A 57,671-nucleotide genomic window follows, 5' to 3' on the forward strand; every position below is an offset into this window, starting at 1 on the left:
CCGTGTAGCGGTACAACGAAAACCTTGCACCACTACGCAACACGCTCGCTATCCAGCCCGGCGTCTCCCAATCAGGTACATTGTAAATCCCCTGCCCTGTCTTCTGAAATAAAAACGAAAGCGCAGCTACTTCAAATTCAACTACAACGTGGGAATCCTCTACTATGGGGAATGCCCAAGTTTGGCTTGTGCCCGGCGGATCGCCGGCGAGGTTAGTGAAGTCGTTATCAGAATTAAAATACCACGCATAAACTTGGTGTTCATCATCACCATAAGGTGTTGCCTCGAATCTCACTGTCGTGTTCTCCAGCACATACACATCATTTGGCAAGCGTGTTTTGCCAATATACGCGTCAATGTCGCCGCCATCATTGATAAGCGTGACGCTTGGACGCACATTGTATTTTACCCGAAAAATCCCCGGTCCCTCCGCATTTATGTCATGGTTTGTAAAAGCATGCTTTCGCTCAACGCCGTTTCCGCTGACATCCATCTCCCACCACGGCTCTATTGTTGTTGTGCCCGGTTCAACTTGCGGATTTGCAACAGCGATCGGCGTATCGATTCGCAGCCCATTGCGCGCCATGTTTCCGGTAAAGGTAAAATCCTGTCCGATAGTGATCAGATTGAGATTGGTATGGGGCACAAAAACACCACCTCCGTCACCTGCTGTGTTATCTGCTATGGACCCCACCGTCCCGCTGAATGAACTGTTCTGCATAACATAAATGCCGCCGCCCTGGGCATTCCCCTCTGTTGTGCTGCCCACAGCTTCATTCCCCACAACCCGGCCACTCGTCGGATTCGTGGTTGTACCGCCGGCCTCCATCACAAATCTTGCACCATTCACGACCACAACGCCGCCGCCTCGTAATGCACGATTGCCGTAGTCGGGGTTTTCGTCTCCAATAATGCCGCCCGTCATTGTGAAGACGCTGCTTGCGCCATTGACACGCACACCGCTCCCCTCTGTGATGGTGCCAGTTCCCGCGCCTGTCACAGGGTCGGTTCTGGCATGACGGTTATTGCGGATCCTACCGCCGGACATATTGAATATAGTTGCATTAGCCATATTAACGCCTCCGCCCATTGGGGCGCAGTTTTGTTCTATCGTACCACCACTCATGATGAATCTTCCGTCATCAAGAGCCATGCCGCCACCATTCCAAGCTGTGTTCATGCAAATCTCGCCGCCGCTCATGGTAGCACTTGCGTCATCTCCAATATACACGCCACCACCGTTAGCTTCTATATCTGTGCTTGTATTGCCCTCGATGACACCGCCTGACATATCAAATCTGCTGCCCGCTCCTGATACCCACACACCGCCACCATCGCTCCGAGCCGTGTTGTCGCGTACAATTCCACCATCAGCTATGTTGAGAATGCTGGCTTGCGTTGACGCATCAGCAAACGCAGGACACTCTACGGCAATGCCGCCGCCATTGGTCTCGCTGTGATTTCCCGACACGATAACGCCGTCACTGACGTTAGCTGTTCCTCTGCTGATAAACATACCGCCACCATTGCGTGACACGACATGGTTCACGATATGGCCACCACGCAGGTTAACGATGCCGCCGCGCACAAACACGCCGCCGCCGTTGCCTCGTTGGAACGACGCTTCGGTTGATGTTGCCCGGTTTTCGGCAATCATCCCGTCTTCTACAGTAAATGTACCGCCGTCAGCTGCATAGACCGCGCCGCCGTTCCCTGCCACCGTACTGCCTGTAGCAATGTTTTCATTTTCGGTGTGGTTACTTTCGATTCTGCCGTTACGCATGGTGAAGTGGCTGTTTTCGCCTGAAACGAACACACCGCCGCCATTGGCCATGTTAGCGCTGCCGTTTTCCAAATTAAAATTGAAAGGACTGCCTGCGGCCGCAGCCTGATTTTCAATAATCAATCCATTAGTCATGTTGCCACGCCCGCCATTAGCAATATAGACGCCACCGCCGTTGCCGGCAAACACATCCACACCGGTAGCCGAAGAGTTCAGCACTCTGATGGCTGCATTGCCCTCAACCCTACCACCATTCATATTAAAGGTACTGTTCGCGCCCGAAACAAACACACCCCCACCGTTTGACGTGTTTCTTGCGTTATTGGCAGTTACAGCACTGTGGCCTGTCACCGCCGCCGTAGCAATATTATCACGAATCACCCCGGTGCTCTGCATTGACTGGCTGCCCATGTTAAAGGTAGCGCCGTTGGCCACAAATACACCACCGCCATTGCCCGCGACCACATTTGACAAGTTGGAAACTCGCACCCGCTCAGCGCGGTTGCCGCTAATTTCGCCGCCATACATATTGAAGATAGCGTTTGTCCCTTGTGCAAATACACCTCCACCGTTAGATACGACAGTTGCCGTAAGGTTTCCTGTTGCCCCTGGGTCAGCCGCTACAGTTAACCCGGCATAATTTCCGGAAATTACACCGTCATGCATCGTGAATGTGCCACCTGTTCGTATGCTTACAGCACCGCCGTTACTCCTTGTCGTTGTCCGATCAACAGAAGCGTCGATAACTGTCCCGATAGCACGATTATTTCGAATGACGCCGTTATACATGATAAATTGACCGTGTTCGCTTCCATCCGTTCCTATATTGATAGCACCGCCGGCATTTCTGGCTGTATTACCTTCCAAAACTCCGTCAAACATAACAAATCGAGCCATAGTAGCATCCTGTCCAAGATTTACAGCACCGCCGTTTCCTCTTACACCGGTTTGTGCAAAATTATTTCCACCTGCTCCTCTAGCAATATTATCTCGAAGAGTTCCTCCATACATAATCAGTGCTCCGGCACCGCGCACATGTACAGCACCACCGGCAGCTTGCGCATGATTGGAATGGATGAGAGAGCCCGGCATCAAAGTTAATCTGCCACCCCTTTGTACATCTGTCGCGCCGCTGTTATTCGTTGCGGCGTTTCTGATGACTGCACCCCGGCACATGATAAAGTGACCGCCAGTGTTGCCGGCAGCTCTTGGCTCTATTGCTACACCGCCACCTGAAAAGCCAGCTATTGCAGTTACATCCCAGTCGATAGGGGCAGGCGGCACCGCCGGAGCGCCTTGTCCGACAGCGGTGGCGCGATATTGCATAACAAAGTTTCGAATCACTAATCCGAATTGATTAGGGTTTCCCGGCTCGCCGATGTCATCATGTGCGGCGTCATTGTTCGCGTTGTTTGCACTCCGTACCATAAACGGCCGCGTGTGGCCGGTCGCATTGGTAGAAGTGTCGGTGAGCACGATTTGACCCGGTTCATAACTGCGATGCTGCAATAACGTTGCATCGTATTCGCTTTGTGTGATTTCTCCCGCCGCAAGACGTGCGTCAAGATCAAAGGTTTCACTGTGACGACCAACCAAAACAACTGTTGCCCCGCTGCGAACCTCTACTCTGCTGGCAGCGCCGACATTTCCTGTATTGATATGGCTCGGGATGATGACATATGTAACTGTGTTTGCAGTCGCTGCCGCTGTAATTGCGTTCAGCACCCTTGTATAAATAGTGTTTGCCGGGGTAGGAGCAATCTCAACAATGCGATAGTTTGTTTCTCTGGCATACCAGATGCGCGGATCATCTATCTCTTCCTGTGTAAATAAGTCATGCACAGTCAGCGATGCTCGCAGAAGACCGGGTAGAGCCTCGTCCCGCGACTCTACAGAGAGGGCGTCTTCTATGGAACCATCGTGTCCTGCATCATTTTCATTACTTTCTTCGGTTTGCTTTCCATCTAGGTCATTTTTTTCAAGTTCCGTTTTACTTTCGACCTCTTCTTCACTAATTTCACTTTCTATGAACTCGCTTTCAACTTCGTCGCTCTCATATAACTCATAGTCGTCATGTATAGCATTATCGCTATCGTCGCTACTATTAATAATATTATCTCCATAGGTCGTACCTATAAAACTCACAAAAATGAGATTTATAGCCAAAAAAAGAGCCAGAACACTGAGCAAATAAAATCTTTTTTTTCTTTTTTCATTTGGGAAATACATTGAAACTTCTCCTTTCATTACATAACGGATACATTTCAATTATACTTTTTTCATAGAGTAATACTACACCCAAAAGGATAAAAAATATCAAAAAAATCGCATCATCGACATTTCACTTGCAGCATCTTCCGACAGCCAAACCTTGAAAAGCGGCACAGAATGCACACCATGCGACTTTTTTATTATAGTCTAGAGTCAAGTTTTCTACTGTCGACTCGTCTGCCAATTCTTCTTGACAACCCAATAAATCAATGCTATACTGCTTTATCAGACAAGCATTACCGTTGAGGGGTAGAAGTCAGACGCCCTCATATTCTAAGCTAAAAATCGAGGTGTGGCTCAGCTTGGTAGAGCGCTGCGTTCGGGACGCAGAGGCCGCAGGTTCAAATCCTGTCACCTCGACCATGATTCCCTCAACACGTTGCGACACAACGATTACGGCGATTACAGAACGCTCCGTAACACATTCGTAACACATAAAAATCGATTGCTTGTACAACGAACGACACCTCAAATCGGGTGTCGTTTTTGTTTGTGTACATATGTTCGCATTGTGTGATGTCGATTGATTTCCCAATTGTCATTCGTGCATAAAATCACCCATTATATTATACCATTTTCGATTTTAATTGCGTTCGCCATTGCACCCAATTCACACATCATCTACAACCGTCAAAATCAACCGCTAACTGATGAAAACAATGTTTGCAATGTCAACTATGCGTTCGATTGAAATGCTGTAAAACTGCGAATTTCTGTGTTATGCCGTGAATGCAAAAAATGAACCCATTACGGATTCATTTCATTGCATTATCAAATATGGTATTCGGTGTTGTCATGGTCAACATTTGAAATTAAATCATCAATTTTGACACCCAACACAATCGAAATTTTATATAACGTGCGAACTGACATTGTGAATTTATCATTGTTGCTTTCAAGTCGTCTGATATAATCATGTGACAAATCAACGAGTTCAGATAATTCTGCCGCAGTCATTTTTATTTGTTTACGATAACGTTTGATGTTTTTGCGAATGGTCAAATATATGTCATCATCGAAATCAAATGTACGCATTGATTATCACCCCACGTTAATTGTACATAAATCAACAAAGGGTGTATGTGACTGTGCAGGTCACAAAAATTTGACACACGCCCAAAATCATGTTACCATGTCATTGTCGAAATCGACAAAATATGTAAAAATGACAAGGAGAAACACGATTTATGAAAAAGCGGATTTTATCACTGGCACTTGCAATGTTGATGATGTTTTCATTGACAGGTGCGATGTTGACAACGGGGGCGAATGGTGCGATTTCAAGCATTACATATATTCCAAATCAAATTGCAAATTTCACGATTGAAAATATTGAATTATTTGGCGGACAAATTGATGAAGTCGCACAAGGACAATCGCATACAATTCGTGGAATTGCACCATTTATTCACAATGAAGGACACGAATTTTACGCATGGGGAATTCGTATGATGAACATGGAAACATTTCAATTTGAATGGATTGAATTTTTTTATGAGGGTCAAGTCATCACGTTAGGGCAAGACGAATTTGCTGAACGTCATATGATAACAATAATGCCTGTATGGGTACCCGAAAATCAAAATCCGCCCGAATTAGCAAATGTTTGCACGATTACAGGTCAACTTCCATGTAATTGCGATGTTTTCGTTTGTGACGTTTGTGGTAGAGGTGATTGTGCTTGCTGTGATGATTGCAATGAATTTCCTTGCGTTTGCGAACCTGTTTTTTGTCCAGATTGCTATTGGAATCCATGTATTTGTGATGTCGAACGCACAGTATGGGATTATGACGCAAGAGCAAACGCAAATTCATGGGCGAGAGATTACATAGAAACGGCATGGGATTTTAATATGCTGTCAAGTCGTGTATTGCAAAATAACACATGGCAAGCAGGAATTTCACGTTTACACATTGCAGACATTGCTGCACGGTTTATCGAGCATTATACAAATATGACAATCAATGAATTCATTGATTCGCTTGACGATGATGATTTATACGAAATTCCCGATTTATATGACATTGCAAATTTGTATGAGTTTGATAGTGATGCGTATGCGATGGTTCGATTGGGCATTTTTCGGGGTTCGCAGTCATATCGTTGGACGGGTTTGCAATTTAGGGCAAATGATTTAATCACACGACAAGAAGCGTCAACATTATTGGGGCGTTTAGTTTCGTTATTTTGTGGTGCAATTCCGTCGAACATTACAAACGAACAATTGCCGTTTGAGGAAAATTTGCCGTCGTGGGCAAGAAATTATATTCATTTTTTGTACAATCAGCAACCGACTCGAATAATGGGAAATACATGCTCACAGGGCGGATATTTATTTCGACCGTTGATGACATTTCCGACACAACAAATGACGATTGCCGTTGTACGGACATTGAATACATTGTGTGATTTCGGAAATTGTGAATGTGTAATTGACGTTGAACCGCAGACAAAAACAATTTATGTAATTCGTGAAACTTTTGGCACAACAAATACACAGGCATTTGAAAATTATCAAGCAATGCGGAATGTATTTGACAATGGAAATTTTGCGACATATACGGCGGTTGAGGTTACATGGCATAGTAGATTTACAGATAACAGCGGAAATTTTGTATTAGAGAATGTTTGGGTTGGTCAAGAAGTTTGGGGTTGGTTAGCAGGAAGTCATGTTTCGGCAGTTTGGAATGGCAACGAGGGTGCGAGTTTTGATAGGGGTTCAAAAATGGTAGGAGGAATTAGCAATGGGTGGGCAAGAAATAAAGCATTTGGAACAGAGCAAGCGTTATGGGATTTTATCGAAGGCGATGAAAATTGGGCACATGAAAATCGTTCAACAGGTTGGGGATTTAGAAAATTTTATTTAGTCAACGGTATATGGACAACAGGCGATTCAACATGGAGTGGTTTTGATGGGGATTTGATTGTGAGTGCATAATCACAACACGCACAATCCACAGTAGAACCGTTTAGTTCATATGTGAACATGATAACGTGTTGACGATGTGGATAATCGGTTAAACCGCAGAATTAGCGGTCACAATGATAAATAAAAACGCAATGTCGATTTTGTCAACATTGCGTTTTTTGTGTTCAAAGGAAAATAAAATTTAATAATTATGCAGATTTTTTGATTTCATACGTTTTGTTACAATGATTCATAAATTGATACATTGCATGAGTAACAATGTTCGTACAATGCACGATTGCAAAAAATATGTCATCATGCAAATCACCAACGTGTTTATTATGTTTTTGTTGATAGATTTCATCAGCGTGTTTCAATGCGTTTGCAATAATCGAATATGACAATTGATTGTGTTTTTCATTGTATGCAATTAAATCACACGTGCAACGAATGTCATTGCATTTTTCGTCATCACGGTTTTTTGATTCGTGATACAATTTCATCATTTCGTTGATGTCGTTTTGCATTTGAGTTTGTGCAGATTTCGAGAGATTTTTGTTTGTATTATTCATTTGATAATACTCCTTTTTAATGTAAATTTCGTTGATTTCTCAACGATTTATTATGTATATATTATAACATAAAATCAAGCAAAAGTATATGATTTTTGAAAAGAAAAATAAAGTCGCAAACGCAGACAGCACAAGGTGTTCAGAGGGTCGAGAGGATTATTTTTCAGAAAGTTTTGATATTGTTTTTTGGTTCGCAAAATGCGGGCAAATTTTATTACAAAGAGGTATTAAATATGCAGGTGCAATTACAAGGAATTAGAGCATTAGATTTCAAATCAGACAATGGCGAAAATGTCAAAGGCACACAGTTATTTGTTACATACAATGATGAGAGTGTAAACGGTTTAATGACGGATAAAATTTTCGTCAAACAAGAAGTTCAAATTCCGCAAGGAATCAAACAAAACGACATTTTGAATTTGATGTTCAATAACAAGGGAAAAGTCATCGCAATCAGTCAAGCGAAACAATAACGAAAAAATGGGCGATTTATTTCGCCCATTAAATTTATGAGGAGCATTTTATGAGCAACAAACAAATTAAACAAGTCAAGTTCGGCGCTGTCATTGGTTACATGATTATCATGTTCGCAGTATTTCGCAGATTTAGCGGTTTTCATATATTCGATGATGTTCGTATCGGAACATTGCCAATTATCGCATTACACGTCATTCTAACGGCGCTCGCTATCGTTGTATTGTTCGTTATGATTTATGTGTTCGCAACAAATCATTTCGCACGAAAAGCAATACAGGATAAAATCACAAATACGGCGTGTTTGAAAGAGATAACAACGGCAAAATTGATTTCGTATAAATTATCAAATACGGATTACGTCACGTTGGCATTTCGTGCGGAGGGTGTTTCCAAAGATGTATGGGAATCGAAACGCAATGCGATTCAATCGGCAATCAATTATACAATCATTGGAGATATAGAATATTCAAAAAATTGTTGGTCGGTCGTTTATTTCAACGCACGAAAAGGACGGACAAAATCAAATCAAGCGAGGTTAGTTGAGAATGATGTTTAATGTTGGATATGATTTGCAAGCATGGAATGATTACAGCGAGAAAAAATACATTACGGCAGATATTTCATCAAGCACAAATTCACAAACAGTCATTTGTGGCATGAGCGGAAGTGGTAAGTCATATTTTTTGAATCAGTTATTTGCAAAATTAGTCAAGGCAGAACCCAACGGCGAATTTTATTTTGCAGATTTCAAAGGCGATGATTCATTTGCCCATTTAAGGGATTGCAAAAATTATTATTCGTACAAGAACACAATCAAAGCGTTAGACATTGTGCATGAGAAGTTACAGCAACGAATGAGCGGTATAGATAAATCAAGAAATCAAATAACGTTAATTTTTGATGAGTATGTAGCGAATATTTTATCGTTGTTGAATGAATACAAGAAACACGCCCAAGCAGTAATGAATAAAGTATCAGAATTATTGATGATGGGTCGTTCAATGTGTGTTCGATTGATTGTTTCATGCCAGCGTCCCGATGCCGCCGTTTTCAATTTTGGTTCAAGATTGAATTATGAAATTTGCATTATTTTAGGTAAGTTTAACAAATCAATTTATGATATGTTAATGCCGGAACACATCGACGCCGTCAAAATGAAAATTGACAATCATAATTTCGGTTGTGGCGAGGGTTCGTGCGTAATTGGTTCAGATTTGCATTTTATCAAAGTTGGCGAAGTTGAAAACATGGAAAATATAAAGAGAATTTGCAAGCAAGCGTTATCATAATTTTAGAAAACGATATTATAACACGTTCAGATTTTGAGCGTGTTTTTTTGTTGCGGTAGAACACAGAATTTTGCGGTTTAACAGATTGGTTCATGTGTTGTCATGGTTGTGTATTGATTGCGAAAATTAGCAAGTGTGCCGCAGATTTTCAGATGTCACAATGTCACAGAGGTAATAAGAAATTATAGCGTTTTGGGGTTCGTCATGTTGTATAAAATGAGGGTCAAAAGTGGTTGAAGTTTGTGCAATTTGACGGACGATTTCGGGCGGTTTTTCGAGTTGAAATAGTATAATAGGAGTATATAAATAATCAAATTAAAGGAGAAAAATTTTTATGGGATTTACATAACGATAAAAGATTTTGCGTGAGGGTACGCAAATCGTGCGAAGCGATTGAATTGGATTACTACATTCAATACATAGGTGTTTTGTGACACATTTAGAAAGTCACAGATATAAAGTTCACAAGTTCACATTGAAAACAATATGCACAATTTTATGTGCAAATAAAATAACGTAAAGGATACTATAAAAAATGAGTAACAATAATTTTCCCAATGATTGCATGAACGAAATGCAAAACGAACGTGTACGCAGATTTTTTATCACAATAAATCATTCAGACGTGCGAGAATGGACACATGATAAAATTCGTGATGTATGCGAGAAGTTTCCGACAATTAGATATTTTTGTTTTGCAGATGAAATCGGTAACGAAAGTAAGCGTTTACATTCGCATATATACATAGAATTAGACAACGCAATGCGGTTTAGTACAATGATTAACAATTTCAATGGGGGTCATGTGCAAAAAATACATGAATTTGGTACGGGATTTGATTGTCGTAATTACATACGTAAAGATGGTAGGCATTTTGATAAACATGACACAGTTGTTGAAAATACGTTTTATGAATGGGGGCAAGTTCCGCAAGACAAATCACAAGGCAAACGCAACGATTGGAGCGATGCACGAACAATGTTAAATGATGGTTTTGATGTTGATAGTATTATTGATACGTTTCCTCATTTAATGCGTTATCGTAATATATTAGAAAATGAAATGTTGCATATGAAATCAAGGGGCAGGCAAATGAAAGGTCGTGCGTATGTAACATATATTCAAGGTCGCACGAATTTGGGTAAAACAACATGGGTATTTGATGAATATGGCGATGATGAAGTATGCAACATTATTGATTACGAAAACAAAAATCAAATATTCGATAGTTATATGGGCGAAAGGGTTTTGTTATTAGACGAGTTCGATTCAAGCATTACATATTCGATTTTGAATGGGTACATTGACAGGCGAAAAGTAAAATTGAGTGCGAGGTATCACAAAAGAACGGTGTGTTATGAAAAAATATACATCGTATCGAATTTGCCGTTAGAAAAACAATATGAAAAATTGAAAAAAGACAATCGTGCATTTTACGACACGTTCATTCGCAGAATTGATAAAGTTATGGTTTACACAGATTTTTGCAAATTCAACGAATACACGACAAGTGAATATTTTGAGTTGTTAGAACACGACAAATCAATCAATGGTTTTGCGACGAGTGAAAGTAAGAAACAAACGGGATTTTGTAGTATATGTGGCGAATTTGATTGTATGGGCGATAATTGCGACGATTTATGGGGCGAGGATTTAGCGAGTTAGGTTTGGTTAGTCACAGTCACAGAAGTAATAAGAAATTATACAAGAAACGGATTCGACTTCGGTCGGGTTCGTTTTTTATTTGGGCGGTTTTTCAAGTCAGAATAGTATAATAAATGTATAAAATAAACAAAAAAGGAAGTACATTTAATATGATGGAAAAACGCATGAATATTCCGCAAACAACGAGTATTGAAAACGCATTACATATTTATTATCGTCATGCAGAATTAGGCAACAAAGAGATAACAATTTTATTCGGGCAGCGTTCCCCGAACACGTTGTCGAAATTGAAAAAGATTGCAAAGGACGAAATGCGAGAACGTGAAATGATGTCGTTTGGTTCAAACACGGTCAACACGGTTGTTGCGTTTGAAGTTTGGGGTATTGACGTTAAGGATTTAGAGCATCGCATGAAAAAGATTAAACAGTTGAAATTAGCGTAAATAAAAATATGATGATGTTGATTGCTTGTAAATGGGTGTTGACACTACTTTTCAATGTGTTATAATTCGTTCACAAGCAATCGACAGGAAAGGATAAAAAAATATGTCGATTAAAAAGATTACAGGCAAATCAAAAGACGGTTTGCAAAAGTATCATGTTCGTGTAAATTTCATGTGCAACAGAACAGGCAAATATAAGCAGTTCACAAAAATTGCGTATGGGTTAGAAAATGCAAAAGAATTAGAAATTCAGTTGCAAAAACAAAAAAATGAACATGATATAGATTCAAAAATGACGATTCAGCAGTTATTTGATGAATACATGGCAAAGAAACGGTTTGAAATTCGTGAATCAACATGGGATACCCATAAGCGACAATATGAAAATCATGTTCAGTCGATTTTAGGCAATATACGAATTAGCAAGTTGACAACGCAGATTTTGCAGGATTGGAAAACACAAATTGAATCAAAAGGAATGGCGTTGAAAACAAAACAGCATATGTACGGTAATTTACGAGCGTTGTTAAATTATGCGGTCAAAATGCAGTACATCAATCAGAATTTATTGTTGATTGTCGGCAATTTCAAAGATGCAATGTACACGAAACAGGAAGTTGATTTTTACACGTCGGACGAATTTTTGCAGTTTATTGAAGTTGCGAAAGCACAAGCAATAAAACACGAGCGAGAAAATCACGATTGGTCGGAGTATGAGTATTATGTATTTTTCAATATTGCGTTTTATTGTGGTTTGCGAAAAAGTGAAATTCATGGGTTGCAATGGAGTGATATTTGTGGTAATATGTTAAGTGTTCGGCGTTCGATTCAACAGAAAATCAAAAATGTTGATATTGTGCAACCCCCTAAAACAAAATCGTCATATCGTACAATGCAAATGCCACAAGCATTGATTGACATTTTGAACGAACACAAGAAACGCAAACAGCAATTACACAATTTCAGCGATGACAATTTCATTTTAGGCGTTGAGCGTTCATTGCGTAATAGTTCAGTTGCAAATCGAAATAGTTTATATGCGGAATTGGCACAGTTAAAGCACATACGCATACATGATTTCAGACATTCTCATGCTTCTGTTTTATGCAATGCAAATGTGAATATTCAGCAAGTTTCAAAACGAATGGGTCATGCACGAGTTGAGGAAACACGGAACACATATTCGCACTTATATCCTCGTGATGTTGAAATTGCCGTTGATGTATTTAACAAAATCGACAATGCGAACAAGCGTCCTCGATTGTACGAAATCGCATGACGAAACGTAACACATTTTTAACACAATATTGTGAAATTGTTGCGAATATCAAAATATTGCGAAATAGGCAAAATGCGTGAACACATTGATATGAATAGGTTATAATAGGTTTGGGTGATTGGCGAATATATTAAAATTGTTTGCAAATTCGACCTGTCACCTCGACCATTAGTCTTAATGAGTCTGTATCCCTAGTTACCTCTGTTGCCAACAAAAGCGTTCTTATCAGCATATTAAACGCTGATAAGAACGCTTTTGTTTTACTATTATTGCAGACAAATTTTAACAGTAGATACCCAAAAACTTGATAACCTAATTATGTTTTGTTGCCTGCCTTTAGTGCGCGCGCTAAAATTTCATTGCACACAAATACAAGAACAACAAAAGCCAAGCCCAAAGGGAAAAGCGCCTCATAAGAGATAAAATGCATGATTTGGCTGGTCATAAAGAATAACACTGCTATCCCGGCACCAAAAGCCGCAAGTTCATACCCTACAATTTTAGACACAGTGTGGGGTGCAAATCGATTGGATGTATCACTGACCAAGGTTGGAAGCATCGGGCCTAGTCCAAGCCCTGCCAAAGCCATGCCCCAAACGTTGCCGACGAAATATAATACTATAACTCCCACTACGGCTACACCCGCGCCAATACGCACAATCGGAACTTCCTTTAACCACTTTGCGACCCAGCCAAAAAACACTCGACTGACCGTCATTGATATGTAGTAAACGGCTGAAAATATTGCCACTGTATAAGTCGTTTCTTGCCCGCGCGCAATCAGTGCTGCGCCGGTAAAAAACACGAGGGTATAGTCTGTGCCGCCCAAGAAGAAGAATGTCAATATCTCCACAACCTGATGCCACCGTTTTGTTAAATATCGTTTCTTTTCTGTGTTTTCTTCTAACTCGCCCTGAGCTGACTCATTATCATCAATCCAAATCTTTTTATACATGCTAAGCAAAAGCATAATTGCCACTGCCCCCAAAATACCGGTAATCACAAAATATCCCGCGCGCCAACTTAGCACTGCCATCATCTGACCCATAATAATAGGACTTAACGTAGCGCCAACACCCCAAAAGCAGTGCATCCAGTTGTTGTGCCTAGCGGTAAAGTGTTTTGCCATATACGAGTTCATGCTGGATGCCATTAATCCAGTGCCAAACCCATAAATCGTTATGGTTGCAAGCACTAATGTAAAATTCGGCGACAAGGCAAGGCCAATAAAGCCTAAACTCATGATGATAAGACCATATAAATAAACCGTTTGCAACTTCATAAAACGATTCAGTTTAGATAAGATGATCCCGGCTAATGTGTAGGTAACAGAATATCCCACCAAGATATATCCTGTGTGGGCTGTCGTCATTCCCCGGATTTCATCTGCAATGCCAAGCCATGACACAGTAAATGCACCATCGGGAAATCCAACAACAAAATAACTCACCAAGATAACGCCGAGTAACCATATATTGCTTTTTTTTGCTTCAATCATGACAATTCCTCACTTTTTATTGGATATAATCCTTCTGCAAACTTCTTAGATTTTGCTATAAATGCATCACTCGCAACATCTACACCCAAGAGTCTCATCATATGCTGGACAAACCGTAAGCGTTTATGTAAGTCTTCTGCACTGCACTCAAGAGTAACAGGGTCACACCATATGCAAAATAAGAGATTGAATAGCTGAGCGCATTCTTCAGGAAATTCTGTTTTTACCGAACCATCTTGATTTCCTTCTTTTATGATGTCAGTGATAATTGGCGATATCTTTTTCTCCCATGCTCTCAAATCCTCAATAATAAGTCGGGGGCTTCGAGACGTAAGTGCCATTTTTGATAACGGCGTTCTCTCAGCATCGTCGTAGAACCTGTTGAACAGACCCACGATTTTTTCTTTAGCTGTCAACATTTTCATGTCAGAGAGCCATTTGTGCATATCCTGTGCCGTGGAGTCGTTATGTTTGTCTAGTACTGCAGCTAAAATATCCTCTTTCGACTTAAAGTGGTGAAAAATTGTTCCCTTAGACAGCCCTGTCTCGTTTACAATTTCTTGCGTCGTTGTTTTTTCATAGCCTTTTTCCAAAAAAAGTTTTTCAGAAACAGATAGAATGGTATTGATCGTTTTTTGTGGGTCAATAACTCGTGCCATGTGTACAACCTCCTTCTTATATAGTATGATAACACAGCGTAGACCGTCGGTCGGTCTATTTTCATGCTATCATTTTCCGCACTCTTTGTCAAGTATTTTACATACTAACTCGCTTTTGGTAAGCATACATTGACCGACATATCATATGTGCCTTTGTTATAAGCACTGTCAAAAACTTGCTCTTTGCTTTCTTTTGTGGTATAGTGAGGAGAAAGCCACATCTACAAATATCGAAAGGATTGTATCGAAATGAAAAAAATGTGCAAATTTCTCGCGTTGCTTCTTGTTGTCACTTTTGCGGCTGCCAGCTTTTCTGCTTGTGAGAACGGAGGCGGTTCTGACGACGGTAATTTCAGCATCGGTATTATTCAATTGTTAGAGCATCCGGCACTAGACGCTGCCAGCAACGGCTTTATGGAAGAACTGACGGCGGCGGCAGAGTCCGCGGGATATACCGTAACGTTTGACTTGCAAAACGCGCAAAATGACACCGCCACACTAAATACCATCGCGAGCGGCTTTGAGCGGCGCGGGGTAGACTTGGTACTTGCCAATGCCACGCCCAGCGCACAAGCAATGGCCAATGTAACCAACGAAATCCCTATCGTTGGTGTATCGATTACTACCTTTGTCGGTGCTGGCTTAGTTGACTCTAACGAAGCACCCGGCGGAAATATTACCGGCGCATCCGACATGAACCCCGTTCGTGCGCAAATTGAAATGATTTTGGAGTTTTTCCCCGACATCCAAACTATCGGCTTGCTGTATTCATCGGGCGAGGATAACTCTGTGTATCAAGCGCAATTGGCACGGGATGTTATCGAGGATTTAGGGCTTACCAGCGATTCGGCCACTATCGCCGATGTCAACGACTTGCGCCAAGTCGCTACATCCTTGGCTGGCCGTGTAGATGCCATCTACATACCAACTGACAACAACATCGCCGGCGCAATGGGTGTCATTGAACAAGTCAGCGACAGTTCCAGCACACCGTTCTTCGCCGGCGAAGAAAACATGACCATGGGAGGCGGCGTTGCCACACTCAGCGTCAATTACGAGGAGCTGGGGCGGCAAGCCGGCCGTATGGCAGCGCAAATTCTACTCCAAGGCGCAACCCCGGCAACGATGCCGATTCAAACGGCAGAGCGATACAATTACACTGTCAACGGCTATATGGTCGAGCGTTTGGGCATTGATGTCCCCACGCGTTTCCAAGAATTTATCCGCATGCCGGAATAATAGAAGTGTTGAAAGGCAGTTTCAACATACCCGAATAATCACTAATTAAAGGACATATCATATGTTTTCCATCTTGCAAGTAGCTGTTTCAGAGGGGTTGCTCTGGTCGCTGATGGCGGTCGGCGTTTTTTATACGTTCCGCATTTTAAATATGCCCGATCTGTCCGTCGAAGGCACGTTGATACTGGGCGCGGGATTGGCAGCGCGGCTGATTGCCAACGGCGGTAATCCGTTTGTGGCCACATTACTTGCCATATGTATTGGCGCGGCAGGCGGCTTTGTCACCGGCATTTTACACACCAAGCTCAAAATACCGTCAATTTTGGCTGGCATTTTGACGATGGTCGGCTCTTACTCAGTCGCCCTTCGTGTCATGTCACAGCCCAATATTCCGCTGAACCGCTGGCGTACATTCTCTGTCTTCGCGGCATTTGAAAACCTGCTTGGATCACTGGGGATAGCCGTTTCTTATGACACCATTGTCATTATCTTCTCTGTTATCGTGGCCATCGCCATTGGTGTGCTCCTCTATTGTTTTGCCGGTACCGAAATCGGCTCTGCCATGCGCGCCAGCGGCAACAACTTACAGATGGTCAAAGCGCAAGGCGTCAACACCAATGCCATGATTGTACTGTGTCTGATGATTTCCAATGGGCTGGTCGGCTTATCGGGCGCGCTGATTGCGCAATACCAAGGCTTTGCAGTTGTCACCATGGGTGCGGGCACAATTGTCGCCGGTCTTGCCGCAGTGGTAATTGCCGAAGTGTTATTTAAGTTCCGCAGCTTTTGGGGGCGGTTGATTTCGATTGCTTTGGGTTCAATTATCTATCGCCTCGTTATCGCCCTTGTATTGGAATTGGGTATGAATCCCAACGACCTGCGATTGCTTACCGCCATCACTGTTGCCGTCGCCTTGGTGTTGCCGCAAACGCGCGACTGGCTCAAAAGGCTGTTCGGCAAAGTGCGGGGAGGAGCTTCATAATGCTACACATTGAAAACCTAAACAAAACCTTCAACCCCGGCACTGTTATTGCCAACCATGCCTTGCGCGGCGTCAGCCTGACCCTTGCAAGCGGCGATTATGTAACACTCATCGGCGGCAACGGCGCGGGCAAAAGCACGCTGTTAAGTAGTGTCGCCGGTACGTTCATGTCTGACACCGGACGCGTTACCATTGACAATGTCGATGTGACAAATTTGCCGGAACATAAGCGAGCGCCATACCTCGGACGCGTCTTTCAAGACCCGATGATGGGCACGGCCGCCGGCATGAACATTGAAGAAAACCTTGCCATCGCCTACCGACGCGGCAAGCGGCGCAGTTTGCGCTGGTATATCACGGCAAAAGAGCGTAAAATCTACCGTGAGCGTCTTGCCACATTGGAGCTGGGGTTAGAAAACCGCATGACTGACAAAGTGGGGTTGCTCTCCGGCGGGCAACGGCAAGCATTGACCCTCTTAATGGCAACACTCAAGCAACCCAAAGTATTGTTGCTCGACGAACACACTGCCGCACTCGATCCTAAGACAGCACCTAAAGTGCTGGATATCGGCGACCGAATTATCTCAGAGCATAAACTAACAACCATGATGGTGACGCACAATATGCGCGACGCCATCCGCCACGGCAACCGCCTCATTATGATGAACGGTGGGCACATTGTGCTAGATGCTTCGGGCGAGGAGAAGAAAAATTTGACAGTGGAAAATCTCATTACCAAGTTCAGCCACGCCAGCGGCGAGGCGTTCGCGGGAGATCAAGCGCTCTTAGGCTAACTCATGTGCAAACTAGACAAAACGGAATGATCCTTAACCAAGGGATGATTCCGTTTTGTCAACTGTCGCAATTGACATCGCCTAATAACCTATTATATAATAAAATAACACAACATGCATGGAGGCATTCATGAAGCAATATCTATACAAAGGCGACAAAAACGCCTACAAAGCCAATCTTCACTGCCACACCACTGTTTCCGACGGCAAATATACGCCCGAGCAAACCAAAGCTATGTATCAAGCCGAGGGATACAGCATTATCGCCTTTACCGAGCATGACGCGTTAGTTTCACAAGCCTGCTTGAACGATGATAACTTCCTGGCCATCAACGCCTGCGAAGTCAGCGTCACCCAAGACATCAACTATACGCGCTGCAAAACCTATCACCTCAATTTATATGCAACAGACCCAAATGTCACACAAACGCCTCCTCTCCCGCACATGGCCTACGACGACATCGACGCCATCAACCAATATATCCAAAACCGTACAATTGAAGGTTTTCTAGTATGCTACAACCACCCTTATTGGTCGCTGCAAACTTATGATGATTACGAAAAACTACAAGGTTGCTGGGCGATGGAAATCTACAACCACAGCGGCGAAATCGAGGCATACAACGGCTATAACCCGCAGTCTTACGACGAAAAGCTGCGCACAAGCAACAATATTTTCTGCGTTTCGACCGATGATAATCATAATATCCACCCCCTGTACAGCGCCAACTGCGACTCGTTCGGCGGTTGGGTGGTCGTTAACAGCGAAAGCTTGCAATACCAAGACGTCATAACGGCACTTAGCGATGGCGATTTTTATGCCAGCCAAGGCCCCGAAATCTACGAGGTGTATGTGCAAGATGATAAATTAATTGTCAAATGCTCCGCCGTTGTCCTCATTGCCGTCTACACCCAAGGGCGAGTATGTTATACTCGCAAAGGCGCAAAGTTAAATCACGCCGAGTTTGACCTTACGGGCCACGAAGGATATGTGCGCGTAATGTGCCGCGACAGCCACCATAAGGACGCCAATACAAACGCGCTTTGGTTGTAAAGGAATCTAATCCCCCTGCGACAATAAAAAATTTACCATTTTCCAAAAAACACTTGACAAGGCTATCACATCATGCTATACTGTACTAAACAAAAATCACAGTGAGGAGTTTATCCAAACTATGCGTACACACAGCAAAATTTCAATTATGAACGGCGCGGTTGCTTGGCAATGGCGTTTTTGGCGTATTCATAATTGAATTTTACTGCTAAAAATGTGATTGTCATGACTTGAAGCAAGGCACAGCGCGGTGAAATTCGCTCGCTGTGTTTTTTTGTATCTCAAAACAGGAAGGAAATAAGATCATGTTAGACAAAAACAACGTCGTAAAAATTATGTTAGAGGACGCTCATCTCCCGAAGTACTGGTACAACGTCGTGGCCGATATGCCGAACAAGCCCGAGCCATATTATAATCCGCAAACATTCAATCCTCTTAGCCCAGCAGATATGCAAGTCATTTTCCCCGATGAATTGATTGCACAAGAGGTTTCATCCGAACGATTCATCGAGATCCCTAAGCCTGTTCGCGAGCTTTACAAGTCTTTCCGCCCCAGCCCACTCTACCGGGCTCGGCAACTCGAAAAGCAACTTGACACCCCGGCGCGTATTTATTACAAATACGAGGGCGGCAACGCCACGGGCAGCCATAAGCTCAACACGGCATTGGCGCAAGTATTTTTCAACAAAGAGGCCGGCATTCGGCGCATCGCCACCGAAACAGGTGCTGGGCAATGGGGCTGCGCCGTGGCAATGGCAACGCAGCACTTCGGCCTGGAATGCTGTGTTTACATGGTCAAAGTCAGCTATCAGCAAAAACCATATCGAAAATCACTCATGCAAACTTTTGGCGCTAAAATCAACGCCAGCCCGTCGGCTCTGACAAACACGGGACGCGCCATTCTCGCGGCAAATCCAGACAGCACGGGCAGCCTCGGCATCGCCATCAGCGAAGCCGTTGAGGATGCGGCGACAAACACCGATACCAACTACGCGCTGGGCAGTGTGCTAAATCATGTCTGCCTACATCAGACAGTCATTGGCCAAGAGAGCAAACTACAGCTCGAAATGGTCGACGAATACCCCGATATCATTTTCGCCTGCTGCGGCGGCGGCAGCAATTTTGCCGGCATGACTTTTCCCTTTGTACCCGATAAACTCAGCGGCAAAAACATTCGACTTGTCGCTGTTGAACCAACCGCCTGCCCAACATTGACCAAAGGTGTCTACGCCTTTGACTATGGCGACACCGCCAAAATGGCGCCCATCGCCAAAATGTATACGCTGGGCCACAACTTCATGCCGGAGGGCATTCATGCCGGCGGCCTGCGTTATCACGGCGATTCAGCATTAGTGTCCAAGCTATACCATGACGGCATTATTGAGGCAAAATCCTATCCACAAAGCAAGGTGTTTGATGCAGCGGTGCAATTTGCGAGAGCCGAGGGCATCGTGCCCGCCCCCGAGAGCGCGCACGCCATCCGTGCTGCCATCGACCACGCCAACGAATGTAAGCAAAGCGGCAAAGATGAAGTCATTCTTATCTCACTCAGTGGCAACGGCTACTTTGACATGACAGCGTATGACACCTATTTCAGCGGCAATATGCAAGATTTTGAGTATAGCGGCACAGCTGTTGAAAATGCACTGGACGAATTGCCCTGCGTGAATGTCTAAACACTCTTACAAAAAAACGCTCATTCGAGCGTTTTTTTTGTTATCTCAATATGCCGCTGAATTGCCACAAAACTCTCCTCACTCAGCCCATGCTCCATCTTACAAGCATCTTCATCCGCCGTTTGCTCGTCTACACCCAGTGCTATCAACCACTCGGTCAACAGCATATGCCGATCGTACACCCGCCGAGCAATCACATACCCGCTCTCGGTCAACGTAATCTGCCCGTCTTGCATAACAATATAGTCGCTTGCCCGCAAGTTTTTCATGGCAACACTAATACTCGGCTTAGAAAAACCCATTTCACGCGCAATATCAATCGATCGCACCGAGCCATTTCGTTTCTGCAAAACTAAAATCGCCTCCAAATAATTTTCAACCGATTCCGGCGGCTTTTTCACGACATGCACCTCCTCGCGATGATACCCTCATCATATCACACAATTGGCTCATTGACAAGAAAAAAGACAGGGCTTATGCCCTGTCTTTTTTAATGTTTTTTACTTCTCATCCTTTTTAATCAGCTTTGGCACAACCAGCGCACCTGCGCCTGCCAAGCCTACCAAGCCAACGACAACAATCATTGCCACGCCGGGGTCAAAGGTCTTGGGGTTTCCTGTGCCCGGAGCAGGTGTGCCTGTGCCCGCACCAGCGGGAGGTGTTGGCGAAGCTGCCGGCGAAGGTGAAGCCGTAGTCGGCGGAGGCGTTCCGTTTCCATTTCCGCCATTTCCATTTTCACCCGCATGGACGCGGAACTCGTTGATGGTAACTACTGTGTCAGCAATGACAGTGAAAGCAACAATTCTAAATGCGCCACCTTCGACAGCACGCATCTGAGTAACCACAGCTGCATCTGGCATATTATCAAGGCCCATATCAAGAAGGTAATCTATGCTGTGGCTGTCATCGTGAGCACCGACACCCATGGGATCCAAATCGCCATGAGCACGGAAAAAGTGGAGGTTGCCCGACCAAGTATTTTCGCCTGTTTGAAGCTGAACAATCAAGCCCAACATAGCACGTGTTTCAGCACCAGAACCTTGCGCAACATCAATGTCAAAGCTAACATACGTGTTGCCTAATTCAGTGTGAGGGATTTCAATTGGAGTAGCGAGATTAACACGCGACCACGGCGCCCAGTTTCCAGTATAGACAAGCGGGTTGTTGCCGCCACCGGTGACAGTTACACCTGCAGGCAATGCTGTTTCATCAGCTGCTGTCCACGAAGCTGTCGGTAACGTAAGGATATCAGCGGGCAGTGAAGCACTCGCCGAAGCCCCCAAAGTTGCGCCCACAAGCAGCGCGGCAATCAAAAACAATGCGATAAATTTAGTCTTTTTCATCATGTCCTCCTAAATAATATGTTGTTGTCCATTTCACCACACAAAATAGCGGCTGTTTTTAGACATCATTACACACATGATACCATAGTATACCGCAAATTGCAACAGTTAATCGAGGAAATTTTCAGAAAATTTTTCACAAAAAAAAGACAGGGCGCAAGCCCTGCCTTTTTATCGCGATACTAAACGTTTACTTCTCTTCTTTTTTTACCAGTTTCGGCACAACCAGTGCGCCTGCACCTGCCAAACCTGCCAAGCCTGTTACAACAATCATTGCAGCACCACCGTCAAATGTCTTAGGGTTCCCTTGTCCGGGTGCGGGTGTACCCGTTCCGGCACCGACCGGAGGTGTCGTAGTCGGCGGAGGCGTTCCGTTATCGGCAGGAGGCGTGTCTGTCGGAGGTGTTGCATCCGCCGTTGCGGCAAAATAGAAATATTCAATGGTGAATTGTCTGCCCGCGTGCGCATTTGTGCCGTCCGGATTGACCCAGAAACGAACTTCTTCCAGCGTCAATGTGTTACCGGTTATCAAATCGTTGACATTGATGGCTTTTCTGCCGCCGCCAACAAGCGCATCCGAGCCGATGCCCATGCTGACTTCATTGCCTGAATCATTTGAACGAAGCTCTGTCGGTTGGTTGAACGCAAAAATTAAATTAGGAACATCGCCGGTAATGTTGAAAATCAAATACGGCGTTTGTGTCAAATTGATTTCCAACTCATCAAAAAAGACGCGAAACAGCGTACCAACACCTTGCCCGTCGTTCAACGGACGTTCTTGCAGTGTCACACGAATGCCATTGCCTTGCGCTGTCGGAATCGCGTGCGGGTTGCCATCCGTGTTTCCCGTGGTGGATGTTTGGCTAGTAATGCCGTCTGTTACGCCCTCAATAAGCAGAGCTGTAAAGTCAGCTTCCGTCAGCAAATTTACATTTGCCGCGTTCGCCGAAGCACCCAGTGTAGCACCGACAAGCATAGCCGCAATCAGAAACAGCGCGATAAATTTTGTATTTTTCATAATATCCCCCCCTAGTTTAAAATAAATTATCATTGTACGTATAATATCACACTATATCTTAAATTGCAACACTTGACTAAAAAACTTGTGAAAATTTTTGCTAATTCTCGTAGTTGACAGCACTGCCCCGCAATTGCAGCGACAAACGGTCGGCAATCATGGCGATAAACTCCGAGTTGGTCGGCTTGCCTTTGGTGTTGGATACGGTATAGCCGAAAAAGCCTTGCAAAGTATCCAAGTCTCCCCTGTCCCACGCCACCTCAATGGCATGGCGGATGGCGCGCTCGACCCGCGACGGTGTTGTACCATATGTTTCCGCAACCGCCGGATAGAGAATCTTTGTAATGTTATTGACCGCTTTTTTGTTCTTAATGCAATAGACAATCGCTTCGCGCACATACTGATAGCCCTTGATATGCGCCGGTACGCCAATTTCGTGGATGATATCGGTGACACGTGCCTCAACATCGTTGTCCGAGCGCACAAGTGCCATGCTATAACTGTTGCCGCGTCCGCGCCGCGCCGCTTGACGGATACGTTCCATCAGCAGCGTCATATTCACCGGCTTATGCAATATGTAATAGGCGTTGAGTGCTTTGAGTTCCATCACGATGTTGTCGGGCAGGAATGCCGACACCACAATGAATGCCACACCATTTTGCCCTTTTGTTTCACGCACGCGCCGTACAATTTCAGTGCCGTCACGACTGGGTAGCAACGTGTCCACGATGGCAACATCAACCGTTTCGATTTCAAGTGTTTTCAACATTTCTTCGCCGTCGCCGGTAGACGAAACAACCTCTATGTCTTTCTCTACACCCAGCGTTGTCGCCAAAAAAGCGCGGAACTCTGCATTACTGTCTCCAATACAAACCCTAATTCTGTTGTGCATTGTCATACCCCTTACTTTATTTTGTTTTTTTCTTGGCATGTTGAAAAACAATTTATCGACCGACAAGTTTATCATTTTTCGGCACTGCACGCTTCCAAAATATTAAACTCGGCAACTTACCCGCACTGCAGCGCGGACTGCAAGTCGAGAATGTGTTTTTCAACTTCTCTTTTCTGCGACAGGCCTTGTCAACGAGAAAAGAATACCATGTTTTTTGTCGAGTCTTCAAGGGGATTTTTGACATGTTTTTGGAAAAACAGCGTTTTTTCATCGTGTTTATTCGACAAACAGGGCATGCACCCAAGAAAATGCGAGCCATTTCGCATTTTCTTGGATATTCGTTTTATTTTATGTCAATTGGTTGCAATTTTGGTTATGGCTTTGTGTGCACGAAAAAAGTGGCCTAGAGCCTGTCTGCTTTCTGTCTACCAATGATGATTATGAAAACATTCGACAAAGCTCGACAGGAGATTGAAAACATTTTAGCTGAACTTTTACGTCATGTCAAGCATTTTAAGAAAGTTCTTCCAACCGAGTTCGTAGTGACGTAAACCGCTTGCCGCTCTGTTTCTTTTTCACCATCGCCTCCAACACCTCTACCCGCCCTACAACAATCATCAGCTCCCGCGCCCGCGTCATAGCGGTATAGAGTACCTTACGATTGAGCAACATCGGCGGCGCAGGCATGGCAACAAACAGTACTGCCGGAAACTCGCTACCCTGCGCCTTGTGTACCGTCATAGCATATGCCAGCTCCAACTCATAAAGCAAATCAAAGGGGTATTCCACTTCTCTGTCGGCAAACACAACTGTTAACGAATCCGTGCCTGGGCTGACAGCCGTAACAAGACCAATATCGCCATTGAAAACGCCGCGCCCCGACACCTCATTAATGCCATCAACCCACTCCAAATCATAGTTATTGCGCACCTGCATAACGCGATCGCCGAGACGGTATATTGTATCACCAAACCGCCGTTCCGCCTTTTGCGCATCGAATGGATTAAGTGTTTGCTGCAACATTTTATTAAGGTGAATTGTGCCGCATACGCCACGCCGCGTCGGCGAAATAACCTGAATTTGTTCGGGCGCGAATCCCATATTTTCAGGCAGCCGTGTCGCACACAGCTCGTTGAGTGTGTCAATCACAGCATCCTCGTGACCGCGTTTAAGCAAATACAAATCGCCGTCGTTTTGAATATTAGGCGTATCACCCCCGTTAATCTCGTGCGCTGCAACAATGATGCGGCTCTCGGCAGCTTGACGAAAAATCTCAGTCAGCTGCGTGACTGCAAAAATTTCACTATCTAGAATTTCGCGCAAAACATTGCCGGGGCCAACGCTGGGTAACTGGTCGGCGTCCCCAACCAAAATCAGCCGTGCGTCAGGTTTGATAGCCGTCAGCAACGCCTGCATGAGCTGAATATCAACCATCGACATTTCATCGACAACAATAACATCGGCACTGAGCGGATTATCCTCATCATAGCGGTAGTGAATCGCCTCGTCGGCACTGTCAAACCATATTTCCAGCAAGCGATGGATGGTGGTGGCCTCATGCCCTGTAAGCTCGCTCATTCGTTTGGCGGCGCGTCCCGTCGGCGCAGCAAGTACAACATCTAAATTCAACGCCTTGAAAACATCAACGGCAACGCGAATCGTGGTTGTTTTGCCCGTACCGGGCCCGCCGGTCAGCACAAACAATGCGTTTTCAACACAAGCACGTACTGCTTCACGCTGACAATCGGCCAATGCCAGTCCCGACTCACCTTCCATCTCTTCAACAAGCGTTTCCCACGCGCCGACAGGCGGTGGCGGCGATTCATGCAAAGTCATCAAGCGTTGCGCCACATCAATCTCAGCCGCGAACAGCTGTGGCAAATAAACACCGTGCGGCTCGGCAATAAATCGCCCGCCGTCTATCATATTATCCAGCGCGATTTCAACCGGCTCAATATCTAAATTCAATAATTGTGCCGTCGTTGATACCAGTGCATCACGCGGCAAATAGCAATGTCCTTGGTTGACATTAAAATACATTTGACACAATAAACCTGCATCAATGCGAATACTTGCTGCGCGGTCAATTTCCATCGATAACGCCATGGCATCAGCTTGCGGAAACTGTCTGTCGTATTGCCCTTCCAATACCAAATATGGGTTAGTACGCAGCTTGTCTAACGCAATGTCGCCGTACACTTGATACAACCGCATGGCAATGTGCGGCATAAAGCCATTGGCGTCTAAGAACTCCATTAAGTGACGTACAGTATTTTGCTTGGCAAACTCTTGCCCCATTTCGGAGGCTTTTTTCTTAGATATGCCCTTCACTTCTGCCAACAATTCAGGCTCTTGATCAAGAATTTCCAGGCTCCGCGCACCGAACCGCCTGACAATCGCCTCAGCTGTTGCCGCACCGATGCCTTTAAGAACACCACTTGATAAATATGCCAACATCGCTGACTCAGTCGCCGGCAAAGCACGTGTAACAACGCTTGTTTTGAATTGCGCACCATGCTTGCGATGGTGCGCCCACGTTCCCGTAACTTCCAACTGCTCACCTAGTGCAGCATAAGGGATTGTACCAACGACAGTCACATCGGCACCCTCAGTGGTGTGTAACTTGACAACAGCATAGCCGTTCTCCTCATTTTTGAAAAGAACGGCAACGATTTCACCTTGAAGTTGCTCATGTTGTTCCATCAGCTGCATAAAACTATCCTCATACGAACATTAAAATCATTATAAAGGAACGACCGTCCTTTGTCAATCAAAAGCGGTCGTCTTACCTTTATTCAGTGGACATATTTTGCATGACCCATAGCTGGCTGTCGTATTGCAGCGCCAACTTCGACAACAAACTGTCATATTTATTTGTCGCGATAACAGGATGCAATTCAACAATGCCCCATTGTTGAATCCATGCAATAGATGCCAATGTCTGCCGCAAGCTTTGCTCGTCAAGCATGTCGGCATTGACAACAGCATAAATGAGCCGCGCATTGTGCCGCGCAACCATGCCTATGAGCAGCCAAACCAGCGCAACAAGGCCGTAAGCCGCCAGCAACGTAAACAATCCTTCGTAGACTAAACGCATACAAATCGCCTCCTAAGGCATTGTATGCCAAACGAAGCGCTTATGCCCCGAGCAGATAGTATGGAATCACGCCTTTCAACGTGTATGGCTTATACGATCAACCACAAAAGGTTTGAACGCGTTCGCTGCCTATTCAACGCAACTCTACCCCAACAACCACTGGAACGCCGCCGCGCCACTATAACTAATCACCGTTAAAATCGCGGCACAAACTATTACCCCGCCAAAAATAGGCGGCATAGCTTCTTTTAATGACATATTGAGCAATGCTGCGACCAGTGACCCCATCCACGACCCTGTGCCCGGCAACGGCAATGCACCAAAGAAAAATAATCCCTGCCGCTTATATTTCAATACTTTTTCCGACTTCTTTAATGCCTTTTCCTCAGTTCGTTCTACCCAAGCACCAAATCGACCCCATTTCTTTAACCATGCAAAAATGCGTTTGATGAATACGATAATAAAGAACACGGGGAAGAAATCTCCCACAACAGCGACAGGAAAAACAATATACCAAGGCAACCCCAACACAAGTGCACCAAACGGAATGCTGGCACGCACTCCCACCATTGGCGTCAACGAAACAATAAATACGAGGAGCATTTGTCCCGCTGTTGAGCTCATTAGCCATGTCTCTTGTAACCAAGTAATCATAGAATACTTCCTTGCAAAACGCCCCCTAATCATAGGAGGCGTTTGTTGAATTTTAAGTTCTTAGCCCTCGATTTCGGAAACAACGCCCGAACCAACGGTACGACCACCTTCACGGATAGCAAAACGTAGACCTTTTTCGATAGCAATCGGCGTAATCAGTTCAACACCGATGGTAACATTGTCACCCGGCATACACATCTCAACACCGGCAGGCAATTCGATAACGCCGGTAACATCGGTTGTACGGAAATAGAACTGCGGACGATAGTTACCGAAGAACGGGCTGTGTCGACCGCCTTCTTCTTTCGACAGGACGTATACTTCGCCTTTGAACTTGGTGTACGGCTTAATTGAACCGGGCGCAGCAAGCACTTGACCGCGCTCGATGTCAGTTTTGGCAATACCGCGCAACAACAGTCCGGCATTGTCACCCGACTCAGTTTCATCCATCTCTTTACGGAACATTTCAACACCCGTAACAACGGTTTTTTGCGTGTCGCGGATGCCGACAATTTCAACTTCCGAACCTTTTGTCAAGCGGCCACGCTCAACACGGCCGGTCGCAACCGTGCCACGCCCGGTGATGGTGAAAACATCTTCTACGGGCATCAAGAACGGCAAATCAACCAAACGTTCCGGCGTCGGGATGAATTCATCAACAGCTGCCATCAAGTCCATAATGCACTTGTACTCGGGTGCGTTTTGGTCTGTCGAAGGCGATTCCAACGCAATTTTAGCCGAACCGCGGATAATTGGCGTATCGTCACCAGGGAAATCATACTTGTTGAGCAGGTCACGAATTTCCATCTCAACCAGCTCCAACATTTCTTCATCGTCAACTTGATCAGCTTTGTTCAAGAAAACAACGATGTGCGGCACGCCAACCTGACGAGCAAGCACGATATGCTCACGCGTTTGAGGCATCGGACCGTCAGCCGCGCTGACAACCAAAATTGCGCCGTCCATTTGCGCCGCACCGGTGATCATGTTTTTAACGTAGTCGGCGTGGCCGGGGCAGTCAACGTGAGCATAGTGGCGGTTTGCCGTCTCATACTCAACATGAGCAGTACTGATGGTAATACCACGAGCTTTTTCTTCTGGTGTTTTGTCAATTGCATCATACGCGCGGAATTCGGCTTGACCGCCAAACGACAGCACTTTTGTGATTGCCGCTGTGGTGGTGGTTTTACCATGGTCAACGTGACCGATGGTGCCGATGTTAACGTGTGGTTTATTACGTTCGAACTTTTGCTTAGCCATGGGGTGAATCCTCCTTAGTTTTCATGTCCTTTTGTGATTTATAAATTATTGTATACGATGAGGGAATTTTTGTCAAGGGGGAAATTTGCCCCGCCTTGTATACGGCAGCTCTACTCTTTCCCTGCGATCAGTTTCTCCGTCACACTCTTAGGTAGCTCAGCATAATGACTGGGCTCCATAGTATACTGTCCGCGCCCTTGCGTGTTGGACCGCATCGACGTCGCGTAACCAAACATTTCGCTCAACGGCACATCGGCGTTGATAATCGTACCGCCGGAGCGTGCGTCCATCGACCGCACCATACCGCGCCGCGCCGTCAAATCGCCGACAATGGCACCGGTATAATCATCAGGAATGGTAACGCTGACTTTCATAATGGGTTCCAACAGCACCGGGTCGGCTTTTTTCGCGGCGTCTTTGAACGCCATCGAACCGGCGATTTTGAATGCCATCTCACTACTGTCAACTTCATGATACGAGCCATCATGCAGTGTGACTTTAACATCAACCACGTTGTAGCCCGCCAGGCCGCCCGACAGCATCGCACCCTGAATACCGGCATCAACAGCACCAATATACTCCTTGGGAATGGCACCGCCAACGATTTTGTTGACAAACTCGTAGCCTTTGCCCGATTCATTCGGCTCAATGTCAATTTTAACATGACCAAATTGGCCTTTACCACCCGACTGGCGCGCATACTTCATATCCGAACTTGACGCACGGCGAATGGTTTCTTTGTACGCAACTTGCGGTTTACCAACATTGGCTTCGACCTTAAATTCACGCAACAGTCTGTCAACAATGATTTCAAGGTGAAGTTCGCCCATACCGGCGATGATGGTTTGACCCGTTTCCTCGTCGGTATACGCACGGAAAGTCGGATCTTCTTCCGCCAATTTCGACAATGCAATGCCCATTTTTTCCTGACCTGCCTTGGTACGTGGCTCAATGGCTACGCGGATAACAGGCTCAGGGAATGTCATTGATTCGAGGATAATCGGTTTCTTTTCATCGCACAGCGTGTCGCCTGTCGTGGTATTTTTAAGGCCAACGGCCGCTGCGATGTCACCGGCATAAACCACGTCGATATCACTACGATCATTTGCGTGCATTTGCAAAATACGGCCGATACGCTCGCGATTGTCTTTCGATGAATTATACACCGCCGAACCCTGTGCCAACGTGCCCGAATAGACACGGAAGAAGCATAATTTACCGACATAGGGGTCGGTCATAATCTTAAACGCCAGCGCACTGAACGGCGCGTCGTCGCTGCTTGGACGGCTGTCTTCCTGTTCAGGGTCATCAGGATTCACACCTTTGATATCCTCAACATCAGTCGGTGCGGGCATATACTCAATAATAGCGTCAAGCAAAAGCTGCACACCTTTATTTTTATACGATGTGCCGCATAACACGGGGATCATTTTAACGGCGATGGTGGCTTTGCGAATGGCATCACGGATTTTCTGCTCGTCGATAACTTCACCTTCGAGATACTTCTCCATAATTTCATCGTCAAAGTCGGCCACGGCTTCCAACATTTTTCCGCGGTATTCCTCTGCTGTGTCTTGCAAATCAGCAGGGATTTCCTCAATACGAATATCTTTGCCCAAATCGTCATAATAGACATGTGCTTTCATGCCGATAAGGTCGATAATGCCTTTGAAGTCGCCCTCGCTGCCAATAGGCAACTGAATGGGTATCGCATTACATTTCAGGCGGTCAATCATCATTTCAACCACGTTGTGGAAATCGGCTCCCGTAATATCCATTTTGTTGATATACGCCATACGCGGTACATTATAGTTATCCGCCTGACGCCACACCGTTTCCGATTGTGGTTCAACACCGCCTTTGGCACACAATACCGTCACCGAGCCATCCAATACGCGCAAGCTACGCTCAACTTCAACGGTGAAATCAACGTGACCCGGTGTATCAATGACATTGATGCGGTGATCTTTCCATTCGCAGGTGGTCGCCGCGCTGGTAATGGTAATGCCGCGCTCTTGCTCTTGTTCCATCCAGTCCATGGTGGCATTGCCCTCATGGGTTTCGCCAAGTTTGTAGTTCTTGCCAGTGTAGAACAAAATGCGTTCCGTTGTCGTGGTTTTTCCCGCGTCAATATGCGCCATAATGCCGATATTGCGGGTTTTTTCCAGGGATGTCTGTCTTGACATTTCTTGTTCTCCTTACCAGCGGTAATGCGCGAATGCTTTATTTGCCTCCGCCATTTTGTGCATATCTTCGCGTTTCTTAACGGCACTACCGGTTTCGTTTAGTGCGTCGAGCAACTCAGCCGCCAATTTTTCGCGAATAGTACGTTCACTGCGCTTGCGGGCACAATCGGTCAACCAGCGCAGACCTAATGTTGTACGGCGCTCGGGACGCACTTCCACCGGGACTTGATACGTCGAGCCGCCAACACGGCGCGCTTTGACCTCCAATGCCGGCATGATGTTCTCCAATGCCTCGGTAAACGCTTCCAACGGCTCTTTACCGCTCTTTTCGCGCACGATGTCAAAGGCACCATACACGGCTTTTTGCGCCACACCTTTTTTGCCATCAAGCATGATGGAATTGATTAGCTTGGTCACCAACTTTGAGTTGTAGACCGGATCGGGCAACACATCCCTCTTGGGGATAAAACCTCTTCTGGGCACGTTGCTTCCCTCCTTCTAAAATTTTAGAGCTCCTCGGTACTCGGAACGATAAAATCGCCCCGTTGTGCCTTGCCCGACATTTCGTAGAGGCAAACTGCGTTCACCCACGAACGCAAACAGCGCGTCCCTACATAATATCTAAAACAAGGCATAAACCTTGCGTCTAATTTCGTTTATTTCGCGATTGTATCACGTCTCATATACGGCGACTACTCATCGAAATTTCAGTCTTTCAACTTCCGACTCCGTTAGCTTGTTTCTGGCGTTTCGTTTGCGACGAAAGCCGACAGTTTCCAACTACATGAAAGTTTACAGACACGCCAAATTTTGTCGACCGCCTATTCAGCGTTTCTACTTCGCTTTGGGCTTCTTAGCACCATACTTCGAGCGCGACTGCTTGCGATTTGCGACACCGACTGTGTCGAGTGTGCCGCGAATGATATGGTAACGGCAACCCGGCAAATCTTTGACACGACCGCCGCGAATCATCACCACGCTATGTTCCTGCAGCGTGTGACCCACGCCTGGAATATAGGCTGTGACCTCAATACCATTGCTCAAACGCACACGCGCCACTTTACGCAGAGCCGAATTCGGCTTCTTAGGCGTTTGCGTACGCACAACAGTACAGACACCGCGCTTTTGCGGCGACGAATGGTCAGTCGCGCGATTTTTCAGTGTGTTAAGACCCACTTGCATGGCCGGTGCGGTCGACTTGTATGTCACCTTCTCGCGCCCCTTGCGCACCAATTGGTTAAATGTTGGCATAATCTTCCTCCTTCCTTCAATGCTTGTTCGCGTTTTATTGCACGCAGACAGTTACTATACACCAAAATCAACCTATTGTCAATAGCCCGCCTCTCACTTTACACAAAAAACTTCTATAAAATTTTTCAAAAAAATGCGTTTGAGCTGTTGACAAATTATATTCTTTGCGATACACTACATATACGATTGCGCTGCGACGCCACCACAACATATTGCGCTTTATGTTATCCGACGATTTGGCGCAAGGTTTACTGTTTCTATTTAAAAAGGAGTGTTACACATGACAGAGAGAGTTTTGGCCGTTGATGCCATTAAGAAAAGGGATGGGCGGGTTGTTGGATTCGACTGCCAGAAAGTCGCGCGCGCAATGGAAAAAGCTTTTTTCGCCACTTGCGGCTCGGAACGTTCCGATGTCGCCCACAAATTGTCGTTGCAAGTTTACGATGTCCTGCTCGCCAACCCCCACACAACACCTGATGTCGAAGGCATACAAGACATCGTTGAACAAGTTTTGATGGACAACGGGCATGTGCAGACCGCCAAGGCATACATATTATACCGCGCTCAACGCAGCCGTCAACGCGAAATGAACACCTCATTGATGAAAATTTATGAGGACATTTCATTCAGCGACGCGGCAACAAGTGACGTCAAGCGCGAAAACGCCAACATTGATGGTGATACCGCCATGGGTACTATGCTTAAATACGGTACTGAGGGCGCTAAGCAATTCTATGATATGTTCATGCTCAACCCCGAACATTCGGCGGCGCACAAAGAAGGTGACATTCACATCCACGACCTCGACTTCTACGGTTTGACGACGACATGCTGTCAAATCGATATCATCAAATTGTTCAGCAACGGCTTCTCAACCGGGCACGGTACGCTGCGCGAGCCGAACCATATCTCCTCTTACGCCGCGCTGGCTTGTATCGCTATCCAAGCAAACCAAAATGACCAGCACGGTGGACAGAGTGTTATGAATTTCGACTACGGCCTTGCTTTGGGTGTCGCCAAAACGTATGCCAATATGTATGCCGACGCGATGAGCAATGCGCTTGAATTACTTGGCGGCATTGAAAATGCACGTGAGATCGCTAAGGCAACGCAGGCGCGAATACTTGAATCAGCCAACCTCAAACCGGTGATTGCCAACGACAACGGCTATGCTGACCATGAAGCAGCCTTGTTGCTCTCACATGTTGACGACGAGAAACTTGTTGTCAAGATGCAAACTTTCGCCCGCAAGCAAGGTGAGAAAGAAACCGAACGCGCCACATACCAGGCCATGCAAGCACTGGTGCACAATCTCAATACCATGCACAGCCGCGCCGGTGCACAAACGCCGTTCTCCTCCATTAACTACGGCATGGACACCAGCCCCGAAGGCCGCATGGTTATCCGCAATGTGCTGTTGGCGACCGAAGCAGGCCTTGGGCGCGGCGAAACGCCGATTTTTCCCATCCATGTCTTCCGTGTCAAGGAAAGCATCAACTACAATCCCGGCGACCCGAGCTACGATTTGTTCCAATTGGCCTGTCGCGTCAGCGCCAAGCGGTTATTCCCCAACTTCGCTTTTGTCGACGCACCATTTAATCTAAAATTCTACAAGCCCGATGACCCAAATACCCACGTATCATATATGGGCTGCCGCACACGCGTATTGTCAAACGCTTACGACCCCACCAAAGAAATCAGCGGCGGGCGCGGCAACCTATCTTTCTCGAGCCTCAATCTACCACGTATGGCCATTAAAGCCAATCGCAATGTCACGCAATTTTTCGAGGAACTCGACCGCAAAATTGACATGCTTATCGAGCAGATGTATGAGCGGTACGAGGTGCAAGCCAAAAAACGCGTGTACAACTTCCCATTCCTGATGGGGCAAGGTGTATGGCTTGACTCCGAAAAGCTGGGCCCCAACGACACGATTGGCGAAGTGCTAAAACACGGTACGCTATCAATGGGCTTTATCGGATTAGCCGAAACACTGGTGGCATTGACCGGTTCACATCACGGCGAATCTGAAATCGCCCAAAATTTAGGTTTGGAAATCATCGGCCATATCCGTGCGCGACTGGATGCCGAGAGCAAAAAGCGCGGCATGAACTTCACGTTGCTCGCCACGCCTGCAGAGGGCTTATGCGGCCGGTTTGTCAAACTCGACAAAAACCGTTATGGCGAAATTACCGGCGTGACTGACAAAGACTTTTACACCAATAGCTTCCACATTCCCGTTGAATTTGACATCGGCATTTACGACAAAATTCAACTCGAAGCCCCCTACCACGCACTGACCAACGCAGGGCATATCACCTACGTTGAACTTGACGGCGACACGGCGCGCAACCCCGAGGCGTTTGAGAAAGTCATCCGCATTATGAAAGATGCGGGCGTGGGTTACGGTTCAATTAACCACCCTGTCGACCAAGATCCCGTTTGCGGCTTCTCCGGCATTATCGACGACGAGTGCCCGCAATGTGGTCGCACCGAAGCTGACGGGCAGGGCGAATTTGAACGCATCCGCCGCGTCACCGGCTACCTTGCCGGCTCGATTGAGCGGTTCAACAATGCCAAACGCGCCGAAGAGCGCGCCCGAATCAAGCATGAAAAGGCCTGTTTAAGCGAAGTGTAGTATGACTTTACGAATTAATGCCCGCATCAACGAAACCATCGCCGACGGCCCCGGCTTCCGCTACGCCATTTACACGCAAGGCTGCCTACACAACTGCGAAGGCTGCCACAATCCCGAAGCCCTAACCCCCGACGGCGGCTATGACATTGACCTCGCAGTCATTTTAGCCGAAATCGACGGCAACCCGCTGCTGGACGGCATTACGCTGTCCGGCGGCGAGCCGTTCTTGCAAATCGAGCCGCTTGTTGACCTCTGCCGCATCGTACGGGCCAAAGGCTTGAACATTTGGGCGTTTTCCGGTTGGACATTTGAGGAGCTTTACGCCGATGAACACAAGCGGCAGCTTTTAGAGCTGTGCGATGTAGTTATCGACGGGCGGTTTATGCTTGCCGAGCGGACGCTGACGTTGCCATGGCGCGGCAGCGAAAATCAACGAGTGATTGATGTCCCTGCAAGCCTGCGCGATGGGGTTGCTGTGACGTTATAGGCAATACAATGTCCAAGACTATGCATGTAATTAGGTTCAACGAAAAAACGCCCTACGAGACGATTTTTACTCCCAATTGCCTTGTGTATACCGTGTGTCCAGCATATCGCTAATACCTGCTAATAACATTATAATCCCTTGCACACGGTGCGGCTGCACGATGTAACTGCCGCGATTGTTGCTGTCCTCAACGACCAGGTCGGCGGCAAGCAGCGGTTTTAAGTGATGGTATACTTGTCCGGTGGTGTTATAGCCGCATTGCTCAACAAGCTGTGCAACGGTACGCGGCGCACGGAGCAATGCCAATAACATATTCAACCTGTCGTTGTTGCCAATGCACGCCAACACCTTTGTTGCGACATTACTTTCGATGAGTGCGAGTAAATTGTCGGTACTTGCTTGCTTGGTTATCCAGTTCGATTGCCTGCCGCCCGACGCAAACACACCTAGATACGTAATTGCGCCGCTATTACCGTCGTTATCGACTTTTTCACAATGTTCCTCCATCAGAATGGACAGTCGCTCATCAGGGTGCATTTTTTCCATTGGTTCGACGTGTTTCCATTCTTTTGTTGGTTGTTTTGACGTTCTCATCAACAAGCCTTTGATTTCGTCAAGCTGTTCGCGGATGCTGTCGATTTCTTTGCCATAGTTGCGCTCCATAGTGACCTCCTGATAATATTGATTTACGCATTAGCATAATATCATATTACCATACCTCCGCACATTCGTCAATGCGTTTATTCGTATTTTCGTAAATTGTTTTCGCGTGATTTGTTAACGCTCCTAATAAATACTATCCAAAACCAAAAGGGACGGCTCACGCCGTCCCTTTCTCTTTCTCTCAATTATTCGGTTCTAAGTGCCACCACCGGGTCTTTCTTAGCCGCCATCTTCGACGGAATAAAGCCCGCCAATAACGTCAAGCCAATACTGCCCAGCACCAAAACGGTTGCCGACACAACCGGCAGACTTGCAATGCTCGGCACTTCGACCATGCTGTACACAACGGCGTTGATTGGAATGGTCAGTAAGAAGGCGATGCCAACCCCTAACAAACCCGCGCCCAGCCCAATCAGAGCCGCTTCAGCGTTAAACACGCGTGAAATATCTTTCTTACGCGCACCGACGGCACGCAAAATGCCAATCTCCTTCGTGCGTTCCAACACCGACACATAGATGATTATAGCAATCATAATCGTCGAAACAAACAGCGAAATGGCGGTAAAAGCAATCAACACCGCGCTGATAACGCCAAGTATGGCTGTGATCATGCCCGCAATCATCGCGCCCGGGTCATCGTAAAGAATCTGCTCCTCCTCGGCGCGACCCTCGTTCCACGCATCTAAATATTCTAAGATGACGTCTTTGCCCTCATAGTTACGCGGATAAATCAACATAAATATAGGGTCGGCATTATACCCTAAAAATTGCAGTAACGGCGTGCGCAACTCTTCTGTCGCGTCGAGATAAAGAGGCGTGCCGGCTTGGACTTCACTGCCGGGGCCACCAATATCTACATTGACAAGAACGTAATCGCTATCGGCTTGCGCTTCGGCAATACGCCCGGCATTGTCCAGCACAAGCTGCGTCAGTGACGGCAGATACAATAGCCCCGGATGAATCATCTCCAATGGCATATTCACACCCTCACGCATCCGCAGTACGCCGACAACTTCCAATTGCAGCCCCTCGTCAAACAAGCGATCAAACTCACCGGCTTGCGGTGTCGCGAAAAAACCGCTATCCAATTCTTCATACCAGTCGTCGTTAAAGACAAGACTCAGTGGTGTTGCACCAATGAAGTCAGTCAGCTCCAAGCTGTCACTGTCGGTAAAGAATCCCAATCGTGTAAAGAAACGATGGTCAATGCGGTTGTATTCGTCAACAACCAGCAAAATCTCATGCGGTTCAGTCGGCATACGGCTGTCCTCGCCAATCAGTTCATAAAGCGACAGCACAAAGTCCGGATTGTCGGGCATTTCTTGCCAAAAAGCACTGATGCTCATTGACGTCATGCCCATGGGTATATGTGAGCGGTCAAAAATAATCGTTGTGTCTTCACCGCGCGCCAGCAAATTCATATTGACAAGCCGCAGCCAACTCTGAGCGTGAACGGCGTCGGGGTGTAACTCACTCAGTGCCGCCACATAATCAAAGTACTCTTGTGTCAAGACATTGGTGTGCGTGCGCATATTCTCCATACGATCCCAACGATAGACAATATTATCCTCCGTAAAGGCCTCCTGTCCGTTTTCAAAGCCTTGCATCATAGCTTCCATATCCATCGGGTTTTCCGAAATCACGAGGGGAAAATTGGCTAACGCCTCGGATTGCATAGTATCAATGTAATTGCCCATACCAGCCGACAACGCCAACACCAGTGCAATGCCAATGATGCCGATGCTGCCCGCAAACGCCGTAATCAATGTGCGTCCACGCTTAGTCATCAAATTCTTAAACGACAGCGCCGTTGCCATGACAAACGACATTGAGGTTTTCTTAAATTTCGCGGGTTGCGCCGCTGTCGCCACTTCATCATCAACAACAGGGTTGCTGTCCGATTGCACCTCACCGTCAAGTAAGCGGATAATACGCGTACTGTACTCATCAGCCAATTCAGCATTGTGTGTCACCATAATAACCAAACGTGTTTTAGCAATTTCTTTCAAAATCTCCATAACTTGTGTGCTGGTCTGGCTGTCAAGTGCCCCCGTCGGCTCATCGGCCAAAATGATATCTGGATTATTGATCAACGCCCGCGCAATGGCAACGCGTTGCATCTGCCCACCCGACAGTTGGTTAGGCTTTTTACGAAACTGGTCACCCAGGCCTACATCAATAAGTGCCTGTTTGGCGCGCTTGCGACGCGCCCGTGCCGAAACGCCCGACAACGTCAGCGCAATTTCAACATTTTGCAGCACCGTTTGGTGGCCGATGAGATTATAGCTTTGAAATACAAAGCCAACTGAACAGTTGCGATAGGCATCCCAATCAGCATTTTTGAATTGCTTAGTTGATTTTCCACCGATGATTAAATCGCCGCTGTCATAGCGGTCCAGCCCGCCAACAAGATTGAGCAACGTCGTCTTGCCGCAGCCCGATGGACCGAGAATAGATACAAATTCACTATCACGAAACGCCATTGACACGCCATTGAGAGCAGTCACCGTTTCAGCAGCTTTGTATGTTTTGCGGATATTTTCGAGTTTCAGTTTGAGCATGTGTTATAAAATGTCCTTTCAAATGATAGGGGACGATTGCGATCGTCCCACAACTTATATTAGTATATCAAACAAATATTAGCACAATATGAACAGATAGCCATTGCATATATTTTAAAACGCCACAAATGACAGCTGCCCATCTGTGAAACGACTAAGGCGTGTAAAACCGACCTCGCGCAACAACGCCTGCCCCGCCTGCAAGTTGGCACCCACACGGTCGGCTGTATGCGCGTCGGAGCCGATGGTAATAATCTCACCGCCGCATTCACGATACAATTTTAGCAATGGCAAATCGGGATGAGTACGGTTGCCTTGTTCAGGCCTATCCATGCCGGCTACGTTGAGCTCAATGCCCAAGCCCTTATCGATGACCACGTTGAACAACTCGACAATCCGCGGATAATAGCGCGTAAAGTCAATGTTGAGTTCCTTAGGGATATACCGCAATGGATATGTCAAATGTCCCAATACCGAAAATTTGCCCCAAGCCACCAGTTCAAACAACTCATCGACATACAAATTCAGCACCTCATACGCTGACTCAGCACAATTAAAGGTGAGAAAATAAAAATCAAGGGCAAGTTTCAAGTTGTGAAGTGAGCCGATGGTAAATTCCGGCTGATAGTCACGCATCAATGCATCAGCAGCACTGAGGTCATGGTGCGCCTGTCCCAACTCCATGCCTCGCACAAGCGACACATCTGGATATAAGGCGCGCACGCGCTCAAATTCTTTTTCTGTAACCAAACAGTCGCTTTCCGGCTTTTGTCCACACAAATCAATGTGGTCGGTAATGGCAAGCTCGGCAACGCCAGCATTTCGTGCGGCTTGTGCCATGGCGTCAAGACTGTCGCGCCCATCAAACGAAGCAGCTGTATGGGTATGGTAATCGTAAAGCATATATCCTCCATGCAGAGCGCAATATCTCCATTGCGCTGCAAATTGTGCTACACCCAGTATACGGCAAACACAGTCAGAATTCAAGTGCTTTTTAGCCATTGACATTTGATGAATGCTCGTGTATAGTAGGTATAGCGTTCTAAATTAAATTATGAAAAGAGGAAACCCCATGAAAACAAAACGTATCGGTGCGGCTCTTATCGCTGTCGCACTTGTCGCGATGTTACTCTTAACCGCCTGCGGCGGCGGTGGCTCCAGCACAAGCCTCAGCGGCACATTCTCCGACGACTTGGGCGAGATTTCGGTTACATTCAGCGGACAGAACAACATCGAAATCACAGAGTACGGCTTTACTGTTTCAGGTACATACCGTTTGAATGACGGCGTCATTACTGTTTCAGTCAGCCGTTCTGCAGTGCGCGCCGCGATGGAAGCCCAAATGGAAGAAATGGAACTTTCACTGGAAGAGTTTGCCGACGAAATTGAAGAAGAGCTTGACCTCATCATGGAAGAGTTTGCCGAAATGGAACTCATTTGGGATGAAGATGCCGACACCATCGACTTTGAAGGCTTCGTTACCCTTACAAGAGACTAATATAGTATACTCAAAGGGACGGCATTTTCCGTCCCTTTTTTATTTGCATGAACTCACGCCGCATCTTCTTGCAATAACAGTGCCCAATAATCGTCAATCATTTGCTGGATTTCAGCATCCGGTGTCACGCCCTCTACTGAAAGTAACCTGCCGTCAAAATCCTGTAAAGTCCAAACTCCATATACTCTTGCAAACGTAAGATCCAGCTGCCCTAAATAATGATTCTGCTCACCGCCGGCCTGCACAATTGGAATTCTGCGCTCGCCATCACGGACAATCTCGGGCTCATGGAGCGCTAAATGGTTATCTCCGCCAATAATCGCACTGACTGAGCGCATGGTCCTGTCCAGCTCAATGCCCGCGTGCGAGAGCACAATATGGATATCAGCTCTGTCGTTCGTCTCCTCCACTATTTGCAAAACAGTCTGTGCCGGATCCAAAAAGGTATAACGGCTGGTAAACTCAAAGCCTCGATCCCAAGGCTTTGGGGATGTCACACCAATAATGGCTACATCCACGCCCTGCACATCAAGAATAATGTACGGCAAAAAGCCTTCCACAAACGCACCGTCCAACATCACATTGCCTAACAATACAGGAAACTCAGCATGCTGCAAAATAGTGTGCTGCGAAATATAGCGCAATTCATCATCAACCCGCGGAAATTCATTATTGCCAAACACAAGAGCATCGTACCCCATGGCGTTCATAACACTAATTTCCGCCACACCGTTCCATGCTTCAAAAGGCCCGCGCCTATAGATATCTCCACCATCCAACAGCAACACATTTTCCGTTTCAGCACGGATTTCATTAATCAAAGTCGCATATTGCGGCACATCAAACAATACACCGTGCCAATCGTTGGTATGCAGGATGGTAAGATGAAATGTCTCCTGCTCTCCACTGCACCCGGCTGAAAACACCGCAAGCATTATCATGCAGAGCATTAAAACGGTTATTTTCTTCAGCTTCATGGTTTGCACATCCTTTTTTATTGTTCTCTTACCCCATCACAACCGTCACATCACACACGCAGCCGTTGTCGCAAGGCGTAATTTTATCAACTTCCTGCCCGTTGACCAAAATTTTGACAACGCCTTTTTCTACACCGTTTGGGTTTTCAACGGTGATGTTATACGTTGCGCCGCGCCAACGGCGTGTTGCGGTAAAGCCTTTCCAGTCAGCGGGAACACACGGGTCAATCGTCAAGCAATCATACCCCGGGCGAACGCCGACCATGTAATGCGTTGCCGCAAAATACGCCCAGCCGCCCGAACCTGTCATCCACGGGTGCCGCGCGCGGCCGTGCGCCGTGTGGTCTTTGCCCATGACGAACTGGCAGTACATATACGGCTCGGCTTGACGGATGTCAATCATTTCATTTTGGCGCGACGGTAATAACGCGTCGTAGAATTTCATTGCGCGTTCGCCGCGTCCCAGCATGGCTTCTGCGACCCACGCCCACGGGTTTGGGTGGCTGAAAATTGCGCCGTTTTCTTTTACGCCGGGATACACGCGCGTCATGTAGCCAATGTCGTCGTCTGGCACTGTAAACGACGGCGCGTTGAGCATTAAGCCCCACGGTGTATAGAGCCATTCGTCGACCGAGTCCATGCACGACAAGGCGTGTTCGCGCGGTGCAACGCCCGAAATAACCGCCCATGTGTTCGATTCCATATGCACTTTTCCCTCGGCGGACTGCTGTGTGCCGATTTTCAAGCCGTTTTTGGTAATGCCGCGGGCGTACCATTTGCCGTCCCACAATTCTTTTTCGCAGGCAACAACAACTTTGTTGCGCATGGCTGTATATTTCGCCAAGTCGTCGGTTTTCCCTGTAAACTGGCATAACTCAATAAAGTAATTCAACGCCCATGCGTGCAAGAAGCTAACCATAGCACTTTCGCCGCCGCCTAAGTTGAGGCAGTCGTTCCAGTCGGCGCGCAAGCCTTTGCAAATGCCGGTTTGTCCGACTTGCTCGGCAGAGAAATCCAAAATTTTGGTCAAATGTTCGTACACCGAACCGCTAATATCATTGCCGCTGGCGTTTTCCGCGTAACCAACAACTTCGTCCAGCAACGAAATTTCGCCTGTTTCCTTGATATACTCGCAAATGGCAGCCACCAACCACAGCGCTGAATCAGCGGTTGTGTCACGCAAATCTTCGCGGATTAAGTTGCCCATATCGGGTTCCGGTTTGACAGTCGGCGATTTTGCAGGCACTTTGCGCTCGCCTTTGGGCTTAAACCACTCCGGCTCGAACAAATGCAATCCCCAGCCGCGTGTTGTTAAGGCTTGCAGCAGTTCCATAATACGCGAACGGCATTTTTCGGGGTTTGAATGCGGGATACACATCGCGTCCTGCGCCGTATCGCGGTAGCCGAGACCTGTACGCCCGCCAACCTCGATAAACGATGCAAATCGCGAGAACATCACGTTGATTTCGCTTTGATACAGCGTCCATGTGTTCAGCATGGTGTTCATGCCGTCGTGCGGCGTGTTGATTTGCAGTGCGCCCAGCTTATCTTCCCAGAATTTCGCCAAATCGGCACGGGCAGCATCAAGCGCTTGCGGGCAAGAATACTTTTCGCGAATGGGTGCGCCTTCTTCGCGTTTGCCGTTGCCAATCATGAACGAAAAGCGTTTGCTTTCGCCGGGGGCGATGGTGATTTTTTTGTGCAACCCCATGCAATGGTTGCCTGTTTTTTCAAACGAATTTGTGCACTCGCCTTTTTCGACGGCAATCGGGTTGCGCTCGTCGTGCCAAACGCCTAAGAAGTTGTCGCGCAAACAATCAAAACTGTCCGGCTCAAAGCAAGCCGCCGCCCATTGGTAGCCGTCGGGGTCGTAGAACAGGTCGAGTTCAATCATGCCGTCGGCATAGCTGCTGCCGCTGCAATAGTTGGACATTTGAAAGTTTTGGTTGTCAAAATCAATGTGATTGTAGCTGAATTCGGCATAACCGAACAGCGAGAATTCGCGCGGCTTGTCCGTCGTGTTTTCCACCGTTACATCCATAATATAAACATCGTCACCGCGCGGAATAAAGTTGGTTTGCGTGGCTTTAATGCCTTTGTACTCGCACTCGTAAGTCGAGTACGACAACCCGTGGCGGCACAAATATTTCGCTTGGTCAAGCGGCTTGCCAACCGGCTGCCATGAAACTGACCAGTAATCACCATCAGCGTTATCACGCAGATACACGTAATGCCCGGGTCTGTCCAGCGGTGTACCGTTGGGGCGGAAGCGCGTAATGCGATGGTACTGCGGCGATTCGTAGAACAAGTAGCCGCCTGATGTATGGTTAAGCACCGCACACATTTTTTCTACACCAATGTAGTTTGTCCACGACACGGGCACGTCCATGCGGTCGATAACGTATTCGCGCCGCGCGTCATCAAAATAGCCATATTTCATTGAAAAGTCCTCCGTTTGTTTATTTTATCTCCTTAATTGCCTTTACCAGTCCATCAATATCCTCACGCATTGTACCACACCCAAATGAAATTCGCAATGCCGACGTAACAATTTCCGGCGGCAATTTCATATCGACAAGCAACTGTTGCCGCTTGCCTTTATTGCAAGCCGTGCCTGATGAAATGTAAACGCCTTTGTCGGACAGCTTGCGAACCAACACTTCACCGGGCAACGGGGGCAACGCAAAGGCGATGATGTGCGGGGCTTCATGTGGAGGGATAATTGTTAGGTTTGGGATGGTTCTTAATTGTTGCAGGGCATAGTTTTTCAAATCTGTGTAGGGGCGGCATTCTGCCGCCCACGGCTCACCCATTGCGTCATTTATCATGCACGGGCGGCAGAATGCCGCCCCTACGAAATCCACCGCCACACCAAACGCCGCAATGCCCGATACATTCTCAGTCCCCCGCGGCTCCAAATTCTGCATTCTACATTCTGCATTCTGCATTACAATCGCCCCTATCCCCTTCGGCGCGCCAATCTTATGCCCGCTTATGCTCAATGTATGCGGTAATTTCGGCAACGCAATCTTACCAAACGCCTGCACAGCATCACAATGCACCCATGCATCGGGGCTGCGCTCCTTGGCAAGCGTAAACAATAATTCCGTGTCCGGGACAGATCCATTTTCGCTGCATACTGCTGTGCAGTTGACCAGCACCGTATCAGCCGTCAATGCCGCCGCAAACTCTTCGGGGTCAATGCCGCCGCTACGTGTTGGCGGTACGATGGTCAGCGTAAAGCCTTTGGATTTATAGGCATTAAGTTGCGTCGTCACGCTCGGATGTTCGAGTGCAGTCGAAACAATATGCCCGCCGCGTTTCAACACTGACTGAAACACCAACGCATTGCTCGCTGTGCCGCCCGATGTATATATTATGCAATCAGGCGTACAGCCAACTGCACGGGCAATACGATCACTCGCCGCATGAATATATTGCGCCGCACGGACGCCCATAGCGTGTAAACTGGACGGATTGCCATAATTAACCGTCATGGCTTCAAGCGCGATTTCGGCGGCTTGCGGCAGAACAGGAGTGGTTGCAGCGTGGTCGAGATAAATCATGTTTTTAGCTTGATGTGCAGCTCCGCCAATTGCTCCTCATCCACCACATCGGGGCTATTCATCATCGGCTCAGCCGCCTGCTGCGTCTTGGGGAAGGCGATTACATCACGTATATTATCCGTTCCGGATAACAACATGACAAGTCTATCCAACCCAAATCCAATGCCGCCATGGGGCGGAACTCCATAGGTAAACGCCTCAATCATATGCCCAAACCGCGCTTGAATCTCCTCTTCGGGCAAGCCCAATAATTGAAACATTCGCGTCTGCACATCGGCACGGTGAATTCGAATCGAACCGCTGCACAGCTCATAGCCATTGATGACTAAATCGTAAGCCTTTGCCCGCGTTGCGCCTAAATCGCTGTCCAGCAAAGCAACATCCTCATCCATTGGCGCGGTGAACGGGTGGTGCATGGCAACATGCCGCCCCGCCTCCTCGTTGTACTCAAACAGCGGGAATTCGGTAATCCATACCGGCGTGAATTCATCGGGCTTGCATAGATTCAACCGCTTGGCACACTCAACACGCAAGCAACCGAGCAGGTGCTTGACTTGTGCGTCATCTTCGCTTGAAATGACAAGCAGTACGTCGCCGTCTTGAAAGTTTGTTTTTGTATAAATGGCTTGCAATTCGCTCTCATTCAATTGCTTGGCAAAGCTCGACGACATCTCGCCATTCGCCATTTTAAGCCACGCCAAACCGCCCGCACCAATGCCTTTGGCGTAAGCGGTGATATTATCCATGTCCTTGCGCGACCAATTTGCCGCTTGCCCGTCAACCTTGATGGCACGAACACTGCCACCATTTTTTACGGCGTTGGCAAAAACAACAAAGGCTGTGTCTTTCACACACTCGGAGAGGTTGATGATTTCCATGCCATAGCGCAAATCGGGCTTGTCACTGCCATATCGTTCGACAGCTTCATGCCACGTCATGCGCGGGAAATCGGGTAGCGTCACGTCAATTGTATCGGAAAACACGGCTTTAATCATGCGCTCATTCATGTCCAACACGTCATCAATATCAACAAACGACATTTCGGCGTCAATCTGTGTAAAATCGGGTTGCCTATCGGCGCGCAAGTCCTCGTCACGGAAACAACGCGCGATTTGAAAATACCGCCCAATGCCGCCCACCATTAGCAATTGCTTATACTGCTGCGGCGACTGGGGCAACGCGTAAAACTTGCCCGGGTGTAAGCGTGACGGCACGAGGTAATCGCGTGCGCCTTCGGGTGTTGATTTTGTCAAAATCGGCGTTTCGACCTCGATAAAGCCCTCGTCGTCATAGAATTTGCGAATAGCCATCGTTGCCTTGTGCCGCAACTGCAAATTCTTCTGCAACGGCGCACGGCGCAAGTCGAGGTAGCGGTATTTCAGCCTCAACAATTCACCTGCGTCGCTGTCATCGAGAATTTCAAACGGCGGGGTTTCTGATTTGGAAAATACCGTCAAACTTATCGCTTGCACTTCAATTTCACCGGTCGGCAAGTCTTTGTTGACATCCCGCTCGCCGCGTTGGTTGACAACGCCCGTTACGGCAACGCACCATTCTCCACGCAACGCCGAGGCTTGGGCAAACAGTTCAGCGTTTTCTGTTTCGTTAAACGTGCATTGCACAATGCCTGTCTTGTCGCGCAGTTGCACAAAGAGCAGTCCACCCAGATTGCGCGCACGGGCGACCCAACCGCAGAGTGTGACGGTTTGTGTTGCGTGAGCGACACGCAATGCACCGCAAGGGTGCGTGGGGGTGTGGGGGAAGTTTGGCATAGTGTGTATCCTTTCGTAGCGGGCGAACTGCGTTCGCCCGCGTTTTATCATCTGCGAATTGGCTGCATGGCAGAAAATGCTTATTAGTTACTAAACTTTATCAAGATACCACGTTGGTATAGTATTTTGCATATTGTTTAACCAACTAAGAACATTCGCCATATAACGAATACCAATTTCGGGTTTTCCATCTGTATACATAATACATAGTTCCATCAACGCGTGATAAGCGAGGTAATAAGCTAATACTTCAAAAAAACCATGAGGCGGGTCGCCGTCAAAATAGCCTCTTACTAACCCTGTGTTAAAATAGGGAGTAACATCGCCGATCAAATTGACGTTGAGAAATTCCATCCACGGGTCGCCGGTATCTTCTTCATAGCCCCAACAATCAAAATCAATCACGCCAATTTCACCGTTTGGCATAGCAATCAAATTAAATTTATTACAGTCGCCGTGAATAAACGTTTGCGGCCTGTCGACAAATAAATGCTTGTTTTCCTGCAAGTAACGGACTACCAAATCCCCGCTTTCAGATTTAATGGGATTTGTATTGTAGAAGTCAATCTTGCTTTGCACCTCGCGAAGAAACCAAGCATCCCACGGTTCGGCTTTCACGGATGCAGGGAGGGTGTGCATTTTTCTGAACATCTCACCTGCCTTTAATCCCAAAACATACTGCGACTTTTCGGATAAACTCGGCAAGATAGTTTCCAAATCCTCGCCGTCAACCCATTTCATAAGTTGATAGATATTTTTTCCATTGTTGCATAAACCAAAATCCACAGGAACGGAAAGGTTTATATCAAGCGCAGCCGCACGTTTCAGCTTAGCATATTCGCTTTTTTTGAGTCCGAGTTTATCAATGTCTGAAATACGCAGAAGCAGTTTTTCTCCATTGGTTGTTTCAATACGGTATTTTTTATCGCCAGACCACCCTTTGTTAAGTAGCTCAATTTTTACAAAAGTATCAAATCCGGGAATGTCACGAAAAATATCCTTTTTCATCACCATCATACCACCTAATGCAATTTATTATAGGTTCTACTAATATAAATACCCCACTATGGCCACGCTTACAAAACCATTTTACAAATCGCCGCCGCGTCCAATGCACATTCAACAGCAGAACCATCAGCCATATCCTTAACTTGCACTTTATCCGCCGCAACCTCATCATCACCAATGACAACAACATACCGCGCTTTGATCTTATCGGCTTGCTTCATTTGTGCCTTAACCTTGCGCCCCATGACATCGCGCACCGCTGCAACGCCTAATCCGCGCAACTCGTGTGTCAACACCGTGACAACGGCATCATCCTCACACGCATTGACAATGCAAACGTCCGGCACACTTTTTTCACCCGTTCCAATGCCCTGCGCCTGCGCTGTCAACAGCAAGCGTTCAATGCCGCTGCCGAAGCCCAGTGCCGGCGTGGGCGGCCCGCCCAGCGTTTCAATCAACCCATCGTAACGCCCGCCGCCGCATACGGTATTCTGCGCACCCAAACTGCCGGCGACCTTAAACTCAAAGACGGTTCGCGTGTAATAATCAAACCCGCGCACCATTGTCTTGTTAAGCGTATAAGCAATGCCTAACGCAGATAAATGCGCTTTTAGGCTCTCAAAATGCTCATGACACGGAATACACAGATGGTCAGCCGAATACGGCGCGTTTGCTGCAACAGCTTGGCAGTCGGGATTCTTGCAATCCAGAATACGCAATGGGTTGCGCTGAATTCTGTCTTCACACAAGCCGCAAAGATCGTGTTGCGCCAAGTATTCTTTCAATATCGAGTGATAAATCGGGCGGCAATCGGGACAGCCGATACTATTGATTTCCAATGTCACGCCGGCAATGCCTATGCGTTGCAAATAGGCGTCCGCCAATGCTATCAATTCAGCGTCAGCGTCAGCCCCGGCAGGCCCAAAGCACTCTACGCCGAACTGGTGATGTTGGCGCAAACGCCCTGCTTGCGGGCGTTCATAGCGAAAATTCGGCCCGATGTAATAGACTTTTTGCGGTAACCCCTGCGCCAATAAGCTATGCTCCAACATGGCGCGGCAAACACCCGCCGTACCCTCGGGGCGCATGGTAATGCTTCGCCCGCCCTTGTCAATCAGCGTATACATCTCTTTTTGCACAACATCGGTCGTTTCGCCCGCCCCGCGCTCAAACAGCTCAGTATGCTCTATCATCGGTGTGCGGATTTCACTATAACCATATAGCCGCGCCGTATCACGCAGCAGGGCTTCCAGCCATTGCCACGATGTGCAGTCGAGAATATCGTGTGTGCCTTTGGGTGCTTTGGTGAGTAACTGCATAATAAACCTCCATAATGATTACGGCAGCACTCTCTCCACCGTATATCCATAATTTTTGAGCAAGTAGACAACACTGTCTTCACCTATCAAGTGTCCGAGACCCACGACAAAAAATACATTCTTGCCATCGGCCATATACTGCCGCGCCACTTGGGTCATGCCAATATCGCGCTGAATAAATAAGGCATCCCAAATTTCTTCGTACAGCTCCGCCGGCGCGTCCTCATATTCGGCATAAAACAACGTCAAGAAACCCTCTTCATCTCCTTGTTGCCACATCTCGTACATTTCAACCAGCATCATCGCGCCCTCTTCAACATACGCTGCGCTTTCCAGCATAACTATCTGCGCCGGCATCGAAAGTCCCATCAGCATTTCCAGCTGCATTCCCATCGATTCGACCTCTAAAATATCCATGTCCCGCGCCATCGCTGCCTGAATAAAATGCATATCCACGCCATATTCTGCCGACATTCCCGCCTGCTCAACGGCAACACTTGCCAGCGTCGAGTGCCACATAAATGGCTTTAATGTGTTCAGCATATCCAGCATGACGTTTGGCACGCCAAAATCGGCCAAAATCGCGATCAATCTTTCGTGCAACGCCTCGCCAATGTCATCGGCAATTGTCCGCCCCTCTTGATACGTCTGCATGGCGTGGATGGCCAAAATGGCTCCCATGTCATTTTCAAATGCGTATAAATCAGCTTCCACCGCCAAGTAGTCGCTGCGATAAAATGCATCCATAATAAAGTCGGGCAACGGGTAAATCGATGCCTCACCGGCATGAATTGAGCCGAATAAATACATGGCCTGTCCTTCCGGCGATGTCACGCGCCACATTAGCGGGGTGATATCAGCCGACGTAACAGAAGTGATAGGCGTATCTTCGGGCGTGTCCGTCACGCCGGGCGATGGCTCCGGCGAAGGCGCAGACGCGATATTGTCTTGGTTTTGACAGCCACCCAACAGCGGCAAGATAAGCAAAGCAGCGGTCAACAAAGCCAACAAATTATGCTTCCATTTCATAATCGAGTCATCCTTTATTTTTTATTGTTGCCAGTATAACACATTCCGATTGACTTCACAACCCGTTGATACTGTGGTATAATGACAGAGCTCTAGACGCTTATCACAGCACGGTGAGAGCGTCACGCTCTGTAAGATTGGAGGCAATTATGAACTTCAACAAAACCACCAACCGCAGCAATACCGAATCTCTAAAATACGACAGTGCGGCAAACTACGGCAAGCCTGACGGCTTACTGCCGCTTTGGGTCGCCGATATGGACTTCCCCGCCCCCGATTGCGTGACCTCTGCACTGCAAGAACGTGTAGCACATGGCATTTTCGGCTACGCCGTCCCCGACGACACCTATTACAACGCCGTAATAAACTGGTTTGCCGCACGCTTCAACTACCACGCCGATCCCAGATGGCTCACCATCACACTCGGCGTCGTCTATGCCATCAACATGGCCATTGACGCGTTTACTGCATCCGGCGACGGCATTTTAATCCAAGAACCCGTCTACTACCCATTCCGCCAAAGCATCACGGCAAACAGACGGCGAGTTGTTGTTAACGAACTTGTTTTACAGGACGGCAAGTATGTTATCGACTTCGCCGACTTTGAGGAGAAAGCCCGTCAGAGCAAACTGTTTCTGCTATGCAGTCCGCACAACCCTGTCGGGCGCGTTTGGACTGTTGATGAACTACGAAAAATGGTTGACATTTGCGTGAAACACAACGTGCTGATTGTTGCCGACGAAATTTGGTGCGATTTCATCTATGGCAACCGCCAACACTATATGTTGCCTGCTCTTATGCCCGAGGCGCAAGACAATATTATCCTTTGCACGGCACCAAGCAAGACATTTAATCTTGCCGGCTTGCAAAACGCCAACATCTTCATCAGTAATCCAAACTTACGTAAAGTTTTCCGCAGAACGGTCAACAGAAACGGCATGGAGATGCCCAACAACGCCGGCTTCGTCGCCGCCCGCGCGGCGTATTCGCACGGCGGCGATTGGTTGACGGAATTGTTGCAGTATATCGAAAGCAATTTCATCTATATTGATGGATTTCTTAAAACTAACTTGCCCACTGTCAAGCTCATCGCTCCGCAAGGCACATACTTAGCATGGCTCGACTGCCGCGCACTTGACGTAACGCCGGACGAACTCGAGCACAAACTACTCCATGAAGCCAAAATATGGCTCAGTCGCGGCGACTCATTTGGCGCACTTGGCGCAGGCTTTATGCGCCTAAATGCTGCCTGCCCGCACATCACCCTAGGTGAGTGCCTGCGTCGCATGGCTGCAGCCTTATAGAGCATACTGCCCTCACGCGCCACACATATATAAACACAGCATTTCAGCTCTATTGCAATCAAGCGCCCGTCCGCCCCTATACTGCGGTTTTGCCATTCGCCGGCATCCATAGTTCCCTAAACCGCCGCATCGTCATCCCAACCCCGAGGAAAAACATACCCTTGCTCGTCCCGCTCAACGCGCCCGTCACCGTAAATGGAATCACGGCGGCCACTATTGCGGCAACGCCAAACGTCATGTACAAGTATGGTAAATATTGCGACATCCGCCCCAATACAGCGCGGTAAATAATCGACTCGCGCACTGCCGTAAAGAACTTGTAATGCCCGAGGAAGAATAAAAACACAGTTGCCAAGGCAATCCCGCCCGGAATGTACCAGCCGCCAAAAAATGCCAACATCGCAGCGAACATATATAAAATAAACAAGATGGTCATTGTCCAACGCAACGACTGCAAACGTTGCAGCATAACCTGACTGCCCTGCCGCCTGCGGCAAGCCAAAACATACCGCCACACATTGACACTCACCGCCATTTGCGGCAGCAAAAAGAACGTTACAATCACCAAATACAGCCCGCCAAAATCATCCACGCCCGGCAATTGGCTAAAAAATAACGTCGTTCCGCCGGTGGTGACAAAATGCAGATACTCAAAGACAAAGCTCATTGAAAATCCCAACGCCGCAACCAGCATCACCGGCGTCGAAGACTCTCGCGCAATATTATCAATGAGCCTTTTGTCCATCCTTACACCTCACCCATTACCTATCACTGAACTCTTGCGTGGGGCCATATCCTTACCCCCAAATCCCACTCCCGACAATCACTGCCAATGCCTCATCAACGCCGCCCAATACATTCACATGCCCCATCTTGCGCTTGTCCACAGCCTTAGCCTTGCCGTATAGATGAATTTTCCCCGTCTTTAACAACGGCAAATATGCCGTTAAATCGTCTAATTTCTCTTTATTCAAATGATCGCCCAAAATGTTGACCATCACCACTGGCGTATGCAGTGCCGTATCGCCCAGCGGCAACCCGCACACCGCGCGAACATGCTGCTCAAACTGACTCGTCAAACAAGCATCAATGGTATAATGCCCCGAATTGTGCGGGCGCGGTGCCAATTCGTTGATGAGAACCTCATCGCCAACAACAAACATCTCGACACCCATCACACCGATGACATCCATCTCTTCGGCAATCTTGCGCGCATAGGCCAACGCCTTTGCCTCAACAGCCGCGTCAATCTGTGCCGGCACAATGCTCTGGTGCAAAATATTGTTGACATGAGTGTTCTCGGCAACCGGAAACACCGCCGTTTCACCCATCGTACTCCGCGCCACAATAACTGAAATCTCCTTGCTAAACGGCACAAACTTCTCCAAAATGCACTCTTTCTGGCCCACCAGCTCTTGCCCCGCCGCTAAGTCGTCCGCCGAGCGCAATACAACCTGTCCTTTTCCATCATACCCGCCCGTTGTCGTTTTCAGCACGGATGGATATGTTGCTTTCTCGGCCAACGCTTCGGCACTGTCAATTAAGCAAAACTCGGCAACAGGAATACCCATCGCCGCAATCGCACTCTTCTCACGAAAGCGGTGCTGCGTGGTATACAACACTTGGCTGCCCTGCGGCAAATAGGCGTTCTTTTCGAGCCAAGCCAACGCTTCATGGTCAATGTTTTCAAACTCATACGTAATCACATCGCTGATTTCAGCCAATTTCTTAATGGCGTCCATGTCGTTGTATGCCGCCGTAATTTCAATATCGGCAATCTGCCCGCACGGACAATTCGGTGTTGGCTCAAGCACGGCCACAAAGTAACCCATTGCCTTAGCACTCAGACACATCATGCGCGCCAACTGCCCGCCACCAATAATGCCGATGGTTTGATACGGATAAATCGTTTTGCTCATGTTACACCTCGTCACTCAATACTTTTTGCGTAATCTTCGCCTGTCGCGCCTCTATTTTAGCATACAACGCGCTGTCAAAGGCCGCGAGAATCCGTGCTGCCATCAGCCCCGCATTGGTCGCACCGGCAACACCGATGGCCATCGTCGCCACAGGTGTACCCGCTGGCATCTGCACAATCGACAGCAGCGAATCCATGCCATTCAATGCCTTCGACTGTACCGGCACGCCAATGACGGGCAAACTCGTGCAAGCCGCCACCATGCCCGGCAAATGCGCCGCACCGCCCGCACCCGCGATAATGGCTTTCAGACCACGATCTGCGGCCGTCTTAGCATACTCGACCATATATTCTGGCGTCCGGTGCGCCGAAACGACTTTTTTCTCATATAAAACCCCAAGTTCATCCAGAACTTTCGCCGCGCAATTCATCGTGTCCAAATCCGACGTACTGCCCATAATAATGCCAATTTGTGTTTGCATGGTAGCTGTCCTCCGTAGGCGTTTTGTTCTTATTTATTTTATCATATTTGTGTGGAGTGTTCAAGGTACTGTTGGAGGTTTTATTGTTTTATCTTGTGGCGGGCAATAACGTAGAATGCTTATTAGGCACACAACCTAAATATCACGTAACTCATATTCAAATGGCTTATCACATGAAAATATCTCATGATAAAAGCCTTTGTAGGAAATATCATCTTCTAAACATTTTATAAGGTAAGACAATTCCTCATCACATTCCACCACGCCGCCGCTATTCCACATATCTTCAAATGCGGCTATAATTTCTTCCATAAGGCTAACTTGCAAAAATAACGGCAGATTTTCCAACACCTCATCATCAATCGCAGTTTCAGAACGATAGCCGGCGATAACCGTTTCAAAGTAGCTGTTCATAGCCTGTTTGCGCTTATTGGCATCCGGCTCATTTTGCGCCCAACCTATGCCGTGTTGCCAAAGGCTTGCCAAATCGAACATATACCAGCCGAAACACGAATTATCAAAGTCAAAGACTGTTATTTGTCCTGTTTCAAAATCAATATTGTAGTTTCCATCATTGAAATCGCAATGTATCATGCCGAACACTTCACGGCTTTGGTCTGTTTCTTTCAGGGTTTGCAGCAGAGAAAACATTTTTTCCTTACAATGAGATAGCGAATTGGGGATTAACGTGTCAATGTATTCGGCAGTAAATCTGTCTAGAAAGCTGCATCTGCGGTGAATAGGAGTGTACACTTTCGACAGTTGGTGCAGCTTCCCTAAAACTTTGCCACAATCGTAGTAATACTCGGCAATCGGAACGCCTTCACGATATTGATAGTGATTTTCTACAAGCAATTTCCCTTTTGCTTGTTCAAACAAGCAGACGAAAAATGTGTGCTTATCGTGCGTTATTTCCTCGACCATATTACCCATTCGAGAGCAAATAACATTGGCAACACTACCGCCATTTTCGTGTAAATATCGGATAAATTCAGTTTCACCAAGATAATCGTCCATGTTTCTATCACTTCGAAAAGCAATACGGAGTATTCTCGATTCTGAATCGTTTTTGTCACAATAGTAGACAACATTTGGAGCGATATAATCCCTTTCAATGTGGGTGAATGTATAACCTTCCAACTCATATAACTCCCACACCATCGGAAGTAAAAAGGACTCACCAATTTTTACAACTTCGTTATATGTCAATATGTATCTCCTTTACACCGTAAAATATAAATTTCCTACTTAATCTATGATTTCAAAATATCCGCTTCACCGTCCAAATATTTTCCGCACCGTACCCTTGCCCAACATCACCAACTTTTTCCAAATATGCCGCACACGCACCGACCGCATGCCAATTTTATACATTCGTTCAACTTTTGTGCGTTGTTCCGGCACATCGGGCTGTCCCAATGCCATTACTTTTTTCTTATAGCGCGGCACTTGTGTCAGTGACACCAGCTTGTAGATATAATTCATCGTCTCATCGCAATTCTCATTTTTCCAGTACATTTCATACTGCTCGTGCATCGGCGCGTTGAGGAATCGCTCCATCTCCTCGGGTGACACAAGCCCTTTGTCAATGGCCTTTTGCACAATCGCCGTACCCGGCAGAAAGTTTAGCCCATGCAACCGCAACTCGAATTTTCCTTTGAGTTCCAAGCAAAGAAATAAAGTCTCACGCAAGGTATCATGCGTTTCAAAGTGATGCCGCACCATCAAGTCAAAAATCACCTCTGGCACTTTGGCGTCCACCAACGACTGACTTGCCGCGATAATATCCTCATTCGTTTCGGGCCGGTTAAAGATCTGCCGCCGGATGTATGGTGAACCGCTTTGCAGCCCCATCGTCACTTTATACAATCCGACATTGACAAACTTGGCAAAATTTTTAGCGTCAGCATGCCGCGGGTGCCCCCACACCTCAAAGGGCAGGTTGATCCGCGCTTTATATTTAGCGCAAAACTCATCCACCCACGCCTCGTCCTCAGGGAAAATTTCGTCGTAAAAGCGGATATATTTCAGGTTTTTCATCTTGGCCTTAGCATGTGCCAACTCATCAATCACACTGTCAATTGAGCGAAGCCGCACCGTCTTTCCCTTACCGGCATGAATGCGCTTCCACGCTGACGAGCTGCAATACGAGCAAGCGTGCGGGCAGCCCCGCGAACAGGAAATTTCATAGCTCATCGACCCCAGCAGCGGGTCTTCGTGTTTTTTGACAATATCATTATCAATGATATATTTATTGGGCAGCCCAAGTTCCAGCCAGCCAAATTTATCCAAATCGCGCAGCAAGTCGCGCAGCTCATTCTGCACCACTGCGCCGCCCTCATCGCGATAAGCAAGATTACGAATGTTCGCAAAGTCATTCACGCCCGACTTTAACATATCAGCCAGTTCAATAAATGTCTCCTCACCTTCGCTCCGTACCACCAAATCGGCATGCTTTAAACACTCCTCAGCAAACATCGTCGGATAAATGCCGCCCCAAACGATCGGCACATCAATTGCCTGCTTCAAGGCATCATTGACTTCAATAATCGTCTCCATATAAAATGACGCCATCACGCTCAGCCCAACAGCCAAAGGGTCTTTCGACTTAACCAGCTCAACCAGCAACTCAATTTCCCGCGCCGTCGCACCTTTGGGGTTGATAAAGCTGATGTTTTTAAAAAACACCGTCGTCACATCGTAACCGGCCTGCGTCAATGCCTTTTCGATATGCTTAATCCCCAACGCCTTGGGCATATAGAAGTTGATGAGCACAATTCTATTGTTCATATCCGCCTCCGCAAGTGCATTGCTATTCTATTGTACCATACAAGTGAGGCATATTCAATCCCCCACAACCAAAACCATTATACCATGCCCAATCGATACATTATTACAAATTTCTCGCATATAACAAAAAATCCGCCCTCATGGACGGATTTCTCAACTGCTTTCCATGCCATACATGACACCTACTCAACAGTTCTACTTAAATTTCTTTTTCTTCGCCCTGGCTGCCTCAGCTTTCTTGCGGCGGCGAACACTCGGGCTTTCATAGTGTTCACGACGGCGCAATTCGGAGAGAACACCCGACTTCGCGCAGTTACGTTTGAAACGCTTAAGCGCACTATCCAGCGATTCGTTGTCTTTGACTTTGACTTCTGACATTGACTTTTCCCTCCTCTCACATAAACGATATGATACCGTCATAGTATACATCATTCCGAACCGTTTGTCAAGAGGGATTGTCCAACTTACAAAATTTTATGATTGTTATCTTTTGTCGTGCCTTGTGTGCAGCAGCTGCGCGAAAATTTCTGCGCACTCCCATTTTATCGGCCGTCTACGGCAGCTCTTTTTACCACGTTATCAAATCTCGCAACTGCTCTAGTCGCACCTCACCGATGCCGCTGACATGCGTCAAATCCTCTGCCGACGTAAACGCACCGTACCGCTCGCGGAAATCAACAATCCGCTGTGCCAATGCCGGCCCAATCCCCGGCAGCACTTGCAGTTCTTCCATCGTCGCTGTGTTGACATTAACCCTGCCATCATCTTGCGGTGGCACCTCTGCCGTGGCGGAATCCCCCACCGGCGGGCCGGCAACTTGCCCACCCAAAATCGGACTGCCGCTGTCACCGCGAATGGTATATGTCCCTTCGCTCTGCCTCGCCCCTATGTAATAGCCCAAGCTTGCGGCCAGCATGCCCACCACAATCACGGCAATCGCGGCCGTCGACAACGAAATACGCCGTTGCGGCTTATCTGACATACACGCTACCTCCTACGCCTATAAGGTTGCTTCTCATCTGTCATACCAAGCAAGTAATCAACGCTCGTATCAAACGCCAACGCCAACTTCTTACAAAGCGGCACCGTCAATGCCCTCTTACCCAGCTCCAATTTTGAGTACGTGCTTTGGTCAATGCCTGTCCGCATTTGCACTTGCAGCTGGGTATAGCCTTTAGCTATACGTAGCTCTTTTAATCTATTCAATCGCAATCACCTAGGGCTATTATGTCATAATCTGGCGACTGCACTAGGTCAATTTGCCCTATTTTGTACAAAAACACCTTCTCAACTCTCGAAGATATTCTTCATTGCAATCGTAAGAGTCTATTACCCCTCTTGACAGGTCTGCACCATCCCCCATGGTT

General features: G+C 47.1%; 51 protein-coding genes and 1 tRNA gene (1 of these 52 running past the window's edge). 17 read left to right on the plus strand and 35 right to left on the minus strand.

Annotated elements, in window-relative coordinates:
- The coding region (locus FWE06_03700; GenBank protein MCL2546285.1) for a hypothetical protein at positions 1 to 4,012 on the minus strand (4,012 nt) is incomplete at its 3' end.
- A 328-nt stretch (positions 4,013 to 4,340) separates the two neighbouring features.
- On the opposite strand from FWE06_03700, the gene FWE06_03705 reads away from it, so the two are divergent.
- A tRNA-Pro gene (locus tag FWE06_03705) sits at positions 4,341 to 4,417 on the plus strand.
- A 408-nt stretch (positions 4,418 to 4,825) separates the two neighbouring features.
- Here FWE06_03705 and FWE06_03710 read toward each other — a convergent pair.
- Positions 4,826 to 5,089, minus strand: a complete 264-nt coding sequence (locus FWE06_03710; GenBank protein ID MCL2546286.1) for a helix-turn-helix transcriptional regulator — start codon at positions 5,087 to 5,089, stop codon at positions 4,826 to 4,828.
- A 152-nt stretch (positions 5,090 to 5,241) separates the two neighbouring features.
- Here FWE06_03710 and FWE06_03715 point away from each other — a divergent pair, with 152 nt between their 5' ends.
- Positions 5,242 to 6,993 carry a hypothetical protein gene (locus FWE06_03715; protein MCL2546287.1) on the plus strand — a complete coding sequence of 584 codons (1,752 nt, stop codon included), beginning with the start codon at positions 5,242 to 5,244 and terminating at the stop codon, positions 6,991 to 6,993.
- 179 nt (positions 6,994 to 7,172) lie between these two features.
- On the opposite strand, the gene FWE06_03720 is transcribed toward FWE06_03715, so the two are convergent.
- Positions 7,173 to 7,535 (minus strand): hypothetical protein, encoded by a 363-nt coding sequence (locus FWE06_03720; GenBank protein MCL2546288.1) that lies wholly within the window; start codon positions 7,533 to 7,535, stop codon positions 7,173 to 7,175.
- Between the two features lie 233 nt (positions 7,536 to 7,768).
- Between FWE06_03720 and FWE06_03725 the strand changes: the two genes are divergently transcribed.
- The 6 genes from FWE06_03725 (at position 7,769) to FWE06_03750 (ending at position 12,689) form a co-directional block, all read left to right on the plus strand.
- Complete coding sequence (locus tag FWE06_03725) at positions 7,769 to 8,008, plus strand: hypothetical protein (GenBank protein MCL2546289.1); 240 nt, start codon at positions 7,769 to 7,771, stop codon at positions 8,006 to 8,008.
- Between the two features lie 50 nt (positions 8,009 to 8,058).
- Positions 8,059 to 8,568: a hypothetical protein gene (locus FWE06_03730; protein MCL2546290.1), complete on the plus strand. Its 510-nt coding sequence runs from the start codon at positions 8,059 to 8,061 to the stop codon at positions 8,566 to 8,568.
- Entirely contained in the window at positions 8,558 to 9,301 is a 744-nt protein-coding gene (locus FWE06_03735; GenBank protein ID MCL2546291.1) for a hypothetical protein, read from the plus strand. The genes FWE06_03730 and FWE06_03735 overlap by 11 nt, the downstream gene beginning before the upstream one ends.
- A 535-nt stretch (positions 9,302 to 9,836) precedes the next feature.
- Positions 9,837 to 10,967, plus strand: coding sequence for a hypothetical protein (locus FWE06_03740; GenBank protein ID MCL2546292.1), 1,131 nt, complete (start codon positions 9,837 to 9,839; stop codon positions 10,965 to 10,967).
- A 149-nt stretch (positions 10,968 to 11,116) separates the two neighbouring features.
- Positions 11,117 to 11,410, plus strand: coding sequence for a hypothetical protein (locus FWE06_03745; protein MCL2546293.1), 294 nt, complete (start codon positions 11,117 to 11,119; stop codon positions 11,408 to 11,410).
- Positions 11,411 to 11,513: 103 nt separating this feature from the next.
- Entirely contained in the window at positions 11,514 to 12,689 is a 1,176-nt protein-coding gene (locus FWE06_03750; protein MCL2546294.1) for a site-specific integrase, read from the plus strand.
- 316 nt (positions 12,690 to 13,005) lie between these two features.
- Here FWE06_03750 and FWE06_03755 read toward each other — a convergent pair whose 3' ends face one another.
- Entirely contained in the window at positions 13,006 to 14,187 is a 1,182-nt protein-coding gene (locus tag FWE06_03755) for an MFS transporter (GenBank protein MCL2546295.1), read from the minus strand.
- Positions 14,184 to 14,846: a TetR/AcrR family transcriptional regulator gene (locus FWE06_03760; GenBank protein ID MCL2546296.1), complete on the minus strand. Its 663-nt coding sequence runs from the start codon at positions 14,844 to 14,846 to the stop codon at positions 14,184 to 14,186. Before FWE06_03760 ends, FWE06_03755 begins: the two co-directional genes overlap by 4 nt.
- A 249-nt stretch (positions 14,847 to 15,095) precedes the next feature.
- On the opposite strand from FWE06_03760, the gene FWE06_03765 reads away from it, so the two are divergent.
- From FWE06_03765 to FWE06_03785, 5 genes are all read left to right on the plus strand, one after another.
- Positions 15,096 to 16,085 (plus strand): ABC transporter substrate-binding protein, encoded by a 990-nt coding sequence (locus FWE06_03765; GenBank protein MCL2546297.1) that lies wholly within the window; start codon positions 15,096 to 15,098, stop codon positions 16,083 to 16,085.
- A gap of 61 nt (positions 16,086 to 16,146) precedes the next feature.
- Positions 16,147 to 17,067 (plus strand): ABC transporter permease, encoded by a 921-nt coding sequence (locus tag FWE06_03770; protein ID MCL2546298.1) that lies wholly within the window; start codon positions 16,147 to 16,149, stop codon positions 17,065 to 17,067.
- Positions 17,067 to 17,861, plus strand: coding sequence for an ABC transporter ATP-binding protein (locus FWE06_03775; protein ID MCL2546299.1), 795 nt, complete (start codon positions 17,067 to 17,069; stop codon positions 17,859 to 17,861). Before FWE06_03770 ends, FWE06_03775 begins: the two co-directional genes overlap by 1 nt.
- Before the next feature lie 130 nt (positions 17,862 to 17,991).
- Positions 17,992 to 18,915, plus strand: a complete 924-nt coding sequence (locus tag FWE06_03780; GenBank protein MCL2546300.1) for a PHP domain-containing protein — start codon at positions 17,992 to 17,994, stop codon at positions 18,913 to 18,915.
- 305 nt (positions 18,916 to 19,220) lie between these two features.
- Positions 19,221 to 20,591 (plus strand): TrpB-like pyridoxal phosphate-dependent enzyme, encoded by a 1,371-nt coding sequence (locus FWE06_03785; GenBank protein ID MCL2546301.1) that lies wholly within the window; start codon positions 19,221 to 19,223, stop codon positions 20,589 to 20,591.
- A gap of 20 nt (positions 20,592 to 20,611) precedes the next feature.
- Here FWE06_03785 and FWE06_03790 read toward each other — a convergent pair whose 3' ends face one another.
- The 11 genes from FWE06_03790 to rpsL form a co-directional block, all read right to left on the minus strand.
- The gene (locus FWE06_03790; GenBank protein MCL2546302.1) at positions 20,612 to 20,992 is read right to left on the minus strand and encodes a metal-dependent transcriptional regulator; all 381 of its coding nucleotides are present in this window, start codon (positions 20,990 to 20,992) and stop codon (positions 20,612 to 20,614) included.
- Positions 20,993 to 21,091: 99 nt separating this feature from the next.
- On the minus strand, positions 21,092 to 21,934 hold the full coding sequence (locus FWE06_03795) for a hypothetical protein (protein ID MCL2546303.1): 843 nt from the start codon (positions 21,932 to 21,934) through the stop codon (positions 21,092 to 21,094).
- Between the two features lie 190 nt (positions 21,935 to 22,124).
- Positions 22,125 to 22,952: a hypothetical protein gene (locus tag FWE06_03800; GenBank protein MCL2546304.1), complete on the minus strand. Its 828-nt coding sequence runs from the start codon at positions 22,950 to 22,952 to the stop codon at positions 22,125 to 22,127.
- 100 nt (positions 22,953 to 23,052) lie between these two features.
- Positions 23,053 to 23,844, minus strand: a complete 792-nt coding sequence (gene spo0A / locus FWE06_03805) for a sporulation transcription factor Spo0A (protein MCL2546305.1) — start codon at positions 23,842 to 23,844, stop codon at positions 23,053 to 23,055.
- Positions 23,845 to 24,357: 513 nt separating this feature from the next.
- Positions 24,358 to 26,556 carry an ATP-dependent RecD-like DNA helicase gene (locus FWE06_03810; GenBank protein ID MCL2546306.1) on the minus strand — a complete coding sequence of 733 codons (2,199 nt, stop codon included), beginning with the start codon at positions 26,554 to 26,556 and terminating at the stop codon, positions 24,358 to 24,360.
- 79 nt (positions 26,557 to 26,635) lie between these two features.
- Positions 26,636 to 26,941, minus strand: coding sequence for a hypothetical protein (locus FWE06_03815; protein ID MCL2546307.1), 306 nt, complete (start codon positions 26,939 to 26,941; stop codon positions 26,636 to 26,638).
- A gap of 144 nt (positions 26,942 to 27,085) precedes the next feature.
- On the minus strand, positions 27,086 to 27,595 hold the full coding sequence (locus FWE06_03820; GenBank protein MCL2546308.1) for a small multi-drug export protein: 510 nt from the start codon (positions 27,593 to 27,595) through the stop codon (positions 27,086 to 27,088).
- A gap of 60 nt (positions 27,596 to 27,655) precedes the next feature.
- Positions 27,656 to 28,855, minus strand: coding sequence for an elongation factor Tu (tuf, locus tag FWE06_03825; protein ID MCL2546309.1), 1,200 nt, complete (start codon positions 28,853 to 28,855; stop codon positions 27,656 to 27,658).
- Positions 28,856 to 28,965: 110 nt separating this feature from the next.
- Positions 28,966 to 31,041 carry an elongation factor G gene (gene fusA, locus FWE06_03830; protein MCL2546310.1) on the minus strand — a complete coding sequence of 692 codons (2,076 nt, stop codon included), beginning with the start codon at positions 31,039 to 31,041 and terminating at the stop codon, positions 28,966 to 28,968.
- A 12-nt stretch (positions 31,042 to 31,053) separates the two neighbouring features.
- On the minus strand, positions 31,054 to 31,524 hold the full coding sequence (gene rpsG, locus FWE06_03835) for a 30S ribosomal protein S7 (GenBank protein ID MCL2546311.1): 471 nt from the start codon (positions 31,522 to 31,524) through the stop codon (positions 31,054 to 31,056).
- A gap of 351 nt (positions 31,525 to 31,875) precedes the next feature.
- On the minus strand, positions 31,876 to 32,292 hold the full coding sequence (gene rpsL, locus FWE06_03840) for a 30S ribosomal protein S12 (protein ID MCL2546312.1): 417 nt from the start codon (positions 32,290 to 32,292) through the stop codon (positions 31,876 to 31,878).
- Between the two features lie 280 nt (positions 32,293 to 32,572).
- Here rpsL and FWE06_03845 point away from each other — a divergent pair, with 280 nt between their 5' ends.
- Both FWE06_03845 and nrdG read left to right on the plus strand, forming a co-directional pair.
- On the plus strand, positions 32,573 to 34,930 hold the full coding sequence (locus FWE06_03845; GenBank protein MCL2546313.1) for an anaerobic ribonucleoside triphosphate reductase: 2,358 nt from the start codon (positions 32,573 to 32,575) through the stop codon (positions 34,928 to 34,930).
- 1 nt (position 34,931) lies between these two features.
- Positions 34,932 to 35,417, plus strand: coding sequence for an anaerobic ribonucleoside-triphosphate reductase activating protein (gene nrdG / locus FWE06_03850; GenBank protein ID MCL2546314.1), 486 nt, complete (start codon positions 34,932 to 34,934; stop codon positions 35,415 to 35,417).
- Between the two features lie 66 nt (positions 35,418 to 35,483).
- Here the strand turns inward: nrdG and FWE06_03855 are convergent, their stop codons facing one another.
- The 3 genes from FWE06_03855 to FWE06_03865 form a co-directional block, all read right to left on the minus strand.
- Positions 35,484 to 36,080, minus strand: coding sequence for a helix-turn-helix domain-containing protein (locus tag FWE06_03855; GenBank protein MCL2546315.1), 597 nt, complete (start codon positions 36,078 to 36,080; stop codon positions 35,484 to 35,486).
- A 185-nt stretch (positions 36,081 to 36,265) separates the two neighbouring features.
- A complete protein-coding gene (locus FWE06_03860) occupies positions 36,266 to 38,641 on the minus strand; it encodes an ABC transporter ATP-binding protein/permease (protein ID MCL2546316.1) in 2,376 nt (791 codons plus the stop codon).
- 114 nt (positions 38,642 to 38,755) lie between these two features.
- Positions 38,756 to 39,544, minus strand: coding sequence for a histidinol-phosphatase HisJ family protein (locus tag FWE06_03865; GenBank protein MCL2546317.1), 789 nt, complete (start codon positions 39,542 to 39,544; stop codon positions 38,756 to 38,758).
- Positions 39,545 to 39,713: 169 nt separating this feature from the next.
- Here FWE06_03865 and FWE06_03870 point away from each other — a divergent pair, with 169 nt between their 5' ends.
- Entirely contained in the window at positions 39,714 to 40,139 is a 426-nt protein-coding gene (locus FWE06_03870) for a hypothetical protein (GenBank protein MCL2546318.1), read from the plus strand.
- Positions 40,140 to 40,192: 53 nt separating this feature from the next.
- Here FWE06_03870 and FWE06_03875 read toward each other — a convergent pair whose 3' ends face one another.
- The 7 genes from FWE06_03875 to FWE06_03905 all read right to left on the minus strand — a co-directional run bounded on the left by FWE06_03875 (position 40,193) and on the right by FWE06_03905 (position 49,810).
- On the minus strand, positions 40,193 to 41,116 hold the full coding sequence (locus FWE06_03875) for a metallophosphatase (GenBank protein ID MCL2546319.1): 924 nt from the start codon (positions 41,114 to 41,116) through the stop codon (positions 40,193 to 40,195).
- Positions 41,117 to 41,144: 28 nt separating this feature from the next.
- The gene (locus tag FWE06_03880) at positions 41,145 to 43,556 is read right to left on the minus strand and encodes a N,N'-diacetylchitobiose phosphorylase (protein ID MCL2546320.1); all 2,412 of its coding nucleotides are present in this window, start codon (positions 43,554 to 43,556) and stop codon (positions 41,145 to 41,147) included.
- Between the two features lie 19 nt (positions 43,557 to 43,575).
- Positions 43,576 to 44,682, minus strand: a complete 1,107-nt coding sequence (locus tag FWE06_03885) for an aminotransferase class V-fold PLP-dependent enzyme (protein ID MCL2546321.1) — start codon at positions 44,680 to 44,682, stop codon at positions 43,576 to 43,578.
- Positions 44,679 to 46,454, minus strand: a complete 1,776-nt coding sequence (gene aspS / locus FWE06_03890) for an aspartate--tRNA ligase (GenBank protein MCL2546322.1) — start codon at positions 46,452 to 46,454, stop codon at positions 44,679 to 44,681. The genes FWE06_03885 and aspS overlap by 4 nt, the downstream gene beginning before the upstream one ends.
- Before the next feature lie 90 nt (positions 46,455 to 46,544).
- The gene (locus FWE06_03895) at positions 46,545 to 47,462 is read right to left on the minus strand and encodes a phosphotransferase (protein ID MCL2546323.1); all 918 of its coding nucleotides are present in this window, start codon (positions 47,460 to 47,462) and stop codon (positions 46,545 to 46,547) included.
- 68 nt (positions 47,463 to 47,530) lie between these two features.
- Entirely contained in the window at positions 47,531 to 48,781 is a 1,251-nt protein-coding gene (gene hisS / locus FWE06_03900) for a histidine--tRNA ligase (GenBank protein ID MCL2546324.1), read from the minus strand.
- An 18-nt stretch (positions 48,782 to 48,799) separates the two neighbouring features.
- Positions 48,800 to 49,810: a TraB/GumN family protein gene (locus FWE06_03905; GenBank protein MCL2546325.1), complete on the minus strand. Its 1,011-nt coding sequence runs from the start codon at positions 49,808 to 49,810 to the stop codon at positions 48,800 to 48,802.
- A gap of 149 nt (positions 49,811 to 49,959) precedes the next feature.
- Here FWE06_03905 and FWE06_03910 point away from each other — a divergent pair, with 149 nt between their 5' ends.
- On the plus strand, positions 49,960 to 51,114 hold the full coding sequence (locus FWE06_03910; protein MCL2546326.1) for a pyridoxal phosphate-dependent aminotransferase: 1,155 nt from the start codon (positions 49,960 to 49,962) through the stop codon (positions 51,112 to 51,114).
- 76 nt (positions 51,115 to 51,190) lie between these two features.
- Here the strand turns inward: FWE06_03910 and FWE06_03915 are convergent, their stop codons facing one another.
- The 9 genes from FWE06_03915 to FWE06_03955 all read right to left on the minus strand — a co-directional run.
- A complete protein-coding gene (locus FWE06_03915; GenBank protein ID MCL2546327.1) occupies positions 51,191 to 51,859 on the minus strand; it encodes a hypothetical protein in 669 nt (222 codons plus the stop codon).
- Positions 51,860 to 51,911: 52 nt separating this feature from the next.
- Positions 51,912 to 53,033 carry a 5-(carboxyamino)imidazole ribonucleotide synthase gene (gene purK, locus FWE06_03920; protein MCL2546328.1) on the minus strand — a complete coding sequence of 374 codons (1,122 nt, stop codon included), beginning with the start codon at positions 53,031 to 53,033 and terminating at the stop codon, positions 51,912 to 51,914.
- 1 nt (position 53,034) lies between these two features.
- Positions 53,035 to 53,514, minus strand: coding sequence for a 5-(carboxyamino)imidazole ribonucleotide mutase (purE, locus tag FWE06_03925; GenBank protein ID MCL2546329.1), 480 nt, complete (start codon positions 53,512 to 53,514; stop codon positions 53,035 to 53,037).
- Positions 53,515 to 53,649: 135 nt separating this feature from the next.
- Positions 53,650 to 54,723, minus strand: coding sequence for a phosphotransferase (locus FWE06_03930; GenBank protein ID MCL2546330.1), 1,074 nt, complete (start codon positions 54,721 to 54,723; stop codon positions 53,650 to 53,652).
- A 66-nt stretch (positions 54,724 to 54,789) separates the two neighbouring features.
- Positions 54,790 to 56,304 carry a cobalamin-dependent protein gene (locus FWE06_03935; GenBank protein ID MCL2546331.1) on the minus strand — a complete coding sequence of 505 codons (1,515 nt, stop codon included), beginning with the start codon at positions 56,302 to 56,304 and terminating at the stop codon, positions 54,790 to 54,792.
- Between the two features lie 195 nt (positions 56,305 to 56,499).
- Positions 56,500 to 56,682 carry a 30S ribosomal protein S21 gene (rpsU, locus tag FWE06_03940; protein MCL2546332.1) on the minus strand — a complete coding sequence of 61 codons (183 nt, stop codon included), beginning with the start codon at positions 56,680 to 56,682 and terminating at the stop codon, positions 56,500 to 56,502.
- A 190-nt stretch (positions 56,683 to 56,872) separates the two neighbouring features.
- A complete protein-coding gene (locus FWE06_03945; protein MCL2546333.1) occupies positions 56,873 to 57,286 on the minus strand; it encodes a ComEA family DNA-binding protein in 414 nt (137 codons plus the stop codon).
- A 5-nt stretch (positions 57,287 to 57,291) separates the two neighbouring features.
- Positions 57,292 to 57,510, minus strand: a complete 219-nt coding sequence (locus tag FWE06_03950; GenBank protein MCL2546334.1) for a helix-turn-helix domain-containing protein — start codon at positions 57,508 to 57,510, stop codon at positions 57,292 to 57,294.
- A gap of 123 nt (positions 57,511 to 57,633) precedes the next feature.
- Positions 57,634 to 57,671 carry the final stretch of a hypothetical protein gene (locus tag FWE06_03955; protein ID MCL2546335.1) on the minus strand. 1,102 nt of this gene lie beyond the right edge of the window, so the window shows 38 of its 1,140 coding nt (coding positions 1,103–1,140); its start codon lies beyond the right edge, outside the window — the gene reads right to left on this strand; it ends in the stop codon at positions 57,634 to 57,636.

It is taken from the genome of Oscillospiraceae bacterium (genome assembly GCA_009780275.1).
Taxonomy (GTDB): Bacteria; Bacillota; Clostridia; order Oscillospirales; family UBA929; genus WRAI01.

Bases quoted from the DNA above. Each gene is read 5' to 3' on its own strand.
- FWE06_03710 (MCL2546286.1), bottom strand. From the start codon at position 5,089: ATGCGTACATTTGATTTCGATGATGACATATATTTGACCATTCGCAAA.
- FWE06_03715 (MCL2546287.1), top strand. From the start codon at position 5,242: ATGAAAAAGCGGATTTTATCACTGGCACTTGCAATGTTGATGATGTTT.
- FWE06_03720 (MCL2546288.1), bottom strand. From the start codon at position 7,535: ATGAATAATACAAACAAAAATCTCTCGAAATCTGCACAAACTCAAATG.
- FWE06_03725 (MCL2546289.1), top strand. From the start codon at position 7,769: ATGCAGGTGCAATTACAAGGAATTAGAGCATTAGATTTCAAATCAGAC.
- FWE06_03730 (MCL2546290.1), top strand. From the start codon at position 8,059: ATGAGCAACAAACAAATTAAACAAGTCAAGTTCGGCGCTGTCATTGGT.
- FWE06_03735 (MCL2546291.1), top strand. From the start codon at position 8,558: ATGATGTTTAATGTTGGATATGATTTGCAAGCATGGAATGATTACAGC.
- FWE06_03740 (MCL2546292.1), top strand. From the start codon at position 9,837: ATGAGTAACAATAATTTTCCCAATGATTGCATGAACGAAATGCAAAAC.
- FWE06_03745 (MCL2546293.1), top strand. From the start codon at position 11,117: ATGATGGAAAAACGCATGAATATTCCGCAAACAACGAGTATTGAAAAC.
- FWE06_03750 (MCL2546294.1), top strand. From the start codon at position 11,514: ATGTCGATTAAAAAGATTACAGGCAAATCAAAAGACGGTTTGCAAAAG.
- FWE06_03755 (MCL2546295.1), bottom strand. From the start codon at position 14,187: ATGATTGAAGCAAAAAAAAGCAATATATGGTTACTCGGCGTTATCTTG.
- FWE06_03760 (MCL2546296.1), bottom strand. From the start codon at position 14,846: ATGGCACGAGTTATTGACCCACAAAAAACGATCAATACCATTCTATCT.
- FWE06_03765 (MCL2546297.1), top strand. From the start codon at position 15,096: ATGAAAAAAATGTGCAAATTTCTCGCGTTGCTTCTTGTTGTCACTTTT.
- FWE06_03770 (MCL2546298.1), top strand. From the start codon at position 16,147: ATGTTTTCCATCTTGCAAGTAGCTGTTTCAGAGGGGTTGCTCTGGTCG.
- FWE06_03775 (MCL2546299.1), top strand. From the start codon at position 17,067: ATGCTACACATTGAAAACCTAAACAAAACCTTCAACCCCGGCACTGTT.
- FWE06_03780 (MCL2546300.1), top strand. From the start codon at position 17,992: ATGAAGCAATATCTATACAAAGGCGACAAAAACGCCTACAAAGCCAAT.
- FWE06_03785 (MCL2546301.1), top strand. From the start codon at position 19,221: ATGTTAGACAAAAACAACGTCGTAAAAATTATGTTAGAGGACGCTCAT.
- FWE06_03795 (MCL2546303.1), bottom strand. From the start codon at position 21,934: ATGAAAAAGACTAAATTTATCGCATTGTTTTTGATTGCCGCGCTGCTT.
- FWE06_03800 (MCL2546304.1), bottom strand. From the start codon at position 22,952: ATGAAAAATACAAAATTTATCGCGCTGTTTCTGATTGCGGCTATGCTT.
- spo0A (MCL2546305.1), bottom strand. From the start codon at position 23,844: ATGCACAACAGAATTAGGGTTTGTATTGGAGACAGTAATGCAGAGTTC.
- FWE06_03810 (MCL2546306.1), bottom strand. From the start codon at position 26,556: ATGCAGCTGATGGAACAACATGAGCAACTTCAAGGTGAAATCGTTGCC.
- FWE06_03815 (MCL2546307.1), bottom strand. From the start codon at position 26,941: ATGCGTTTAGTCTACGAAGGATTGTTTACGTTGCTGGCGGCTTACGGC.
- FWE06_03820 (MCL2546308.1), bottom strand. From the start codon at position 27,595: ATGATTACTTGGTTACAAGAGACATGGCTAATGAGCTCAACAGCGGGA.
- tuf (MCL2546309.1), bottom strand. From the start codon at position 28,855: ATGGCTAAGCAAAAGTTCGAACGTAATAAACCACACGTTAACATCGGC.
- fusA (MCL2546310.1), bottom strand. From the start codon at position 31,041: ATGTCAAGACAGACATCCCTGGAAAAAACCCGCAATATCGGCATTATG.
- rpsL (MCL2546312.1), bottom strand. From the start codon at position 32,292: ATGCCAACATTTAACCAATTGGTGCGCAAGGGGCGCGAGAAGGTGACA.
- FWE06_03845 (MCL2546313.1), top strand. From the start codon at position 32,573: ATGACAGAGAGAGTTTTGGCCGTTGATGCCATTAAGAAAAGGGATGGG.
- nrdG (MCL2546314.1), top strand. From the start codon at position 34,932: ATGACTTTACGAATTAATGCCCGCATCAACGAAACCATCGCCGACGGC.
- FWE06_03855 (MCL2546315.1), bottom strand. From the start codon at position 36,080: ATGGAGCGCAACTATGGCAAAGAAATCGACAGCATCCGCGAACAGCTT.
- FWE06_03860 (MCL2546316.1), bottom strand. From the start codon at position 38,641: ATGCTCAAACTGAAACTCGAAAATATCCGCAAAACATACAAAGCTGCT.
- FWE06_03865 (MCL2546317.1), bottom strand. From the start codon at position 39,544: ATGCTTTACGATTACCATACCCATACAGCTGCTTCGTTTGATGGGCGC.
- FWE06_03870 (MCL2546318.1), top strand. From the start codon at position 39,714: ATGAAAACAAAACGTATCGGTGCGGCTCTTATCGCTGTCGCACTTGTC.
- FWE06_03875 (MCL2546319.1), bottom strand. From the start codon at position 41,116: ATGAAGCTGAAGAAAATAACCGTTTTAATGCTCTGCATGATAATGCTT.
- FWE06_03880 (MCL2546320.1), bottom strand. From the start codon at position 43,556: ATGAAATATGGCTATTTTGATGACGCGCGGCGCGAATACGTTATCGAC.
- FWE06_03885 (MCL2546321.1), bottom strand. From the start codon at position 44,682: ATGATTTATCTCGACCACGCTGCAACCACTCCTGTTCTGCCGCAAGCC.
- aspS (MCL2546322.1), bottom strand. From the start codon at position 46,454: ATGCCAAACTTCCCCCACACCCCCACGCACCCTTGCGGTGCATTGCGT.
- FWE06_03895 (MCL2546323.1), bottom strand. From the start codon at position 47,462: ATGAAAAAGGATATTTTTCGTGACATTCCCGGATTTGATACTTTTGTA.
- hisS (MCL2546324.1), bottom strand. From the start codon at position 48,781: ATGCAGTTACTCACCAAAGCACCCAAAGGCACACACGATATTCTCGAC.
- FWE06_03905 (MCL2546325.1), bottom strand. From the start codon at position 49,810: ATGAAATGGAAGCATAATTTGTTGGCTTTGTTGACCGCTGCTTTGCTT.
- FWE06_03910 (MCL2546326.1), top strand. From the start codon at position 49,960: ATGAACTTCAACAAAACCACCAACCGCAGCAATACCGAATCTCTAAAA.
- FWE06_03915 (MCL2546327.1), bottom strand. From the start codon at position 51,859: ATGGACAAAAGGCTCATTGATAATATTGCGCGAGAGTCTTCGACGCCG.
- purK (MCL2546328.1), bottom strand. From the start codon at position 53,033: ATGAGCAAAACGATTTATCCGTATCAAACCATCGGCATTATTGGTGGC.
- purE (MCL2546329.1), bottom strand. From the start codon at position 53,514: ATGCAAACACAAATTGGCATTATTATGGGCAGTACGTCGGATTTGGAC.
- FWE06_03935 (MCL2546331.1), bottom strand. From the start codon at position 56,304: ATGAACAATAGAATTGTGCTCATCAACTTCTATATGCCCAAGGCGTTG.
- rpsU (MCL2546332.1), bottom strand. From the start codon at position 56,682: ATGTCAGAAGTCAAAGTCAAAGACAACGAATCGCTGGATAGTGCGCTT.
- FWE06_03945 (MCL2546333.1), bottom strand. From the start codon at position 57,286: ATGTCAGATAAGCCGCAACGGCGTATTTCGTTGTCGACGGCCGCGATT.